The sequence below is a fragment of the Lysobacter sp. MMG2 genome (assembly GCF_016735495.2).
GTDB lineage: Bacteria > Pseudomonadota > Gammaproteobacteria > Xanthomonadales > Xanthomonadaceae > Lysobacter_J.
In genome coordinates, this window is record NZ_JAERQY020000005.1 from 226,252 (window position 1) to 282,228 (window position 55,977).

General features: G+C 68.3%; 55 protein-coding genes and 1 other RNA gene (2 of these 56 cut by a window edge). 26 read left to right on the plus strand and 30 right to left on the minus strand.

All coding sequences use genetic code 11. The features are described 5' to 3' along the window. Positions 1-973, plus strand: the 3' portion of a protein-coding gene (locus JI752_RS17515; protein ID WP_216966533.1) for an SDR family NAD(P)-dependent oxidoreductase. It extends 314 nt beyond the left edge of the window; 973 of the gene's 1,287 nt are visible here — the last part of the coding sequence; the start codon falls outside the window, past its left edge; it ends in the stop codon at positions 971-973. Between the two features lie 108 nt (positions 974-1,081). Here the strand turns inward: JI752_RS17515 and JI752_RS17525 are convergent, their stop codons facing one another. The 10 genes from JI752_RS17525 to JI752_RS17570 form a co-directional block, all read right to left on the minus strand. Further along, positions 1,082-2,260, minus strand: a complete 1,179-nt coding sequence (locus JI752_RS17525) for an acetyl-CoA C-acyltransferase (RefSeq protein ID WP_216966535.1) — start codon at positions 2,258-2,260, stop codon at positions 1,082-1,084. A 32-nt stretch (positions 2,261-2,292) separates the two neighbouring features. Beyond that, complete coding sequence (locus JI752_RS17530) at positions 2,293-4,371, minus strand: 3-hydroxyacyl-CoA dehydrogenase NAD-binding domain-containing protein (protein WP_216966537.1); 2,079 nt, start codon at positions 4,369-4,371, stop codon at positions 2,293-2,295. Positions 4,372-4,666: 295 nt separating this feature from the next. Further along, positions 4,667-6,394, minus strand: a complete 1,728-nt coding sequence (recJ, locus tag JI752_RS17535) for a single-stranded-DNA-specific exonuclease RecJ (protein ID WP_216966539.1) — start codon at positions 6,392-6,394, stop codon at positions 4,667-4,669. Next, entirely contained in the window at positions 6,391-7,329 is a 939-nt protein-coding gene (locus tag JI752_RS17540) for a phosphoglycerate mutase (protein ID WP_216966541.1), read from the minus strand. Before JI752_RS17540 ends, recJ begins: the two co-directional genes overlap by 4 nt. A gap of 10 nt (positions 7,330-7,339) precedes the next feature. After that, positions 7,340-7,819, minus strand: a complete 480-nt coding sequence (gene greA / locus JI752_RS17545; RefSeq protein WP_216966542.1) for a transcription elongation factor GreA — start codon at positions 7,817-7,819, stop codon at positions 7,340-7,342. A gap of 296 nt (positions 7,820-8,115) precedes the next feature. Next, positions 8,116-11,367 (minus strand): carbamoyl-phosphate synthase large subunit, encoded by a 3,252-nt coding sequence (gene carB / locus JI752_RS17550; RefSeq protein ID WP_216966543.1) that lies wholly within the window; start codon positions 11,365-11,367, stop codon positions 8,116-8,118. 8 nt (positions 11,368-11,375) lie between these two features. Next, the gene (locus JI752_RS17555; protein ID WP_216966716.1) at positions 11,376-11,798 is read right to left on the minus strand and encodes a hypothetical protein; all 423 of its coding nucleotides are present in this window, start codon (positions 11,796-11,798) and stop codon (positions 11,376-11,378) included. Positions 11,799-11,818: 20 nt separating this feature from the next. Next, on the minus strand, positions 11,819-12,958 hold the full coding sequence (gene carA / locus JI752_RS17560) for a glutamine-hydrolyzing carbamoyl-phosphate synthase small subunit (RefSeq protein WP_216966546.1): 1,140 nt from the start codon (positions 12,956-12,958) through the stop codon (positions 11,819-11,821). A 205-nt stretch (positions 12,959-13,163) separates the two neighbouring features. Further along, entirely contained in the window at positions 13,164-13,886 is a 723-nt protein-coding gene (dapB, locus tag JI752_RS17565; RefSeq protein WP_216966548.1) for a 4-hydroxy-tetrahydrodipicolinate reductase, read from the minus strand. Further along, positions 13,883-14,026: a hypothetical protein gene (locus JI752_RS17570; RefSeq protein ID WP_216966550.1), complete on the minus strand. Its 144-nt coding sequence runs from the start codon at positions 14,024-14,026 to the stop codon at positions 13,883-13,885. Before JI752_RS17570 ends, dapB begins: the two co-directional genes overlap by 4 nt. On the opposite strand from JI752_RS17570, the gene JI752_RS17575 reads away from it, so the two are divergent. Continuing rightward, positions 14,004-14,768 (plus strand): glutathione S-transferase N-terminal domain-containing protein, encoded by a 765-nt coding sequence (locus JI752_RS17575; protein WP_216966552.1) that lies wholly within the window; start codon positions 14,004-14,006, stop codon positions 14,766-14,768. The two genes, JI752_RS17570 and JI752_RS17575, sit on opposite strands and share 23 nt — an antisense overlap. Before the next feature lie 13 nt (positions 14,769-14,781). On the opposite strand, the gene dnaJ is transcribed toward JI752_RS17575, so the two are convergent. The 4 genes from dnaJ to hrcA all read right to left on the minus strand — a co-directional run bounded on the left by dnaJ (position 14,782) and on the right by hrcA (position 19,823). Then, positions 14,782-15,906, minus strand: a complete 1,125-nt coding sequence (gene dnaJ, locus JI752_RS17580) for a molecular chaperone DnaJ (protein WP_216966554.1) — start codon at positions 15,904-15,906, stop codon at positions 14,782-14,784. A 122-nt stretch (positions 15,907-16,028) separates the two neighbouring features. Continuing rightward, positions 16,029-17,954 carry a molecular chaperone DnaK gene (gene dnaK, locus JI752_RS17585; RefSeq protein ID WP_216966555.1) on the minus strand — a complete coding sequence of 642 codons (1,926 nt, stop codon included), beginning with the start codon at positions 17,952-17,954 and terminating at the stop codon, positions 16,029-16,031. A 121-nt stretch (positions 17,955-18,075) separates the two neighbouring features. Beyond that, positions 18,076-18,603, minus strand: coding sequence for a nucleotide exchange factor GrpE (gene grpE, locus JI752_RS17590; protein ID WP_216966558.1), 528 nt, complete (start codon positions 18,601-18,603; stop codon positions 18,076-18,078). 167 nt (positions 18,604-18,770) lie between these two features. Next, positions 18,771-19,823 (minus strand): heat-inducible transcriptional repressor HrcA, encoded by a 1,053-nt coding sequence (gene hrcA / locus JI752_RS17595; protein ID WP_216966560.1) that lies wholly within the window; start codon positions 19,821-19,823, stop codon positions 18,771-18,773. Between the two features lie 445 nt (positions 19,824-20,268). On the opposite strand from hrcA, the gene recN reads away from it, so the two are divergent. After that, a complete protein-coding gene (gene recN, locus JI752_RS17600; RefSeq protein WP_216966562.1) occupies positions 20,269-21,936 on the plus strand; it encodes a DNA repair protein RecN in 1,668 nt (555 codons plus the stop codon). Positions 21,937-22,183: 247 nt separating this feature from the next. Here recN and fur read toward each other — a convergent pair whose 3' ends face one another. Beyond that, the gene (fur, locus tag JI752_RS17605) at positions 22,184-22,585 is read right to left on the minus strand and encodes a ferric iron uptake transcriptional regulator (RefSeq protein ID WP_216966564.1); all 402 of its coding nucleotides are present in this window, start codon (positions 22,583-22,585) and stop codon (positions 22,184-22,186) included. A gap of 137 nt (positions 22,586-22,722) precedes the next feature. Here fur and bamE point away from each other — a divergent pair, with 137 nt between their 5' ends. Then, a complete protein-coding gene (gene bamE / locus JI752_RS17610; RefSeq protein WP_216966566.1) occupies positions 22,723-23,133 on the plus strand; it encodes an outer membrane protein assembly factor BamE in 411 nt (136 codons plus the stop codon). A gap of 33 nt (positions 23,134-23,166) precedes the next feature. Here bamE and JI752_RS17615 read toward each other — a convergent pair whose 3' ends face one another. Both JI752_RS17615 and JI752_RS17620 read right to left on the minus strand, forming a co-directional pair. After that, positions 23,167-23,436, minus strand: coding sequence for an RnfH family protein (locus JI752_RS17615; RefSeq protein ID WP_216966568.1), 270 nt, complete (start codon positions 23,434-23,436; stop codon positions 23,167-23,169). Then, entirely contained in the window at positions 23,433-23,867 is a 435-nt protein-coding gene (locus JI752_RS17620) for a type II toxin-antitoxin system RatA family toxin (RefSeq protein WP_216966570.1), read from the minus strand. Before JI752_RS17620 ends, JI752_RS17615 begins: the two co-directional genes overlap by 4 nt. A gap of 61 nt (positions 23,868-23,928) precedes the next feature. Here JI752_RS17620 and smpB point away from each other — a divergent pair, with 61 nt between their 5' ends. Beyond that, positions 23,929-24,441, plus strand: coding sequence for an SsrA-binding protein SmpB (gene smpB / locus JI752_RS17625; protein ID WP_216966572.1), 513 nt, complete (start codon positions 23,929-23,931; stop codon positions 24,439-24,441). A 151-nt stretch (positions 24,442-24,592) separates the two neighbouring features. On the opposite strand, the gene JI752_RS17630 is transcribed toward smpB, so the two are convergent. Continuing rightward, positions 24,593-26,797, minus strand: a complete 2,205-nt coding sequence (locus JI752_RS17630; RefSeq protein ID WP_216966574.1) for a CHASE domain-containing protein — start codon at positions 26,795-26,797, stop codon at positions 24,593-24,595. A gap of 64 nt (positions 26,798-26,861) precedes the next feature. Beyond that, positions 26,862-27,128 (minus strand): hypothetical protein, encoded by a 267-nt coding sequence (locus tag JI752_RS17635; protein WP_216966577.1) that lies wholly within the window; start codon positions 27,126-27,128, stop codon positions 26,862-26,864. Between the two features lie 137 nt (positions 27,129-27,265). On the opposite strand from JI752_RS17635, the gene JI752_RS17640 reads away from it, so the two are divergent. The 4 genes from JI752_RS17640 (at position 27,266) to JI752_RS17655 (ending at position 29,072) form a co-directional block, all read left to right on the plus strand. Then, positions 27,266-27,634 (plus strand): DNA-binding protein, encoded by a 369-nt coding sequence (locus JI752_RS17640; protein ID WP_216966578.1) that lies wholly within the window; start codon positions 27,266-27,268, stop codon positions 27,632-27,634. 154 nt (positions 27,635-27,788) lie between these two features. Beyond that, complete coding sequence (locus tag JI752_RS17645) at positions 27,789-28,163, plus strand: hypothetical protein (RefSeq protein WP_216966580.1); 375 nt, start codon at positions 27,789-27,791, stop codon at positions 28,161-28,163. A gap of 102 nt (positions 28,164-28,265) precedes the next feature. Continuing rightward, positions 28,266-28,619, plus strand: a transfer-messenger RNA (tmRNA) gene (gene ssrA, locus JI752_RS17650). 171 nt (positions 28,620-28,790) lie between these two features. Continuing rightward, positions 28,791-29,072 carry a hypothetical protein gene (locus JI752_RS17655; protein WP_216966582.1) on the plus strand — a complete coding sequence of 94 codons (282 nt, stop codon included), beginning with the start codon at positions 28,791-28,793 and terminating at the stop codon, positions 29,070-29,072. 14 nt (positions 29,073-29,086) lie between these two features. Here JI752_RS17655 and JI752_RS17660 read toward each other — a convergent pair whose 3' ends face one another. Then, positions 29,087-30,163 carry a DNA topoisomerase IB gene (locus JI752_RS17660; protein WP_216966583.1) on the minus strand — a complete coding sequence of 359 codons (1,077 nt, stop codon included), beginning with the start codon at positions 30,161-30,163 and terminating at the stop codon, positions 29,087-29,089. Between the two features lie 95 nt (positions 30,164-30,258). On the opposite strand from JI752_RS17660, the gene JI752_RS17665 reads away from it, so the two are divergent. Continuing rightward, on the plus strand, positions 30,259-30,882 hold the full coding sequence (locus JI752_RS17665) for a GIY-YIG nuclease family protein (RefSeq protein ID WP_216966585.1): 624 nt from the start codon (positions 30,259-30,261) through the stop codon (positions 30,880-30,882). A gap of 35 nt (positions 30,883-30,917) precedes the next feature. On the opposite strand, the gene JI752_RS17670 is transcribed toward JI752_RS17665, so the two are convergent. Then, complete coding sequence (locus tag JI752_RS17670) at positions 30,918-31,259, minus strand: cupin domain-containing protein (RefSeq protein ID WP_216966587.1); 342 nt, start codon at positions 31,257-31,259, stop codon at positions 30,918-30,920. An 8-nt stretch (positions 31,260-31,267) separates the two neighbouring features. Continuing rightward, entirely contained in the window at positions 31,268-31,540 is a 273-nt protein-coding gene (locus tag JI752_RS17675; protein WP_216966589.1) for a GlsB/YeaQ/YmgE family stress response membrane protein, read from the minus strand. A 132-nt stretch (positions 31,541-31,672) separates the two neighbouring features. Between JI752_RS17675 and JI752_RS17680 the strand changes: the two genes are divergently transcribed. The 3 genes from JI752_RS17680 to JI752_RS17690 all read left to right on the plus strand — a co-directional run bounded on the left by JI752_RS17680 (position 31,673) and on the right by JI752_RS17690 (position 34,147). Beyond that, entirely contained in the window at positions 31,673-32,149 is a 477-nt protein-coding gene (locus JI752_RS17680; protein ID WP_254201121.1) for an MgtC/SapB family protein, read from the plus strand. A gap of 102 nt (positions 32,150-32,251) precedes the next feature. Then, positions 32,252-32,407 carry a hypothetical protein gene (locus JI752_RS17685; protein WP_216966591.1) on the plus strand — a complete coding sequence of 52 codons (156 nt, stop codon included), beginning with the start codon at positions 32,252-32,254 and terminating at the stop codon, positions 32,405-32,407. After that, positions 32,408-34,147 carry an AarF/UbiB family protein gene (locus JI752_RS17690; RefSeq protein WP_254201124.1) on the plus strand — a complete coding sequence of 580 codons (1,740 nt, stop codon included), beginning with the start codon at positions 32,408-32,410 and terminating at the stop codon, positions 34,145-34,147. Positions 34,148-34,171: 24 nt separating this feature from the next. Here the strand turns inward: JI752_RS17690 and JI752_RS17695 are convergent, their stop codons facing one another. Beyond that, positions 34,172-34,582 carry a VOC family protein gene (locus JI752_RS17695; protein ID WP_216966593.1) on the minus strand — a complete coding sequence of 137 codons (411 nt, stop codon included), beginning with the start codon at positions 34,580-34,582 and terminating at the stop codon, positions 34,172-34,174. A gap of 34 nt (positions 34,583-34,616) precedes the next feature. Beyond that, on the minus strand, positions 34,617-35,066 hold the full coding sequence (locus JI752_RS17700) for a helix-turn-helix transcriptional regulator (protein WP_216966595.1): 450 nt from the start codon (positions 35,064-35,066) through the stop codon (positions 34,617-34,619). 147 nt (positions 35,067-35,213) lie between these two features. Here JI752_RS17700 and JI752_RS17705 point away from each other — a divergent pair, with 147 nt between their 5' ends. After that, positions 35,214-35,627, plus strand: coding sequence for a CBS domain-containing protein (locus JI752_RS17705; protein ID WP_216966597.1), 414 nt, complete (start codon positions 35,214-35,216; stop codon positions 35,625-35,627). A gap of 80 nt (positions 35,628-35,707) precedes the next feature. Further along, positions 35,708-37,015 (plus strand): SDR family oxidoreductase, encoded by a 1,308-nt coding sequence (locus JI752_RS17710; protein ID WP_216966599.1) that lies wholly within the window; start codon positions 35,708-35,710, stop codon positions 37,013-37,015. A 90-nt stretch (positions 37,016-37,105) separates the two neighbouring features. Here the strand turns inward: JI752_RS17710 and JI752_RS17715 are convergent, their stop codons facing one another. Continuing rightward, positions 37,106-37,462 (minus strand): hypothetical protein, encoded by a 357-nt coding sequence (locus tag JI752_RS17715; protein WP_216966601.1) that lies wholly within the window; start codon positions 37,460-37,462, stop codon positions 37,106-37,108. A gap of 301 nt (positions 37,463-37,763) precedes the next feature. Here JI752_RS17715 and JI752_RS17720 point away from each other — a divergent pair, with 301 nt between their 5' ends. Next, positions 37,764-39,083: a sigma-54 dependent transcriptional regulator gene (locus tag JI752_RS17720; RefSeq protein WP_216966603.1), complete on the plus strand. Its 1,320-nt coding sequence runs from the start codon at positions 37,764-37,766 to the stop codon at positions 39,081-39,083. After that, positions 39,080-39,298, plus strand: a complete 219-nt coding sequence (locus JI752_RS17725; protein ID WP_216966605.1) for a hypothetical protein — start codon at positions 39,080-39,082, stop codon at positions 39,296-39,298. Before JI752_RS17720 ends, JI752_RS17725 begins: the two co-directional genes overlap by 4 nt. A 50-nt stretch (positions 39,299-39,348) precedes the next feature. Here JI752_RS17725 and JI752_RS17730 read toward each other — a convergent pair whose 3' ends face one another. The 3 genes from JI752_RS17730 to JI752_RS17740 form a co-directional block, all read right to left on the minus strand. Continuing rightward, positions 39,349-40,488 carry a BON domain-containing protein gene (locus JI752_RS17730; protein ID WP_216966607.1) on the minus strand — a complete coding sequence of 380 codons (1,140 nt, stop codon included), beginning with the start codon at positions 40,486-40,488 and terminating at the stop codon, positions 39,349-39,351. A 401-nt stretch (positions 40,489-40,889) separates the two neighbouring features. Beyond that, positions 40,890-42,701 (minus strand): hypothetical protein, encoded by a 1,812-nt coding sequence (locus tag JI752_RS17735; protein ID WP_216966609.1) that lies wholly within the window; start codon positions 42,699-42,701, stop codon positions 40,890-40,892. Between the two features lie 19 nt (positions 42,702-42,720). After that, positions 42,721-43,317 (minus strand): NfuA family Fe-S biogenesis protein, encoded by a 597-nt coding sequence (locus JI752_RS17740; RefSeq protein ID WP_216966611.1) that lies wholly within the window; start codon positions 43,315-43,317, stop codon positions 42,721-42,723. A gap of 106 nt (positions 43,318-43,423) precedes the next feature. Between JI752_RS17740 and JI752_RS17745 the strand changes: the two genes are divergently transcribed. Then, positions 43,424-43,765, plus strand: coding sequence for a 4a-hydroxytetrahydrobiopterin dehydratase (locus JI752_RS17745; protein ID WP_216966613.1), 342 nt, complete (start codon positions 43,424-43,426; stop codon positions 43,763-43,765). Between the two features lie 30 nt (positions 43,766-43,795). After that, positions 43,796-44,218, plus strand: a complete 423-nt coding sequence (locus tag JI752_RS17750; RefSeq protein WP_216966615.1) for an energy transducer TonB — start codon at positions 43,796-43,798, stop codon at positions 44,216-44,218. 9 nt (positions 44,219-44,227) lie between these two features. On the opposite strand, the gene JI752_RS17755 is transcribed toward JI752_RS17750, so the two are convergent. Beyond that, positions 44,228-45,193, minus strand: coding sequence for an RluA family pseudouridine synthase (locus tag JI752_RS17755; RefSeq protein WP_216966722.1), 966 nt, complete (start codon positions 45,191-45,193; stop codon positions 44,228-44,230). Between the two features lie 484 nt (positions 45,194-45,677). Between JI752_RS17755 and JI752_RS17760 the strand changes: the two genes are divergently transcribed. Next, positions 45,678-48,803, plus strand: a complete 3,126-nt coding sequence (locus JI752_RS17760) for an Rne/Rng family ribonuclease (RefSeq protein WP_216966724.1) — start codon at positions 45,678-45,680, stop codon at positions 48,801-48,803. A gap of 144 nt (positions 48,804-48,947) precedes the next feature. Here the strand turns inward: JI752_RS17760 and JI752_RS17765 are convergent, their stop codons facing one another. After that, positions 48,948-49,595, minus strand: a complete 648-nt coding sequence (locus JI752_RS17765; protein ID WP_216966617.1) for a response regulator — start codon at positions 49,593-49,595, stop codon at positions 48,948-48,950. 118 nt (positions 49,596-49,713) lie between these two features. Between JI752_RS17765 and JI752_RS17770 the strand changes: the two genes are divergently transcribed. The 6 genes from JI752_RS17770 to JI752_RS17795 form a co-directional block, all read left to right on the plus strand. Then, a complete protein-coding gene (locus JI752_RS17770; protein WP_216966620.1) occupies positions 49,714-50,664 on the plus strand; it encodes a M28 family peptidase in 951 nt (316 codons plus the stop codon). A gap of 52 nt (positions 50,665-50,716) precedes the next feature. Then, on the plus strand, positions 50,717-51,529 hold the full coding sequence (locus tag JI752_RS17775; protein WP_216966622.1) for an isocitrate lyase/phosphoenolpyruvate mutase family protein: 813 nt from the start codon (positions 50,717-50,719) through the stop codon (positions 51,527-51,529). Between the two features lie 274 nt (positions 51,530-51,803). Beyond that, the gene (gene lexA, locus JI752_RS17780; protein ID WP_216966624.1) at positions 51,804-52,418 is read left to right on the plus strand and encodes a transcriptional repressor LexA; all 615 of its coding nucleotides are present in this window, start codon (positions 51,804-51,806) and stop codon (positions 52,416-52,418) included. Then, entirely contained in the window at positions 52,418-53,059 is a 642-nt protein-coding gene (gene imuA / locus JI752_RS17785; protein ID WP_216966626.1) for a translesion DNA synthesis-associated protein ImuA, read from the plus strand. Before lexA ends, imuA begins: the two co-directional genes overlap by 1 nt. A 9-nt stretch (positions 53,060-53,068) precedes the next feature. Continuing rightward, positions 53,069-54,493 carry a DNA polymerase Y family protein gene (locus JI752_RS17790; protein WP_216966628.1) on the plus strand — a complete coding sequence of 475 codons (1,425 nt, stop codon included), beginning with the start codon at positions 53,069-53,071 and terminating at the stop codon, positions 54,491-54,493. Positions 54,494-54,503: 10 nt separating this feature from the next. Then, positions 54,504-55,977, plus strand: partial view of an error-prone DNA polymerase gene (locus JI752_RS17795; RefSeq protein ID WP_216966630.1) — the 5' portion only. 1,820 nt of this gene lie beyond the right edge of the window; only the first 1,474 of its 3,294 coding nucleotides appear in the window; the start codon lies at positions 54,504-54,506; the stop codon falls past the right edge of the window.

The following is a 55,977-nucleotide window of genomic DNA, read 5'->3' on the forward strand; positions in this document are numbered from 1 at the left end:
CGACAAGTCCTTCTCGAAGATGGAAATGTCCGACTTCCGCGCCGTGCTCGATGTACACCTGATGGGTTCGGTCAATTGCACGAAGGCCGTCTGGGAACTGATGCGCGAGCAGAACTATGGGCGCATCCTGATGACTTCGTCTTCCTCGGGCCTGTTCGGCAATTTCGGCCAGTCCAATTACGGGGCAGCGAAGATGGGGCTTGTCGGCTTGATGCACATGCTCACGCTGGAAGGCCGCAAGAACGACATCCGCGTCAACACGATCGCGCCGATGGCCGCCACCCGCATGACCGAGGACGTCCTGCCGCCGGCGATGCTGGATGCGATCAAGCCGGAGAAGGTCACGCCGGCAGCGTTGTTCCTGGTCAGCGAGAACGCGCCTTCCAAGCTCATCCTGTCCGCTGGCGGCGGTGCGTTTTCGGCAGCTCGCGTCGTCGATACGGAACCGCTGTTCGTGCTCGCCGCCCGAGATCCACATCTTGCTGCCGCGCAGGCGGTACTGCGACCCCAGCGGCGACTCGCACTCGTAATCCGCGCGCGTGATGATGTCGGCCAGCGAGGAGCCCGCCTGGGGTTCGGACAGGCACATCGTGCCGAAGAAGCGACCCTCCATCTGCGGCCGCACGAACGCCTCGATCTGTGCCGAGGTGCCGTAGGTCCGGAGCAGGTTCGCGTTGCCGATGGTGAGGAGCGCGTAGGACGCGGTGGCCACGTTCGCGGCCAGGCAATAGGCGAAGCCGGCCTTCTCGACGACCAACGGCAGCTGCATGCCGCCCAGGCTGTCGTCCTGCCCCGCGGCCATCAACCCGGCTTCGCAGAACGCGCGCAGCGCCTCGCCGACTTCCGGAATGATGTTGACCGCGCCGCCGTCCAGGTGCGGTTCGTTCTGGTCGCTCTTCTTGTTGTGCGTGGCGAACAGTTCGGAGGCGACCTGCTCGTAGGTATCCAGAGCAGCGTCGAAGGTCTCGCGTGAGTGCTCGGCGTGACGCGGCGCCTGACACAGGCTTTCGACATCCAGCCATTGATACAGCAGGAAATCCAGGTCACGGCGCGACAGAATGAGCGACATGTGCGTGCCCCATCAAAACACTTCGAACAAACCGGCGGCGCCTTGCCCGCCACCGATGCACATGGTCACCACCACATGGCGGACACCGCGTCGCTTCCCTTCGATCAGGGCATGCCCGACCAAACGCGCACCCGATACGCCATAGGGGTGACCCACCGCGATGGCGCCGCCGCTCACGTTGAGCCGCTCCATCGGAATTCCAAGTCGATCCACGCAATACAGGACCTGCACGGCGAAGGCTTCGTTGAGCTCCCAAAGGCCGATATCCTCGATACCGAGACCGGCCTTCTTGAGCAGCTTCGGGATCGCGAACACCGGACCGATACCCATCTCGTCGGGTTCGCAACCGGCCACCGCGAAACCGCGGAATGCACCCAACGGCTTGAGCCCCTTGGCGGCAGCCACGTCGGCGTTCATGACGACCGCCGCCGACGCACCATCCGAAAACTGGGACGCGTTGCCCGCCGTGATGACGCCACCCGGGATCGCGGTGCGGATCTTCGCCACGCCTTCCAGCGTGGTATCGGGGCGAATACCTTCATCGGCTTCGACCGTGACGTCACGACTTTCCATCCTGCCGGTATCCCGACAGATGCCGCCCATCTTCACCTTGATCGGCACGATCTCGTCCGCGAAACGGCCCGCGGCCTGAGCGGCCGCTGCGAGTTGCTGGCTGCGCACGCCGTATTCGTCCTGACGCTCGCGCGAGATGCCATAGCGGCTGGCGACGGTTTCCGCCGTTTGCAACATGCCCCAATAGATCGCCGGCCTGTGCTGGCTGAGCCAGGCCTCTTCCATCATGTGGGTGTTGGTGTAGGCCTGGACGCACGAGATGCTCTCGACCCCGCCGGCGACGAAAACATCGCCCTCGCCGGTCATGATCCGCTGCGCGGCCATCGCGATGGTCTGCAGTCCCGACGAGCAGAAACGGTTGAGGGTGATGCCCGGCACCGTGACAGGGCACCCGGCGCGCAGCGCGATCTGTCGCCCGATGTTGCTGCCCAGCGCGCCTTCGGGATAGGAGCACCCCATCATCACGTCTTCGACTTCGCCTGCATCCAGGCCCGCCCGCTGGATCGCGTGCTTCACGACGTGCCCGCCCATCGTGGCGCCGTGCGTCATGTTGAATGCACCCTTCCAGCTCTTCGCCAGGCCGGTGCGCGCGGTGGAAACGATCACTGCTTCTTTCATTGCCTTGTCCTGGAAACCGTCCCGCACAACCGTCAGGAATTGAAGGCCTTGCCTTCGTCCGCCAGCTTCTGCAGCAGCGGCGCCACCTTCCACGCGCTGCCCTCGTAACCGGCCGCGTAGCGTGAAATGGATTGCACGACGTTGTAGAGCCCGACTTCATCGGCGTACAACATCGGTCCTCCACGATGCTTGGGGAATCCGTATCCGCTCAGGTACACCATGTCGATATCGGAGGCCCGCGTCGCGATGCCTTCCTCCAGGATCAGTGCGCCCTCGTTGACCATCGACAGAACCAGGCGCTCGACGATCTCCTCGTCGCTGATGTGCCGGCGCTCGATGCCCAGGGACTTCGAATGGGCCTGGATCATCTCGTTGACCTTCGCGCTCGGGTACGCCTTGCGGTCGCCCGCCTTGTAGTCGTACCAACCCGCGCCGGCCTTCTGGCCGAAACGTCCCATCTCGCAGAGCAGGTCGCCGGTCCTGGAATAGGTGAACTCGGGCTGCTCCACGTAACGACGCTTGCGAATGGCCCAGCTGATGTCGTTGCCGGCCATGTCGATCATGCGGAAGGGCCCCATTGCGAAGCCGAATGCCTCCGCGGCACGGTCGACCTGCTCGGGAAGCGCGCCTTCGTCCAGCAGGAAGCCGGCCTGCCGTGAGTACTGTTCGATCATGCGATTGCCGATGAAGCCATCGCAGACTCCGGCGACGACCGCGACCTTGCGGATCCGCTTCGCCAGCTTCATCACGGTGGCCAGCACGTCCTTGCCGGTCTTCGCGCCGCGGACGACTTCAAGCAGCCGCATCACGTTCGCCGGACTGAAGAAGTGCATGCCCACCACGTCCTGCGGCCGCCCGGTGAATGCGGCGATGCGATCGACGTCTAGCGTGGAGGTATTCGATGCGAGGATCGCGCCGGCCTTCGCGACGGCGTCGAGTTGCCTGAACACCGACTCCTTGACGTCGAGGTTCTCGAAGACCGCTTCGATTACCAGGTCCGCGTTGCCGATGTCGCCATACGACAACGTCCCGTTCAACAGCGCCATGCGCTGCTCGACCTGCTCCTGTGTGAGCTTGCCCTTCTTCGCAGAGGCTTCGTAGTTGCGGCGGATGTTCGCGATGCCCCGCTCCAGGCCCTCGGCGTTCGTCTCCAGCAGCGTGACCGGAATCCCCGCGTTGAGGAAGTTCATGCTGATGCCGCCGCCCATCATGCCGGCGCCGATCACCGCGACCTGGTCGATGCGGCGCGTCGGCGTGTCGGCGGGCACGTCGGGAATCTTGCTGGCCATGCGTTCGCCGAGGAACGCATGCCGCAGCGCACGCGACGCGGGTGTCGCCATCAGCGCCTGGAATGCGGCCCACTCCTCCGCCAATCCTTGTTCGAACGGCTTGAGCGAACCTGCTACCGCGTCCACGCACTTGAGCGGCGCGGGGAACGACTTCGCGTTGGCGGACAGCGTCGCGCGGACGAAGCCCAGGTAGCCTTCGGGATTCTCATGCTCGACGCGCAGATCACGCACCTTCGGGTGCGCCGACTTCTTCATAACGTCGCGTGCCAGCGCCAGCGCGGCAGGCATCACGTCCACGTCGACGATCGCGTCGAACAGGCGGGTTCCTTCCAGACTTGCGACGCGAACCGTCTCGCCGGAAACGATCATGTTCACGGCACGCTCGAGCCCGACGACGCGCGGCAGGCGCTGCGTGCCACCCGCACCCGGCAACAGGCCCAGGTTCACCTCCGGCAAGGCGATCTGCGCGTCGCGCTCCGCCACGCGGTAGTGGCATCCCAGCGCGAGCTCCAGCCCACCGCCCATCGCCACCGAGTGGATCGCGGCGACGACCGGTTTGGGCGAGGATTCGATCGTCCGGATCACCGTATGCAGGCTCGGTTCGCGCTGCGCGTCCGGCGAGTCGAACTCGCGGATGTCGGCGCCGCCGGAAAAGGCGTTGCCCTGCCCATGTATCACGATGGCCTTCACCGCCCCGTCGGCCAGGGCGCGCTGCATGCCGTCGACGATGCCGCGTCGCGTGCGGTATCCCAGTCCGTTGACGGGCGGGTTGTCGAGTGTGATGACCGCGACCTCGTCGCGAGTCTCGTAGTGCGCTGTCATTGCGGGTTCCATGATGCGTCGATAGCGGCGCCGGTGGCACCGCGCGAATGCGGGAACAGCAAGGTGGACTGCTCCGCATCTACCTGCATCGAGTTAAGCAGCTTTTCCGGCGCGAACTCCCCCCCTTAGGAGGGGGCCTGTGACATCGGTTGCCCGAACGACGCCCGGCAAAGACTGTGCCGTCAGGAATAGAGCGAGAGTCGTGTTTCGCTCGCGACGAGAATCGTGCAGTCAGGGCGATCGGCGGCCGACCGCTCGCCGTTCAAGGCGCACGTATCGTCCGCATTCGGATGCCCTACGCAATCCCGTCGACGCTTTCGCGATGGACGACGATCAGTTGCACGGCGTCGCCTCCGCGGTAATCGTCCGTTTCCAGCCGATACGCGATGCGCACGCGCGCGGGCGGCGCAAGTCCGGTCCAGCCGCCGAACTCGATCGCGTTGAGGCGACGCCCTGCGAGGCCGAGTTCGAGTTTCAGATGCCGCTCGCCAACGACCCGCCAACCGATCACATCGAACTCGCCGTCGAACTGAGGCTCGCCGAAACCCTGCCCCCACGGCCCGCCGTCGCGCAGCGCTTCGGCGCTGGCGCGGCAGAATTCGTCGGCCACCAGTTCACCGTCGCTGAGCAGTTCGGCCTGCAGAAGTTCGGGCGTGAGCAGGGCCGCGGCGCATTCCCTGAAGGCCTGTGCGAACGCCGCGAAGGCCTCCGCGCGCAGCGACAGGCCCGCGGCCATCGCATGCCCACCGAAGCGTTCGATCAGATGCGGATGACGCGCGTGCACGTCGGCCAGCGCGTCGCGGATGTGGAAGCCCGGGATCGAGCGCGCGGAGCCGCGCAGCGAATCGCTGCCCGGCTCGGCCGGCGCGAACGCAATGACGGGACGGTGCAGCCGCTCCTTCATCTTCGAAGCGACCAGGCCGACCACGCCCGGATGCCATTCGGCATCGAACAGGCACACCGCCGCCGGAGCGTCGCCCTCGCCCATCGCCACGCGGCCGAGTGCGCGTTCGGCGTCATCGGTCATCTGCTGCTGCACGGCGCGGCGCTCGCTGTTGATCTCGTTGAGCGTGGCGGCGATGTCGCGCGCCCGCGCGAGGTCGTCGGTGAGCAGGCATTCGATGCCCAGCGCCATGTCTTCCAGGCGCCCGGCCGCATTGAGTCGCGGGCCGACGGCGTAGCCGATGTCGGTGGCGGTCAGACGGCCGGCATCGCGCTGCGACACTTCGATCAGTGCCTTCAAGCCCGCGCAGCCGTGACCCGCGCGCAGGCGTCGCAGTCCCGCACCGACGAGCGCGCGGTTGTTCGCATCCAGCGGCACCACGTCGGCGACCGTACCGACAGCGACGAGGTCGAGCAGCACCTGCAGGTCCGGCTCGCGCCCGTCGAACGCACCGCGTTCGCGAAGGTGCCGTCGCAATGCGAGCAGCACGTAGAACATCACGCCGACGCCGGCCAGGCATTTGCTCGGGAATGCGTCGCCGCGCAGGTTCGGATCGACGATGGCATCGGCCGGTGGCAGGTGTTCGCCCGGAAGGTGATGATCGGTCACCAGCACCTGCCAGCCGCGCGCTTTCGCCGCCGTGATGCCGGCATGGCAGGCGATGCCGTGGTCGACGGTGACCAGCAGGTCGGGCTGCAGCGCCGCCAGTTCCTCCACCAGCGCCGGCGACAAGCCATAGCCGTGCACGATGCGATTGGGCACCGCGTGCGAAACGCGCCGCGCGCCGAGCATGCGCAACCCGCGCACGCCAACCGCGCAGGCAGTGGCGCCGTCGCAGTCGAAATCGCCGACGACTACGATGTGCCTGTCGTGCGCGATGGCCTCGGCGAGCAGCGCCGTCGCCGCGTCCAGGCCACCGAGCAGTTCCGGCGGATGCAGGTTCGTCAGGCGCGGCTGCGCGAGCTCGGGCGTGGTCGCGCCGCGCGCGGCGTACAAGCGGCGCAGCAGCCGCGGCATCGTGTCGGGCCACTGCCCCGGATCGGGGCACTCGCGGCGCCGCAGTCGTGCCACCGGCTTCATGCGGCAGACGCGACGAAGGACACCAGCGGGCGACGCCAGAAGCGCCAGCGCTGCGAGCGCGTGATGTCGTAGCGCGTGCCGTCGTCGAATTCGAAGCGAAGCTGCGCAAGCGCGCTGTCGGCGACGGCCTTCAGCAGGGGCGCGAACCATGCGCCCTCGAGCAGGGCGAGATCGCGCGAGTCGCGCAGGTCGATGAGCGTGTTCCCGCTGGCGGCATCGCCATTCCACGACGATGCCCTGGCGGTGACGTGCACGCCGCCGAGTACGGCCAGCGCCGTCAGGGTCTCGTCATCACTGGCGATGCGCGTGTACGTCGACTGCACGCGATCGGGCAGCGCGCCCGCGCCCCAGAACCACAACGAGTTCACCGGCGCCAGCCCGGCCGCTGCGCGCTGCGCGTTGAGCGGATGGTTGTGCAGCACGACCTGCGCTTCGCTGAGCAATGCACGCCAGCGGCGGCCTTCGGGGCCCTGCGGCAACTCATCGAAGAGATCGGCGCCGAGGGCCTGCTCGGGCGAAGTGAACGCAGGCAGCTTCGCGCCCATCGGCAAGCGCAGGTACCAGCGCGATGGAACGGGCGCGTCGATCGGAAAGCCCGCGTCGCCGAACAATGGCTTGAGCGGTTTCAGCAGTGCGGCTGCGTCGGTCGCGGTCAGACCCAGCGCCTGTCCGTAGGACAGCAGGCGTGCGCCGTTGATGTCGGGCTGCACGTAGGCCGGATCCGCACGCAGCCAGGCGGCGTGCGCGGCGTCGCCGGCATCGCGTTGACGCGAGGCGGCCGCGACGGGCCAGCCGCGCGGCAGCACATCGAGAATGTCGGAGAGCGCATCGCCGCCGCGCTCGCTGCGATCGCCGCGCGCCAGCGCCTTGCCGGTGGACTCCGACAGACGCTGGCCGCCAAAGCGCTCGCGCGGCGGCAGCAGCAGCGTGATCACTCTGCCGCTCTCAGCCGGCGGCGTAGCTGACGCCGACGATTTCGTACTCGCGGGTGCCGCCGGGCGCATCGATGGTGATCGTGTCGCCTTCGTGCTTGCCGATCAGTGCACGCGCCACCGGCGAGGAGATCGCGATCAGGCCCAGCTTGATGTCGGCTTCCAGGTCACCAACGATCTGGTAGCGGCGCTCTTCGTCGGTTTCCGTGTCGGCCAGTTCGACCGTCGCGCCGAACACCACGCGCGAGCCGGCGTTGAGCGAGGACACGTCGATCACCTGCGCGTGCGACAGCTCGGCTTCCAGCTGCTTGATGCGGCCTTCGATGAAGCCCTGCTGTTCGCGGGCGGCGTGGTACTCGGCGTTTTCCTTGAGGTCGCCGTGCGCGCGCGCTTCGGAGATCGCGTTGATCACCGCCGGGCGCTTGACCGACTTCAATTCTTCCAGCTCGGCGCGCAGTCGCTGTGCGCCCTGAAGGGTAAGGGGTGCTCGCATTGCTTGTTCTTCCTGTTGCCGGGCTCGGTTCCCGGCAGTCCGTTATGCGGATTCTCTATCAGATGACGGTCAGGGCGAAAGCCGCATTCGCCCCGAGCCGTCATTCCCGCGAAGGCGGGAACCCAATTGTCCGCGCCATTCCGGCTTCCGCCGGGGGTGACGCCCTCAGGCTTGAATCCCCGCCATCCCGGGGATGCCAGGATCGTAGCCGGGGTGAGCGAAGCGCACCCGGGATCGCCGTCACGCGCCCTGAACCCGGGTGCGCGTCGCTTACCCGGGCTACAAAAGCGCGACGCTTACGCCGCGCCCTGCACTTCCGCGTGCAGTTCCTGCAGCGACCACACCGGGCCGGTGCCGCGGAACTCCAGCGAACTCACCAGCGCACGCGCACCCGACACGGTGGTCGAGTACGTCACGCGGTGCTGCAATGCTTCGCGGCGGATCGAGAACGAGTCGTTGATGGCCTGGCGACCTTCGGTCGTGTTGACGATGTAGACGATCTCGCCGTTCTTGATCAGGTCGACCACGTGCGGACGGCCTTCGGTCACCTTGTTGATGCGCTCGCACTCCAGGCCCTGCGCGGTCAGGAAGGCGTGCGTGCCTTCGGTGGCGACCAGCGCGTAGCCGCGCTTGATCAGGTCCTGCGCCACGGTCAGCACGCGCTGCTTGTCCGGATCGCGCACCGAGACGAACACCTTGCCGCCCTGCGGCAGCGCCTTGATGCCGCCGGCTTCCTGCGCGCGCGCCATCGCGGCGCTGAAGCTGCGGCCCACGCCCATCACTTCGCCGGTGGAACGCATCTCCGGGCCGAGGATCGGGTCCACGCCCTGGAACTTGGCGAACGGGAAGATCGCTTCCTTGACCGAGTAGTAGTCCGGCACGATCTCCTTCGTCGCGCCCTGCGCGGCCAGCGTCTGGCCGACCATGCAGCGCGCGGCGATCTTCGCCAGCGCCATGCCCGTGGCCTTGGACACGAACGGCACCGTGCGCGAGGCGCGCGGGTTCACTTCGATCAGGTAGATGGTCTCGTCGCCGTTCTCGTCGAAGGTGATCGCGAACTGCGTGTTCATCAGGCCCACGACCTTGAGCGACTTGGCCAGCGCGACGACCTGCTCGCGCAGCTTGTCCTGCACCGCCGGGCTCAACGAGTACGGCGGCAGCGAGCACGAGGAGTCGCCCGAGTGCACGCCGGCTTCCTCGATGTGTTCCATCACGCCGCCGATCAGCACGTTGCCGTCCTTGTCGGCGATGACGTCGACGTCCACTTCCACCGCGTTGTCGAGGAAGCGGTCCAGCAGCACCGGCGAGTCGTTGGACACCTTCACCGCATCGCGCATGTAGCGCTTGAGGTCGGCGTCGCCGTGGACGATTTCCATGGCGCGACCGCCGAGCACGTAGCTCGGGCGCACGACCAGCGGGTAGCCGATCTGCGAGGCGAGCACGACGGCTTCTTCCGGATTGCGCGCGGTGCGGTTGAGCGGCTGCGCCAGGCCCAGGTCCTGCACCAGCTTCTGGAAACGCTCGCGGTCTTCGGCCAGGTCGATGCTGTCGGGCGTGGTGCCGATGATCGGCACGCCGTTGGCTTCCAGCGCGCGCGCCAGCTTCAGCGGCGTCTGGCCGCCGTACTGCACGATCACGCCCTTGGGCTTCTCCAGGTCGGCGATTTCCAGCACGTCTTCCAGCGTGAGCGGCTCGAAGTACAGGCGGTCGGAGGTGTCGTAGTCGGTGGATACGGTTTCCGGGTTGCAGTTGACCATGATGGTCTCGTACCCGTCCTCGCGCAGGGCGAGCGCCGCGTGCACGCAGCAGTAGTCGAACTCGATGCCCTGACCGATGCGGTTGGGGCCGCCGCCGAGCACGATGATCTTGTCGCGGTTGCTCGGATTGGCCTCGCACTCGTCTTCGTACGTCGAGTACATGTACGCGGTGGTGGTGGCGAACTCCGCCGCGCACGAGTCCACGCGCTTGTACACCGGACGCACGCCGAAGGCGCGGCGCAGCGTGCGCACGGCGGTCTCGTCGGTGCCGGTGAGCTGCGCCAGGCGCGCGTCGGAGAAGCCCATGCGCTTGAGCTCGCGCATGCGCGACTTGTCGAGCGCCGACAGGCCGGCTTCGGCGACGGACTTCTCGTTGGCGATGATCTCCTCGATCTGATCGAGGAACCACGGATCGACGAACGACATCGCGTGCACGTCTTCCACGCTCATGCCGGCGCGGAACGCATCGCCGATGTGGAACATGCGCTCCGGACCCGGCTCCTTCAGTTCGCGCTTGAGCTTGGCGATGTCCTCTTCGCTGGACAGGTCCAACCCGGTGGGGTCGAGGCCGACCTTGCCGGTTTCCAGCCCGCGCAGCGCCTTCTGCAGCGATTCCTGGAAGGTGCGGCCCATCGCCATCACCTCGCCCACGGACTTCATCTGCGTGGTCAGGCGCGCGTCGGCCTGCGGGAACTTCTCGAAGGCAAAGCGCGGGATCTTGGTGACGACGTAGTCGATGCTCGGTTCGAACGACGCCGGCGTCAGACCGCCGGTGATCTCGTTCTTCAGCTCATCCAGCGTGTAGCCCACGGCGAGCTTGGCGGCGACCTTGGCGATCGGGAAGCCGGTGGCCTTCGACGCCAGCGCCGAGGAGCGCGACACGCGCGGGTTCATCTCGATGACGACGACGCGGCCGTCGTGGGCGTTGATGCCGAACTGCACGTTCGAGCCGCCGGTATCCACGCCGATCTTGCGCAGCACGGCGATGGAGGCATCGCGCAGTCGCTGGTATTCCTTGTCGGTGAGCGTTTGCGCCGGGGCGACGGTGATCGAGTCGCCGGTGTGCACGCCCATCGCGTCGAAGTTCTCGATCGAGCACACGATGATGCAGTTGTCCTTGGTGTCGCGGACCACCTCCATCTCGAATTCCTTCCAGCCCAGCACCGATTCCTCGACGAGGATCTCGTGCACGGGCGAGAGCTCGAGGCCGCGCTTGGCGATCTCTTCGAACTCTTCCTTGTTGTAGGCGATGCCGCCGCCCGTACCGCCCAGCGTGAAGGAGGGACGGATGATCGTCGGGTAACCGACCTTGGTCTGAATCTCCACCGCCTGCTCGAACGTGCGCGCGACTTCGGCCTTCGGGCATTCCAGGCCGATCTCGGACATGGCGACGCGGAACAGCTCGCGGTCCTCGGCCATGCGGATCGCGTCGCGCGAAGCGCCGATCAGCTCGACGTTGTACTTCTCGAGCACGCCGTTGTCGGCCAGGTCCAGTGCACAGTTGAGCGCGGTCTGGCCGCCCATCGTCGGCAGCAGTGCGTCGGGCTTTTCCTTGGCGATGATCTTCTCGACCGTCTGCCAGTTGATCGGCTCGATGTACACGGCGTCGGCCATGTTCGGGTCGGTCATGATCGTGGCCGGGTTGCTGTTGACCAGCACCACGCGATAGCCCTCGTCGCGCAGGGCCTTGCAGGCCTGTGCGCCGGAGTAGTCGAACTCGCAGGCCTGGCCGATCACGATCGGGCCGGCGCCGATGATCAGGACGGTTTTGATGTCGGTGCGCTTGGGCATGGGGGTCCTCAGTAAAGTCGTTCCTGCCACGCGGCGGGCGCGAGCCAGGTGATCTGGTCGGGCGATCGGGCGTCGATCGCACCGTTCTTCACGGCAGCAAGCACGGCCTGCTGCATGGCGTTCCAGCTGTCGGCGGCCGCGCCTATGCGCGCGCCGAGCCGGTTGTTGTGCGCATCCATCGCACGGGCCGCGTTGCCCTGTCCGTCGTCCTCCATCACCGCCGTCACCCAGTCCACGCAACGCGGAGACAGTGTGTAGGCGACGATGGCGCTGGCGAGCGAGTGGCGGTACGCATCGGCCGGGCCGTTGCGACCGCCGGGCAAACCCACGGCGAAGAACTGCGAGTACGTGGCCACCAGCACGAACGCCGGATAGGCGCCCAGCACCACCGCGAGAACGAAAACCTTGCGCCAGTGGCGCTTCCCGCGGATCGGCTTGGTGGCCGTGTCGCTCACTTGGCCTGCTGCATCGAGGCGACGAACCGGTCGAACAGCGGCGCCACGTCGTGCGGGCCCGGGCTGGCTTCCGGATGGCCCTGGAAGCTGAAGGCCGGCGCGTCGGTGAGCTCGATGCCCTGGTTGGTGCCATCGAACAGCGAACGGTGGATCACGCGCACGTTCGCCGGCAGCGTCGCTTCGTCGACGGCGAAGCCGTGGTTCTGCGAGGTGATCATCACGCGCTTGGTGTCGAGGTCCTGCACCGGATGGTTCGCGCCGTGGTGGCCGTGGCCCATCTTCACCGTCTGCGCGCCGGCGGCCAGCGCCAGCAGCTGGTGGCCCAGGCAGATGCCGAAGGTCGGGATCTTGGCCGCGATGAATTCCTTGATGGCCGCGATGGCGTAATCGCACGGCGCCGGATCGCCCGGGCCGTTGGACAGGAACACGCCGTCGGGCTTGAGCGCGAAGACCTCCGACGCGGGCGTCTGCGCCGGCACGACCGTGAGTTTGCAGCCACGCTCGGCCAGCATGCGCAGGATGTTGTGCTTCACGCCGTAGTCGTAGGCGACGACGTGGAACTTCGGATCGGCCTTCACGAACTCGTTGCGGTCCAGGTCGAGCTGGCCGTCGCGCCACTCGTAGCGCTCGCGCGTGGTGACTTCCTTCGCCAGGTCCATGCCCTTCAGGCCGGGGAACTTGCGGGCGGCTTCAAGCGCCTTGTCGACGTCGAGGCGCTCTCCAGGAGCCGCGCCGGCCATCAGCGCACCGTTCTGCGCGCCCTTCTCGCGCAGGATGCGCGTGAGCTTGCGGGTGTCGATGTCGGCGATGGCGACGATGCCGCGGGCCTTGAGCCACTCCGGCAGCGACACCTGGCTGCGCCAGTTGCTCGGACGACGCGGGACGTTGCGAACGATCAGGCCGGCGGCCCAGGCGCGTGCTGCCTCGTCGTCCTGATCGGTGCAACCGGTATTGCCGATGTGCGGATACGTCAGGGTCACCAGCTGTCGTGCGTACGACGGGTCGGTGAGGATTTCCTGATAGCCGGTGATGGCCGTGTTGAATACGACTTCGCCGACCGAAAGGCCGGGCGCGCCTACGGAAACGCCCTCGAAGAGGGTTCCGTCTTCGAGCGCGAGGATTGCGGGTTGGGTCACGGGGATCGCCTTGGCTGCCGGGGGGTGCTGACCCTTCCCGTCGCGCAGACACCGGCAAAACCGGCTTGCAGCAAAGCGCGGACGCGGTGCGGGACCGGTCCGACGGAAGGGGTTCAGGCGAGCCGGAATTCTAGCGGCCCAAGGCCGGTAACGCCAGCGTCATCTGCGCCGGAAGCGTCAATCTGACGGATTCCGGCAAGCTCGTTCAGGCGAGCAGATCGCGCAGGCGGTAGCGCCCCGGGGCGCGCCCGGCCAGCTTCGCGGCCGCGTGAAGGGCGCCGCGGGCAAAGATGTCGCGGTTGGTGGCGCGGTGGATCAGCTCGATCCGCTCGCCCGGGGCCGTGAACTGCACCAGGTGCTCGCCGACGATGTCGCCGGCCCGCAACGACGCATAGCGCGGATTCGCCCCACCCTGCCCTGCGCTCGCGCCCAGCGCCAGCGCGGTGCCGGAGGGCGCGTCCTTCTTGTGCACGTGGTGCGATTCCACGATGTCGCAGTCCCAGCCCGGCAGCGCCTGCGCGGCCCGTTCGACCAGTTCGCTCAGGATCGCCACGCCCAGGCTAAAGTTCGCCGCCCACAGCAGCGCGATGCGCTGTGACGCGCCATCGAGCGCGGCGCGTTGAGGCTCTTCCAGTCCGGTCGTGCCCGACACGAGCGCCGCGCCACGTTCCTCGCACAGCGCCAGGATCGGATCGAAACCCTGCGGCAGGCTGAAGTCGATGGCGACATCGAACGCGGGCACGCCGTGCAGTTCGGACACGGCGAAATGCGGCACGCCTTCGACCACGCGCTGCGCCGGCTGCGAACGCGATACGGCAGCCACGACCGTCACGTCCTCGCGCTCCGCTGACAGGCGCAGCAACGCCTGGCCCATGCGCCCGGAGGAACCGTGGATGAGGATGCGGACCGGATTCGTCGTCGTGTTCATGCGCGCAGGCTAATCGTCGCGCGCGTGCGCGACAAGCGCGCGGGTGCATGCCGCGTCATCACGCCGTCGCTGGCGTAATGGGCACCTCTTCCTTCACCGTGCATCGACACCGCGCTGATGCCGCACGGCACGCTGCTCATCGGTGAATCCTTTTCGCCCTGGACCCAGAAGGCGCGTTGGGCGCTGGAACGGTGCGGCGTGCCCTTCGACTATCGCGAATACACCCCGACTCTGAGCGAGCCCGGGCTGCGCTGGCGCCTGCGGCAATGGAACGGCCCGGTGTCCGTGCCCGTGCTGATCGTGGGGCGAGACGCGATACGCGGGTCGTGGGACATCGCCCGGCATGCGGCCACGGTGGCGGGCGACGCGCGGCTGGGTGCGTTCGACGCCATCGCGCCCTGGAACGACCTCAGCGAAGCCGCCCTCGCCGAAGCCCGCAGCCGCGTCGTGCGCGGCGTACTGGCGGATCCGGCCGCGCTGGACGAAGCCAGTGCCGCGGTGGTGCCGGCACCGCTGCTTCGCCCGTTGCGGTTCGTGGCGCGCGACGCGACGCGTCGTCTGGATCGGAAGTACCGGCATCTGAGCCGGCAAGGTGCTTTGCGATTCGCGCTCGATCGAACGCGCGCAGGCTTGCACGCGCGTGGCGGCGATTTCCTGCTGGGAACGTTCGGCTACGCCGACATCGCGATGGCCGTGGTGCTCGAAGCCGTCGCGCCGATCGCGCGCACCGAACCGCCGCTCGGCCCGGCCACGCGTCGCTGCTGGAGCGACGCGGTACTGGCGGAAGAATTCAGCGATCTGCTGGCGTGGCGCGATCGCCTGGCGGCATCGCCGGCGACCACGTACTCGCAGTTGATCGGCCGCTCGCTACGAAGCGCATGAGCGGCCCGACGCCTCAGGACGTCATGCGGTCCCAGAAGCCCTTCACACCGTCGAGGAAGGTGGAGGCGCGCGGCGAATGGCGGCGTGCGCCGTCGCCGACGAAGGTGGCCTCGAACTTCTCCAGCAACTCGCGCTGCTCGGTGGTGAGGTTCACCGGTGTTTCCACCACGACGCGGCAGTACAGGTCGCCGGGCTTGCGGCTGCGAACGGACTTCACGCCGCGGTCGCGCAAGCGGAACAGCTTGCCGGTCTGAGTTTCGGCCGGGATGCGCAGTTCGACCTCGCCATCCAGCGTGGGCACGCGGATGTTGTCGCCCAGCGCCGCCTGGGCGATGCGCACGGGCACTTCGCAATGCAGGTCGTCGCCGTCGCGCTGGAAGATCTCGTGTTCGCGCACGCGCACGTCCACGTACAGGTCGCCCGGCGGCGAACCGGCCGGACCGGCCTCGCCTTCGCCGCCCAGGCGGATGCGGTCGCCGTTGTCGACGCCGGCGGGAATCTTCACCTGCAGCGTCTTGGTGCGCTCCACGCGGCCCTGGCCGTTGCAGTCCGCGCAAGGATTGGGAATCGTCTTGCCGCGCCCGCCGCAGTGCGGGCACGCCTGCTGCATCGAGAAGATGCCGCGCTGGAAACGCACCTGGCCACGACCGTGGCAGGTTTCGCAGGTCTCCAGCTTGCCGTCGGCCGAGCCGCTGCCGTCGCAGGTCGCGCACTCGTCGAGCGTGGGGATCTCGATCTGCTTCTCGGTGCCGCCGACGGCTTCTTCCAGCGACAGCTCCATCACGTAACCGATGTCCGCGCCGCGACGCGGGCCGCGCTGGGCGCCGCCACCGAAGATGTTGCCGAAGATGTCGCCGAAGATGTCGCCCATGTCGGCGTAACCGGCACCGCCGCCACCGCCGCCCATGCCGTGCTCGAACGCGGCATGGCCGTGCTGGTCGTAGGCGCGCCGACGGTTGGCGTCGGAGAGCACTTCGTAGGCTTCCTTGCACTCCTTGAACGCGGCTTCCGCGGCGGCGTCGCCGGGATTGCGGTCGGGATGGTGCTTCATCGCGCAGCGGCGATAGGCCTTCTTCAGGTCTTCGTCGCTGGCGTCGCGGGCCACGCCCAGTACTTCGTAATAGTCGCGTTTGCTCATGGAGCCGGGATTCGTGATTCGGGATTCGGGATTCGTAACGGCAAGAGGCTAGACACAGGAAAGGGATTCGGAACCGGACGCATGCTTTCCGAATCCCGAATCCCTATTCCCGAATCCCGGCCTTACTTCTTGTCGTCTTTGACTTCGGTGAACTCGGCGTCGACCACGTCGTCGGACTTGGCGCCGCCCTGCGGACCGGCACCGGCACCGGCGTCCGGACCGCCCGGCTGGCCGGCCGAAGCCGCGGCGAACAGCGACTGCGCGGCCTCTTCCAGGACCTTCGACTTGGCCTCGATCTGGGCCTTGTCGTCGCCCTTCATCGCCGTCTCCAGTTCGGCGATCGCGCCTTCGGTGCGGCCGATCACGTCGCCCGGCACCTTATCGCCGTTGTCCTTGATCGCGCTGCGCGCGGTGTGGATCAGCGCGTCGGCGTGGTTGCGGGCCTGGACCAGCTCGTGGAACTTCTGGTCTTCCTCGCGGTGGGTTTCCGCATCGGCGACCATCTTGGCGATTTCGTCCTCGGACAGACCCGAGCCGGCCTTGATTTCGACCTTCTGCTCCTTGTTGGTCTTCTTGTCCTTGGCCGACACGTGCAGGATGCCGTTGGCGTCGATGTCGAAGGACACTTCCACCTGCGGCATGCCGCGCGGCGAGGGCTCGATGCCGGTCAGATCGAAGCGGGCCAGCGACTTGTTGTAGCGGGCCTGCTCGCGCTCACCCTGCAGCACGTGCACGGTCACGGCCGACTGGTTGTCCTCGGCGGTGGAGAACACCTGCGAGGCCTTGGTCGGGATGGTGGTGTTCTTCTCGATGATCTTGGTGAACACGCCGCCCAGCGTTTCGATGCCCAACGACAGCGGGGTCACGTCGAGCAGCAGCACATCCTTGACGTCGCCGGCGAGCACGCCGCCCTGGATCGCGGCGCCCAGCGCCACGGCCTCGTCGGGGTTGACGTCCTTGCGCGGTTCCTTGCCGAAGAACTCGGCCACCGCCGTCTGCACCTTCGGCATGCGGGTCTGGCCGCCGACCAGGATCACCTCGCTGATCTCGCTGGCGCGCAGGCCGGCGTCGTTCAGCGCGATGCGGCACGGTTCGATCGTGCGCTTGACCAGGTCATCCACCAGCGCTTCGAGCTTGGCGCGGGTGAGCTTGATGTTCAGGTGCTTCGGGCCCGAGGCGTCGGCCGTCACGTACGGCAGGTTCACTTCGGTCTGCTGCGCGCTGGACAGTTCGATCTTGGCGCGCTCGGCGGCGTCCTTCAGGCGCTGCAGGGCCAGCGGGTCCTTGCGCAGGTCGATGCCCTGGTCCTTCTGGAACTCCTCGACCAAATAGTCGATGACGCGCTTGTCGAAGTCTTCGCCGCCCAGGAACGTGTCGCCGTTGGTCGACAGCACTTCGACCTGCATTTCGCCGTCGACGGAGGCGATCTCGATGATCGACACGTCGAACGTGCCGCCGCCCAGATCGTAGACGGCGATCTTGCGGTCGCCGCCCTTCTTGTCCATGCCGTAGGCCAGCGCGGCCGCGGTGGGCTCGTTGATGATGCGCTTGACGTCCAGGCCGGCAATCTTGCCCGCGTCCTTGGTCGCCTGGCGCTGGCTGTCGTTGAAGTACGCCGGCACGGTGATGACCGCCTCGGTGACGGTCTCGCCCAGGTAGGCTTCGGCGGTCTTCTTCATCTTGGCCAGCACTTCGGCCGAGATCTGCTGCGAGGCCATCATCTTGCCTTCGGCCGTCTCGACCCACGCATCGCCGTTGTCGTGCGAGGTGATCTTGTACGGCACCAGGCCGATGTCCTTCTGCACTTCGGCGTCGGTGAACTTGCGGCCGATGAGGCGCTTGACGGCGAAGAAGGTGTTCTTCGGATTGGTGACGGCCTGGCGCTTGGCGCTGGCGCCGACGAGGACTTCGCCGTCCTTGGTGAAGGCGACGATGGACGGGGTGGTGCGATCGCCCTCGGCGTTCTCGATGACGCGCGCCTTGCCGCCTTCCATGATGGCCACGCACGAATTGGTCGTGCCCAGGTCGATACCGATGATCTTGCCCATGGTGTTGCTCCCTCTCTGATCTTTTGACTGTGCGGCGGCCGGGGCCGCCTGCTTGAAGGTGTGTGCGGCGTCGTTCGCCGATGTGCGTTATCTGGGGGGCTCGCGGCCCTGCTTCAAGGCGTCAGTCGTGCTTGGCCACGACCACCAGCGCCGGGCGCAGGAGGCGTTCGTTCAGCAGCCAGCCCTTCTGGTAGACCTGAACCACGTTGCCCGGCGCGTGGCCGGCGGCCTCCACCATGCTCATCGCCTGGTGCTTGTCCGGGTCGAACGGCTGGCCGACCGGATCGACCATCACCAGGCCGTTGTCGCCGGCCACCTTCAGCAGTTGGCGCAGCGTGAGCTCCATGCCTTCGCGCAGATGCGCGGCGGTATCGGCCTGCACGGCCAGTCCGGCCTCGAGGCTGTCGATCACCGGCAGCAGTTCGCCCAGCAGGCGTTCGTTGGCGAACTTGCGCGCCATGTCGACCTCGCGCGCCATGCGCTTGCGCTGGTTCTCCAGCTCGGCGCGCTCGCGCAGCGTGTCCTCGCGCAGTTGCGCGAGTTCGGCCTGGGCGGCCTCGAGCTGGGCGGCGAGCGAGGCGTCGGCTTCATCGCCGGGGGCCGTGTCGGGGGTCTGATTGGGTTCGCCGGAAGTGGTACTGGCAGTCATGCGGTGCTCCATCCCTGCGCCAAGGGCGCTCAAACAATGCGGAAAACCGCGCTCAAAGGCGCGTCAGGGCAGCAATGGGGCCTGCCTTCGCGCTTTCAAGCCGGCTCAGGGGTAGACGATCAGGACAAGGCGGGCCGGCCAGCGCCGGGGGCGCTCGGGACGGTGGCTCAGGAATCCGGGTGCAGCGCCGCGCCCAGCGCGTCCGCGGCGGCCTGCACCACCGGGATCACGCGCTCGTAGGCCATGCGGGTCGGGCCGATCACGCCCAGCACGCCCAGCACCGTGCCGCTGCCGGCCGCAACATAGGGCGCCGTCACCAGCGACATGCCCTCCAGCGGCGCCATCCCCGTTTCCTCGCCGATGAAAATGCGAACGCCGGGCGCCTGCACGGTGCGCTCCAGCAGTTGGAGGATCTCGCGCTTGCGGGAGAAGGCTTCGAACAGGTCGCGCAGGCGGTCCAGGTCGGCCAGCTCCTGTACGCCCATCAGCCGGGTCTGGCCGGCCAGCACCATGTCGTCGCCGCCGGGTGCGAGCGCCTGTTCGGCCAGTTCGACCGACTGGGCCAGCAGCACCTGCATCTCGCTCTGCGCGCTGCGCAGCTCGTGGACCAGCGTGGCGCGGATGTCCGCCACCGTGCGTCCGGCGAAATGCGCATTGAGGTAGTTGGCCACGCGCTCCAGCTCGCTTGCATCGAAGGGCCGCCGCGTCAGCACGATGCGGTTCTGCACTTCGTTGTCGGCGAAGACGAGGATGGCCAGCACGCGGGCGCCGTCCAAAGGCACGAAGTCGATGCGGCGGAAGGCGAACTGCTCGCGCCGCGGAACGCTGACCACGCCGACGAAATGGGTCATTGCCGACAGCAGCTCCGACGCACTGCCCAGCAGGGCCTGCGTACCGGAGCCGGTGGGCAGCTCTCCGCGCAGGCGCGCCATTTCGGACTCCGGCAACGGTCGGACCTGCAGCAGCGAATCGACGAAGAGCCGGTAGCCCTGTGGTGTCGGCACCCGCCCTGCCGAGGCGTGCGGCGCACTGAGCAGCCCCGCGTCCTCCAGGTCGGCGAGGATGTTGCGGATCGTCGCCGGGCTCACGTCCAGCCCCGCATGCCGCGCCAGCGTCTGCGAGCCCACCGGCTCACCGCTGCGGATGTAGCGACCGATCAGGGTCCGCAGCAATTGGCGTGCGCGCGGGTCGAGGCTGGGATCGGCGGGTTTGCGGCTCATGTAGGCGATATAGGCCGGCGCCGGCAGCGACGCAAGTCGGGGGCGGGAATCGGGAATTCGGGATTCGGGATTCGGGATTCGGGATTCGGGATTCGGGATTCGGGATTCGGGATTCGGGATTCGGGATTCGGGATTCGGGATTCGGGATTCGGGATTCGGGATTCGGGATTCGGGATTCGGGAAAGCGTCTCCGAAGCCGTCATCCCGGCGAAGGCCGGGACCCAGGCCCGCACCCTCGCAGCCACGAGGTCGTCATCCCCGCGAAGGCGGGGATCCAACTGTCCGATCCATCACACCCTCCGTCGAGCGCGACACGCCGTCGCCGTGATGACGCCTTCGTCGGGCCAGCACAAAGCGGCACCCATCCCGAATCCCACCAATCTCCGCCCCTGAGACGCCCCACCGCTATCAAGCCGCAACCCACACAGGGCACAATCGCGGTCCGATGCTCGTCCACCTTTCCCTCAAGCAATTCGCCGTCGTCAGCGAGGCCGAACTCGGCTTCGGGCCCGGCCTGACCGTCATCTCCGGCGAGACCGGCGCCGGCAAGTCGCTGCTCGTCGATGCGCTGGGCCTGATCTCCGGCCTGCGCGCCGACAGCGGCGTGGTCCGCCACGGCGCCGACCGCGCCGAACTGGTCGCCGAATTCGCCCTCCACGACGTCCCGCTCGCCGCCGCCTGGCTGCGCGAAAACGAACTCGACGAGGACGAGGCCTGCCAGATCCGCCGCGTGATCCGCGCCGATGGCGGTTCGCGCGCCTGGGTCAACGGGCGTCCGGTGACCTTGGGCCAGCTCGGCGAACTGGCCGCGCTGCTGGTGGAGATCCACGGCCAGCACGAACACCAGGCCCTGCTCTCACGCCCCAGCCAGCTCGCCCTGCTCGACGCCTTCGGCCGTACCGACGCCGAGCGCCGCGCGGTCGAAACCGCTGCCGCCCGCTGGAATGCCCTGCTCGCGGAGCGCGATGCGCTGTCCGCCCAGGGCGACGTCTCCGATCGCATCGACTGGCTGGAGCACCAGCACGCCGAACTCGATCGCGAGGAACTCGAACCCGAGTCCATCGCACGTTTGCAGGCCGACCACCGCCGCCATGCGCACGCCGCCGGCCTGATCGCCGCCTGCGACGGCGCGTTCGCCCAACTCGGCGGCGAGGAAGGCCCGTCGCTGTCGCGCAATCTCCAGCATGTGCGCTCGGACCTGCAGCGCGTGGCCGAACACGAACCCCGCCTGTCCGAAGTCGACGCAATGCTCGACGCGGCCGCGATCCAGGTGGACGAGGCGCTGGCGCTGCTGGACCGCGTTCGCAGCGACCTGGACCTGGACCCCTCCGCATTCGAAGCGATCGAACATCGCATCGGCCGCCTGCACGAGCTGGCGCGCAAGCACCGCGTCACGCCCGAACAACTGGCCGCCCAACGCGACGCCATCGCCACCGAGCTCGACGCCCTGCGCGGCGCCGGCGTGCGCCTGGTCAAGCTGGACGGCGAGATCGACGCCGCCCGCCGCGCCTGGCGCGAAGTCGCCGACGTGCTGAGCGCGCGCCGTCGCGACGCCGCCGCGCACCTGGCCGGCAGCACCACCGCCCTGATCGCCGAACTGGGCATGGGCGGCGGACGTTTCGACGTCGTCCTGGAACCGCAGGACGGCGACCGTCCCGATCCGCAGGGCGCCGAGCGCGTGGAATTCATGGTCGCCGCCAACCCCGGCCAGCCAGCCCGCCCGCTGCGCAAGGTGGCCTCGGGCGGCGAACTGTCGCGCATCTCGCTGGCCATCGAAGTGGCCGCGCTGGGCCTGGATACCGTGGCGACGATGGTGTTCGACGAGGTCGACACCGGCATCGGCGGCGCGGTGGCCGAAATCGTCGGCCAGAAGCTGCGTGCGCTGGGCGCGACCCGCCAGGTGCTGTGCGTGACCCATCTGCCGCAGGTGGCCGCACAGGGCCACGCGCACTATCGCGTGAGCAAGGCCGCCAGCGAAGGCGTCACCCAGAGCGCCGTGCAGTCGCTCAACGCCAAGCAGCGCGAGGAAGAACTGGCGCGCATGCTCGGCGGCGTCGAACTCACGCGCGAGGCGCGTGCGGCGGCGAAGCGGTTGCTGGCGGATGTGGTTTGAAGCGGGATTCGGGATTCGGAGCAAGGCTGCGCCATGTTGACTCCGTCATTCCCGCGGAGGCGGGAATCCATGCGTCCGCCACAATTCCGGCCTACTGCGACGTTGACGCACGCGAGCCTGGATCCCCGCCTTCGCGGGGATGACATCCTCAAACGTAGGATTCACTTGCGCACATGAAAAAGCCCGCCGATGGCGGGCTTTTTCATGCGCTTGCCAATCCCGAATCCCGAATATCCAATCCCGGCCTTCAGCGCTTCTTCCGCACGTACAACACGAGCGAATGCTCCTCGATGTCGTACCCGTGCTTGGCGGCGATCTTTCGCTGCAGCTCCTCGATCTCCGGGCTTTCGAACTCGATGATCTTGCCGCTGTCCACGTCGACCATGTGGTCGTGATGGTGGCCGCGGTCCAGTTCGTACACGGACTGGCCGGCTTCGAAGTTGTGCTTGAGCACCAGGCCCGCCGCCTCGAACTGCGTCAGCACGCGGTACACCGTGGCCAGGCCGATGTCCTCGCCATGCTCCAGGAGATGGCGGTAGATGTCTTCGGCGGTCATGTGCCGCGGCTTGGACTGCTCCAGCAGCTCCAGGATCCGCATGCGCGGATGGGTGACCTTGAGACCGGCCTTGCGGAGTTCTTGCGATTCCATGATGGTCCCTCAACGGTGCGGCGCGACCGGTGGCGCCGGAACGGCGGATGAACACGGCCGACTGGGCCGGGCTCCTCGCTTGGTGGATTCGTCCTTCAGTGTATCATCGCGACGTTATCCGCCCGTCGCAGACCCCGATGCCGAAGCACACGACGTACAAGCTCCTGCTGGTCCTTTCCATCGCCATGGTCACCGGCGGCTGCGGCATCCTCTATAAGCAGCCGATCTACCAGGGCAACCTGCTGGAGAAGGCGAACGTCGACCAGCTGCAGACCGGCATGAGCAAGCAGCAGGTCACGCTCCTGCTGGGCTCGCCGTCGATCGAGGATCCGTTCCACCACGATCGCTGGGACTACGCCAGCACCCAGCGCACCGACCGCCGCGGCCGCACCGAGAAGAAGAACCTCACGCTGTGGTTCGAGAACGACAGCCTGACGAAGTGGGAAGGCGACTACTTCCCCGAGCAGGACGAGCAGCTGGCCAAGCAGACCGTCAAGCAGTTCGGCCGCAACCTGCCGAAGGAAAAGGACAAGCGCCGCGGCCGCTGACCGGTCGCGCCGCTGCCCTACACGAAACCCCGGCTACGGCCGGGGTTTTGTTTTGGACTCCGCGCGACGCCGCCGCGCATCCTTGGGATCGGCCTGTAACGCACGCAGCAGTTCCAGCCGGTCGCCGTCGTGGAGCACCGTGTCGGGCGCCACGCGCACGCCGAACACCGCATGGCCCACCGTGCCGTCGTCGTCGCCCCATCCCGTCGCCGCGAGCGCCTGCGCGACGGTCGCGCCATCGGGCAGCTCCAGACTCACGGCCTCGAATCGCCGCGGCCAGGCGCGGACGACTTCGATCCTCACGCGTCTTCCCCCCGGTCGGCCACGCGTACGAAGTCGTCGACCATGCGATCGGCCAGTCCCTGGAAGCCCACCGCCATGGCCGGCCCCAGCAGTTTCACCTTCGGCTCGAAGGTCAGCGTCAGCGTGACCTTGCACGCCGATTCGTCCAGGGCGTGGAACTCCCAGCGTCCGCCCAGGCTCTGGAACGGCCCGTCGATCAGCTTCAGGTCGATGTGGTGCGGCGGGCTGGACGTGTTCTCGGTGACGAACCACGTGCGCAACGCACCAAAGCCGATATCGAGCCGAGCGACCATCCGGTTCTCGCCCTCCTCCAGCACCTGCGAGCCTTCACACCAGGCGAAACGGCGTGGATAGGCGGCCACGTCGTTGACCAGCGCGAACATGCGCGCGGCGGAGTGCTCGACGAGGGCGGAACGGCGGATGGTCTGCATGCGGCGGGGTCCGAAGGCCTGGTGTCGCGCGCGAGCCCCGCTTTTCGGGGACAATGGCGCGATGTCCAAGAATTCCAACAACAAGACTGGCAAGGATAAGGGAAAGGGCGCCGCTGGCGGCACCATCGCGCTCAACAAGCGCGCCCGTCACGAGTACCAGCTCGAAGAGAAGTTCGAGGCCGGCCTGGCCCTGCAGGGCTGGGAGCTGAAAGCCATCCGCGCCGGCCGCGCCAACATCGTCGACGCCTACGCCGTCGTGCTCCACGGCGAGCTGTTCCTGATCGGCGCGCAGATCACGCCGCTGATCTCCGCCTCCACCCACGTCGTCGCCAACGACCGCCGCACCCGCAAGCTGCTGCTGCACCGGCACGAGATCGACAACCTCGTCGGCCGCATCCAGCGCGACGGCTACACCGTGGTGCCCACCGCGTTGTACTGGAAGGGCAACAAGGTCAAGGCCGAAGTCGCGCTCGCCAAGGGCAAGCAGGCGCACGACAAGCGCGAGGCGAGCAAGGAACGCGACTGGCAGCGCGAGAAGCAGCGCGTGATGCGCAAGCACAACAAAGATGCTTGATCCGAGCCCCTCTCCCACCGGGAGAGGGGGTGGCGGCGAAGTGTTGCGGGCCCGGGTCGCCGGAACGGTGATTGGAGGCTCCGTCCACCGACGGGAACGTCCGCGATTCCCGCTTTCACGGGAATGACGAGCCAAAGGACGTGAGCGTTACCTACTCCCCCAGCTTCTCCCGCGGCAGCGTGAACCAGAACGTCGCGCCCTTCCCCACTTCGCCTACCGCACGGATGCTGCCGCCGTGGCGTTCGACGATGCGCTTGACCGACGCCAGGCCAATGCCGTGCCCGGCGAAGTCGTCGTTGTGGTGCAGCCGCTGGAACGGCCGGAACAGCTTGTCGACGTAGGCCTGCGAGAAGCCCGCGCCGTTGTCGCGCACGAAGTACTCCAGCCCCTGCTCCGTCGGCACGGCGCCGAACTCGATGCGCGCATCGAGCCGATCACGCGTGAACTTCCACGCGTTGCCGAGCAGATTGCCCAGCAGGTTGCGCAGCAACGGCGCATCGCCGATCACGAACAACTCCGGCTGGATCTCCACCTCGACCTGCCGCCGGCTGTCGCCCACGCGCAGCTCCTCGATCACCTCGCCCGCCAGTCGGCTCAGGTCCACGCGCTCCAGGCGCAGTTCGCCGCGGCTCACGCGCGACATCTTCAGCAGCGCGTCGATCAGCTCGCCCATGCGCCCGGCGGCGCGGCGCACGCGCACGAGGTACGAGCGCCCCGTCTCGTCCATGCCGGTCGTATGGCGCTCGATCAGGATGCGGCTGAAGCCGTCGATCGCCCGCAGCGGCGCGCGCAGATCGTGCGAGACGCTGTAGGCGAACGCCTCCAGTTCCTGGTTGGCCTGGCTCAGCTCGCGCGTACGCAACGCCACGCGCGCCTCCAGGGTGCGGTTGAGTGCATGCACGCGCGCTTCGGCGCGCAGGCGCTCGGTGACGTCTTCCACCTGCACCAGCCCGGCGATGTCCTGCCCCACGTTGCCCGGCACCGGCGAATAGGTCAGCTGCGCCTGGCGCGGCTCGCCGCCTTCGCGATGCAGCCGTCGCGTGGCGCGGTGCACGCCCTGCGCGTCGGTGGTGCCCTGCCCGTGCGCGATCATCTCCGGCTCGTCGCTCTCGAACAGCCCGTCGAAGCGCCGCCCTTCCAGCGCTTCGGGCGTGAGGCCGACGATGCTCGCCAGTGCGGGATTGGCCTCGACGATGTGGCCCTCGCTGTCGAGCAGCGCCTTGCCGATCGCCGAATAGCGCATCGCGCTGCGAAAGCGCTGCTCGCTGCGACGAAAGTCTTCCGTCATGCGCACGGCGATCCGGTACGCCTGCGCCTCGGTGCGGGCGAGCATCCACGCGATGGCATACAACAGCAGCGAGGAGAACAGCCCCAGCGCCAGCAAATTCTGCAGGCCCTGAAGGCGCGGCGCCGCCACCGCCAGTGGCGGCGATTCGAACTCCACGCGCCAGTGCCGGCCGTACAGTTCGAAGGTGCTGTCGTGGCGGAATGCCGGCGGCGGACGATCACGCGGCGCGGAGGTGGCGAACAGCAGACGGTTCTCGCCATCGGTGGCGTCGAACACGCGGAAGTGGTTTTCGTTGCGCATCGCGCCCAGCGCATTGCGCACGAAGCCGTCCATGCGCACCGGCACGTACACCCAGCCCTGGATTTCCGCGCGTCGATTGGTGACCGTCGCCGGCCGGGCGCCGCCGCGGTACACCGGCAGGTACAGCAGCAGTCCGGTGCTGCGCAGCGGACCGTCCTGGATGAGGTGCACCGGCCCCGACAACGTGGCGTTGCCGCTTTCCATCGCCCGCGTCATGGCCTGGTTGCGGATGGGCTCGGAGTACATGTCGAAGCCGATCGCCCCGACGTTGGCCGGCGTCTTCGGCTCCAGGTAGAGGATCGGCCCGTAATCGCGGCGTTGCCCGCGCGGCCAGACTTCCAGCATGCCGTGGCCGGCCTCGCGCCACTCCAGTTGCAGATCCGCCAGGCGCGTGGCGGGCACGAACTCGGCGAACCCCAAGCCGACCATGCCCGGGAAGCGCCGCTGCAGATCCATGCCATCCACGTACGCCTGCCATTGCACCGGCGACGGCCGCGGTCGCGTCACCGAGGCGAACATCGACACGCCGCCGCGCGCCACCAACTCGTACTTGGTCATGCCCTGGCGCAGCAGCTCGGTGACCTCGGCGGTCTTGCTGATGAACTCCGCCTCGGCCGCACGCAGCTCGCGTTCGCGCGCCGCACGCCATGCCGTGAACACCAGCACCAGCGAGCCCACGAGCACGATCAGCGCGAGCAGATATCCGCGACGCGGCGAGAGTTCGGACAGGTCGGGCGTGCGGACTTCGCGAACGGCCTCGGGGCTCATGCCGCCAGCATACAGGGCCGAGACTTCCTCGCATTCAGCCCGGTCCGGCACCCGCCGCGCCCGGTCATTCCGCTGGCGGATTCCGAGGCCGGGGCGCCCGCGCCGAACGCCGCACGCCCGACAAGCCCAGCAACTCGATCGCGTCCACGCGAAATCCGCAGGCCCGCGCCATCAGCAGGGCACGTTTGCGCGTCGTCACAAAGCCGCACCTTCGCATGCGACGCAGCATTTCGGTGCTGACGCCGGCGGCGGCGGCAGCAATCTGGCAGGAGGGGAAACAAGCCACATAACGATCGACCGGGTTGGCCGAGATATCCGTATCTGTCTTCATGCCGCATTGGATACCACCGCAAGTTGGCTCAATCAACAACCAAAAGATGGCTGCGTTTCGCGTTCTGTGCGCAACAATAAGTTGGAGCTCACGCACCTCGCGTGTGCGTCCGCCAAGACCGCATCCGAGCGTTGAACATGCCGAAATCGCAATACACACAGTTCTCCGATCGACTCCACCACGCCTGGGACCTGGCGGGCCTCCCGCAAGGTGACAGCCGTACCGGCGCGGTCGCCGAACGCTATGAAGTCAGCCGGGAATCGGCCCGCAAATGGGGCCTGGGCAAGTCGATCCCGAGGACGCAACGGCTGCGCACCATAGCGGTGGAATCAGGCGTCAACTACGACTGGCTCTCCACCGGGCGAGGCGAGATCATGAGTTCGGAGCAGTCAGTGCGCGAGCCGCCGAGCGAGTACGAGAGCTCCGTCATGGTGCGCTTGAATGCAGCGATTAGGAAACTTTCTCTGGAGAGGCAACTGGCCCTGCTGCAACTGCTCGAAGGCTAGCGCTGACGCCGCTCAACGGCCGCCACGACGCCCGACAGTTGCGTCGTGCGGCAACCCGCACATGCTTGTGTGTCGTATGGCCTGCGCAACAATGGGTTGTGGACGCGCGCCGGCTCGCTCGCGTCTGGCACTCATCGCAACCGAGCGTAGGGACATGCCGCAAGGACGACACAAAGATTTCGCACGCCGGCTCAACACCGCCTGGGATTTCGCAGGATTTCCGCGGGCCCGCCGACGCATCGGCGCCATCGCCGAGCACTACAACGTCAGCCGCGAGACGGCGCGCAAGTGGTGCCAGGGCCTGGCGATTCCCAAGTACGAACGCCTGAGCGTGATGGCCGTGCAGATGGGCATCAGCTCCGAATGGCTCTCCACCGGTCGCGGGGCCATGGAAAGCAACGACCTGGGCATACGCGAAGGCGCCACCAAGTACGACAACGCCGAGGAAGTCCGTCTGGTCGGCCTGGTCCGCAAGCTCACACGCAGAAGGCAGCGCGCCCTGCTGCAGTTGCTGGAAGAAGAGCACTGAACCCGGCCGTACCGGATTGAACCCCCGCAAACGGCGCGGACCGTGGCCCTTGTGGCGGCGGGCTTCGCCCCTATACTGGTCGAGTCAGCGAGAGCTGTCCCCGGGGGTGCACTGGCTTCGACGGGGGTCGCGAAATCGCCTGGCGCATGCCGAGGGGGTAGCTTTCCTCGTAAATCCAGCTGCAAACTTCTAGTTGCCAACGACGACAACTACGCTCTGGCCGCTTAAGGCCTAAGCCCCGAAACTGCTTGTGTCCGTGCTCGCAGCGTAGGGTCATCATCACGGAATCGCCGGGGGCGGTTGCCTGTCAGCCCCTGGTTAACCCAAAACAGGCTGGTTCCTGGATGCGCTTTGCGCGCCGTGCTGTCCAGGGGCGAGATCCAACGGAGCGCTAAGCATGTAGTGCCGGGGATGGAGTGCCTTCGGACGGGGGTTCAATTCCCCCCACCTCCACCATCTTCAAAGCGTCAAACCTGCGCCCTGCAAGGCCCTGCCTTGCGGGGCGCTGTGTTTCCGGGGGGGCGCATGCCATCGGCGCATCAAACCGCGCACCGCTTTAGGACTTATCTGATGGGACCGCAAACGCCGGTTCCGGATGCTCGCAGTGACTCCGTTACGGACACGCCCATGCACCAGGCCCGCCGACTCGCCGGTACCGAGCTGACCCAGACCGAACGCTTTGCCCTGCTGGCGTTGCGTCATCGCAACCAGTTGTTCCGCTGGGAACGCGAGCTGATGGCACCACAGACGATGCAGCGCCTCGGGGCGCTGGGGCTGGTGGCGTTCGAAGGCAACGAATGGGAGCCGACGTTGATGGGATCGGAGTTGATCGCCCGCCTCTCCGGGCACGATCTGACGTCCATCGCCTTGCCGGATCTGATGGCCCGCCTCCGGGGTGCGTCGACCTAAGCCACCTCGCCAGGTCAGCCCGTCACGCGCCGGCTGCGTCGCAGCAGCTTCAACGCAGCCTGCTCCCATTGGCGCTCACCGCGCGCGACGGCGACGGCGCGCTGCAAACGTCCGTCCTCCCAACACTCGAACACCGCCGGGTCGATGTACGACTTTCGACAGACCGCCGGCGTGTTGCCTAGCAGGTGCGCCACCTGCGCGATGACTTCATTGCGCACGGCGGGAATCGCGGTGACCTTGGGCTCGCCGTCCTCGCGCAGCGGTATCTCGCACGCGGCGAGCAGGCGGATCGCCAGCAACGTGCCGCCCCAGGTGCGAAAGTCCTTCGCAGTGAAATCCTCGCCCATCGTCTCGCGCAGGTAGTCGTTGACCATGCCCGAGTCCACGGGCTGGCGCTGCCCGTCGTCGTCGATGTACTGGAACAGCATCTGGCCGGGCAGCTGCTGGCACCGCCGCATCAGGCGCGTGAGCCGCGCATCGTCGAGCACGACGTCGTGCTGCAATCCACCCTTGCCACGAAAATGCAGATGGGCGCGACCGCCGCGAAGGAATTCGACGTGGCGGTTGCGCAGCGTGGTCAGCCCGTAGGAGCGATTGCCGCGCGCGTACTCGGCGTTGCCGATGCGCAGCAGCGTGTCGGCCAGCACCGATACGACGATGGCGAGCACTTTCTCGCGACCGAATCCCTCGCGCGCCAGATCGCGACGCAGTGCGCGGCGCAGCTTCGGCAAGGCCGCGGCGAAGGCGACGATGCGGTCGAACTTGCGTGCATCGCGCACTTGTTTCCAGCGCGGGTGGTAACGGTACTGTTTGCGGCCGCGCGCGTCGCGACCTGAGGCCTGGAGGTGGCCGTTGGCGCGACGGCAGATCCACACGTCGCGGTAGGCGGGCGGAATCGCAAGCGCGCGGATGCGCGACAGCGTGGTCGCGTCGCGAACGCTGCGACCCTCGGCGTCCAGATAGCGGAAGCCTTTGCCGGCACGCTGCCGACGCAGGCCGGGCTCCTCGTCGCTGACGTAAACCAGCCCACCATCGCTGGCGGAGGCGGCGGCGGCGTCCTGGGGCGGGCCGTTGCGGCTCGAATGTGGCATGGCCGCAGCATCCCGAGGCGCGCATCAAGATCGCGTCGCGACATGAACCGTTGTCGACACCGCGCATCGTCACCGGGGATCGGCGACCATGCCGCATGGCCTTCGTGCGCAGTTCCGGACCCGAGCAGACCCGCGGTGCCAGCGAAGGCGCCTGCCATCTCTATGTGCTGCCCTGCGCCTTCGAGGATCTGCTGAAGCTGGGCTTCTCGCGACAACCGCTGGAGCGCATGCAGGCGCTGCACTCGCGCTTCTTCGAATTCTTCGACCTCGACCGCGCCTTGCTGGTGGAAACCGAAACCGTGCGCGACGCGCGACGGCTGGAACTCGAACTCCACCATCGTCTCATCGATCACAGCGCCCCTGCCCCGCTCACCGTGCGCGTGCAGGCGGCCGGACACACGGAGTGGTATCGCGGCGCGTATGCCCGGCTCGCGCAGGAAGTCGCGGCGCTCGGCGAACGAGGTCACATCGTGCATGCGCCGTTGCGCGGCTGGCTCCAGGCGCAGCTGCGTGGGCGCGTGCAGGCGCTCTACGGCTGGGGCATGCGCGTGCTGGAGAGTGTGGAAGGCGAACCCGCCTACCTGGATCAGCTGCCGGCATTGCGCGCCTTGCGGCAGCAGGTGCTGGACGTGCTCGATGCGCATACCGCCGCAGGGATCGAAGTTGCCGAGCATCTGCCCGAGGCGCTGGCGCGGTGGTATGCGGGGCGCCTGGAGTGACGGGCGGCAAGGGAGCGTGTTGAACGCGAGCGCGGTTATTTTCGTCCGGCGGGGAGCGGTTCTTCGTCGTGCCGATAGGCCGGCGGGTAATAGAAGTTGACCGTCTTCAGCAGCGTGCGGCCCGTGTTGCGCACTTCATGCCGCTCGCCGCGTTCGATCACCAGCAAACTGCCCGCCTTCAGCGCTTTCCGTCGGCCTTCCACGATTGCCAGCCCGCTGCCGGACACCACGTAAAGCCACTGGTCCGCACCACGATGCCGGTTGTCCGGGCCGCCTTCGCGGTCGCCCGGCGCAATGACCATCTCGGCCGCCTGCACCTTGCGCACCTCGAACGCGACCCGGAATCCCTTTCCGAAACGAAACCGCTTGTGCTTCATGCGCCGCGTCAGCGGGCGCGGCCACGCGTGAACAGATTGACGATCGCCAACAGCACCACGGCGCCGAGCAGCGACAGCAGCAGGCCGCCGATGCTGAAATTGCCGTCGTTGATGTCGCCTCCGCCCAGGCCCAGCACGCCGCCGAGCCAGCCGCCGATGAAGGCACCGATGATGCCGACGACGATGTTGAGGATGATGCCCTGCTGCGCGTCACGACGCATGATGAGGCTGGCGAGCCAGCCGACGATGCCGCCCACGATCAACCAGATGATGATGCCCATGCCCGTTCTCCACTCCTGACCTCAGGTGCCGCGGATCGTAGGAGCGGGCTTGTGATCGGCGCGTGTGGGGTGCCGGGTTGCGTCGTGACGGCTTCTACACAGCGTCGCCACCACCGTGGCCGGATGGACTGGATGCTGCAATTGCTCGTTCTGCGCGACGCCGCCATCGCCATGGCGCTTGGCGGCGTGATCGGCTTTGAGCGCGAACTGAAGAACCGCCCCGCCGGCTTCCGCACGCACATGCTGGTGGGAGGCGCAGCGGCGCTGCTGGTCGGGCTGGGGCAACTGGTGATCGCCGACCATCGCCTGGGCAGCGAACTGCGCCTGACCATCGACCCGCTTCGTCTGGTGGAGGCCGTCGTGGCCGGCGTGTCCTTCATCGGCGCGGGCACGATCTTCGCGCAGCGCGGATCGCAGGTGGTCGTGGGCATCACCACCGCCGCGTCGATCCTGATGGTGGCGGTGATCGGTGTGATGTGCGGCTTCCGTTACCACCTGCTGGCGGGCTTTGCGACCGCGCTGACGCTGCTGGTGCTGACCGTGATCGCCCGGGTCGAACGACGCATGATGCCCGGCGAAAACCACGACGAGCCGCCCAAGCGCGATTGATGGCGAATGACGCCAGCCAGGCCTCACGGATTCTTAGCATCGCGCACCTATGCTGACGCTCATTCGCGTCCGGCGTGACGCAGCGATGGCGTGGAGGCGACCATGGCGCAAGGCAACCGCAACCTCGGCGCACCGCCGCCCGATGCGCAGGAGCGGCGGCTGGAGCATACGAACGAGAACCTCGACGAAGCGCTGGAGGAAACCTTTCCCGCCAGCGATCCGGTCTCGCCGTTCGTGCCTGCATTGGAGCCGGAGTGAATGCGCGAGTCGCTGCCCGCGCCGCCGTCGCTGTCGGCGATGCCACGCGCACGCGCGGACGGCATGAATCCGCACGGGCTGGCGCGCACCGGCCGCATCCTGCGGTTCCTCATGCGCTATCGCGGCACCGGCGTGTTCACGGGCCTGGACTTGCGCTCGTCGGTGCCGGTGATCGGCGAAGTCGACGTCGCCGACCAACGTCCCGAACAGTTCGTCAAGGATCTTGAAGCACTCGGACCGACCTTCATCAAACTCGGCCAGGCCCTGTCCACGCGTCCCGATCTGGTGCCCGCGCCCTACCTCGCGGCGCTGGCGCGCACGCAGAGCCAGGTGACACCGGTCGAGTTCGATGCGATCCGCACGCAGGTCGAAACCTCGCTGGAAAGACCCATCGCCGAGGTCTTCGCCTGGTTCGATCCCGCGCCGTTGGGCTCGGCCTCGCTGGCGCAGGTGCATCGTGCGCGACTGCTCGACGGCCGCCCCGTCGCCGTCAAGGTGCAGCGCCCCGGCATCGCCGAAGAAGTCCGGCAGGACCTGTCCGTGCTCGACTCCATCGCCACCGGCGTGGATCACACCACCGGGCTGGGCCAGCGCGTGCGCTTCTCCGACTGGGTGCACGAGTTCCGCAAGGCGCTGGTGGGCGAGCTGGACTACACGCTGGAAGCGGCCAATCTGGAGCGCTTTTCCGAACACCTCGCCGCATATCCCGACCTGCTCATCCCGCGCCCCGTGTGGCCGCTCACGCGCACGCGCGTGCTGGTGATGGACCTGGTCAACGGCGATCCGCTCGACTCGCACGTGCATTTGCGCATGCGGCCCGACGCGCTGGAACGCCTGTGCGAATCGCTGCTGCGCGGCTACCTCGACCAGATGTTCGTGCATGGCGAGATCCATGCCGATCCGCATCCGGGCAACCTGCTGCTCACCGACGACGGACGGCTTGCCGTGATCGACCTGGGGATGGTCGTGCACCTGCCGCCGCGCCAGCGCACGCGGTTGCTCAAGTTGATGTTCTCCTCGGTGGAAGGTCGCGGCGACGATGCGGCCGATGAAGTGATCGCACTCGGCACGCGCCTGGAAACCTTCGACGAGGAGCGCTACCTGCGCGAATCCGGTCAGCTCATCGCCCGCTACGCCGCGCACGCCGGGCTCAAAGATCATTCCGAAGGCCGTCTGATGCTCGACCTCACCCGCATCGGCGCGATGTGCGGGCTGCGCACGCCGCCGGAGCTGAGTCTGCTCGGTCGCACGCTGTTGCATCTGGAAGGCGTGTGCCGTCTGCTGGCGCCGCAGCTCAACGTGCAGAAGGTGATCGAAAGCCACATGCCGCAGATGATTTCCGCGCAGATCCGGCGGTCGCTGTCGATGCCGGCGCTCGCCGTGGAAGCGGTGGAATTGCAGGGCCTGGTGCAGGATGCGCCGCGCAAGCTCTCTTCGGTGCTGTCGTTGCTCGCGGAGAACCGACTGCAGGTGCGCATCACCGGGCTGCAGGAATCGCGGCTGATGGAAAACCTGCAGAAGATCGCCAACCGCATCGCTGCGGGCGTGGTCGTGGCGGCGCTGATCCTGGCCTCGGCGATGCTGCTGCGCGGCAGCGGTACCGGCGCACCGAACCGCTACGAGTGGCTGGCGCTGGTGCTGTTCCTGGTCGCCACCGCGCTGGGACTGGCGCTGGTGGTCAGCGCGCTGCTGCGCGATCGCAAGGCCAAGCCGCGCGAGGAACGCGGGCCGCGCACATGAGCACGGCCCGCGCGCGAGGGGGCGTCAGGCCGCCTGGTTGATGCGGATGTGGTTGCCGGCCGGATCGCGGAACGCGCAGTCGCGAACGCCGTAGGGTTGGTCGGTCGGCTCCTGGATGACCTCCGCGCCGCGTGCCTGCAGCTTCTCGAACACGCCGTCCAAGTCCTGCGTCGCCAGGATGATCATCGCGTAGGTGCCCTTGGCCATCATCTCGGCGATGGTGTGGCGCTCGTCGTCGGTCAGGCCGGGCGTCGCGCCGGGCGGGTGCAGCACGATCGAGGTCTCCGGCTGGCCCTTCGGACCGACGGTGATCCAGTGCCGGCCGCCGTACTCGACCTCCTTGCGGACCTCGAAACCGAGTGCGTCGCGGTAGAACGCCAGCGATTCGGCAGGGTCGTTGTGCGGCAGGAAAGTCGAGTGCAGGGTGATGTCCATGGCGGTTGCTCCGCGGGTGGGGAAGTCCACGGGCTCAGTCTAGTTGCGGCTCCGCGGCGGGCGCTTCTCGATTCCTGATCGGTCGCGTCACCTGTCGTTCCACGCAGGCCGGCATGCCCTCGGCGATGCGCGCCTGCTCGCGCTTGTACGCGCCCGGCGGCATCCCCACCAGCTCGGCGAACCGCGTGCTGAAGGTGCCCAGCGACGCGCAGCCGACTTCGAAGCACACGTCCGTCACGCTCAGGTCGCCGCGCCGCAGCAGCGCCATCGCGCGCTCGATGCGCCGCGTCATCAGGTAGCTGTAAGGCGATTCGCCGAACGCCAGCTTGAACTGCCGGCTCAGGTGCCCGGCCGACATGTGCACGCCGCGCGCCAGCGCCTCCACGTCGAGCGGTTGCGCGTACTCGCGATCGATCCGGTCGCGCACGCGGCGAAGACGGACGAGGTCGCGCAGGTATTGGGGATCAGGGTGAGTTCCGTTCACCCGCGCGATCGTGTCATGGCGCCTTGCGGTGCTCAAGCGGCGCAGGCCGTGCGGCGCATTCACGCGGAATGTGCGCGCGCTTCACGCCCGGCGAATCGGGCCGGTGCCATGGTTGGTGTTTCGGAACCCGCCCCTGGAGCATGCCCCATGAAAGTCGCCGACATCATGACCACCGACGTCTTCCTCACCGCGCCCAACCGCAGCATCCGCGAGGCCGCCGAGACCATGCACCGCATGGACGTGGGCAGCCTGCCGGTGGGCGACGGCGACCGGCTGGTCGGCATGGTCACCGACCGCGACATCACCATCCGCGCCGTGGCGCGGGGCATGGCCGCCGACACGCCCGTGCGCGACGTGATGACGCAAGACATCCGCTACTGCTTCGAGGATGAGGACGTGGACGATGTAGCGCGCAACATGGCCGACCTGAAAGTGCGTCGCCTGCCGGTGATCAACCGCGACAAGCGACTGGTCGGTTTCGTCTCGCTGGCGGACTTCGCCCACGGTGCCGATGACAGCGCCTCGGAGGAGTTGCTCAAGGGCGTTGCGACGCCGCATTGACGCAACGGCACGCCGTGCGCGGCCGCGCGTCGCGGCGCGCACCGCCGTAATCGGAACGCAGATCGGCCGCACCCATCGCCATGCAGGAAAAACGCCTGCGCGTGCTGGTCACCGGCGCGACCGGACTGGTCGGCGCCGCCGTGGTCGAGGCCCTGCTTCGCCGCGGGCATGACGTGCTGCCCGCCACGCGGGACACGGCGCACGCGCTGCGCCGTTGGCCGGGCCGGCGAGCGATTGCGGCGGACTTCACCTTCGACGTGGAGCCCGCGGCGTGGTTGCCGCGCCTGGTAGGCGTGGACGCGGTCGTCAACGCGGTCGGCATCTTCCGCGAGCACGGCGGCGAAACCTTCCGCTCGATGCACGAAACCGCGCCAAAGGCCCTGTTCGAAGCCTGCGCGATGGCGCGCGTGCGGCGCGTGGTGCAGATCTCCGCGCTGGGCGCCGACCTGCGCGCCGAAACCGGCTTCCATCGCAGCAAGCGCGTGGCGGACCAGGCGTTGCTCGCGTTGCCCCTGGAGGGCTGCGTGGTGCGGCCTTCGGTGGTGTTCGCGCCCGATGGTGCGAGCACGCAGTTGTTCCTGGGCTGGGCCAGCCTGCCGTGGTTGCCGCTGCCGGACGAAGGCGAGCAGCGCATCCAGCCGCTGCATCTGGACGATCTGGCCGAGGCCGTGGCCGCGCTGGTCGAAGGCGACACCGTGCCGCACGTGCTCGACGCCGTCGGTCCGGCGGCGTTGAGTCTGCGCGCCTACCTGGGCGCCTTGCGCGCGCAGCTCGGGCTTCCGGTCACACGGACCGTGCAGGTGCCCGGCCATTGGCTGAACAGCGGCGCGCGCCTGCTGCAACGCGGCGCGCGGCATGGATTCGCCACCGACACGCTGCGCATGCTCGCGCGATGGAACGCGGGCGACGCGGAGGCGATCACCGCATTGCTCGGCCGGCCGCCGCGCGATGTGACGCATTTCATCGCACCCGAACACGCACGCACGCTACTCACCTTCGCGCGGCTCCACTGGCTGTTGCCGATGCTGCGTCTGTCGATCGCGATCGTCTGGCTGGGCGCGGGGCTGGTGACACTGGGGCCGTACCCGATCGCCGATTCACTCGCACTGCTTCCACGCGAGGGGCTGCCGTCGGTGCTGGCGCGCGGCGCGCTGCACACGGTTGCGGCGGTGGACATCCTGCTCGGCCTGTCGATGCTGTGGCCACCGCCGCGCTGGCTGCTGAAGTTGCAGGCCGCGGTCATCGTGGCTTACACCGTAGTCCTCGGCATCGCCGTGCCGGCGCTATGGCTGCACCCGCTGGCGCCTTTGCTGAAGAACCTTCCCATCCTCGCCGGCCTGGCACTCCTGCACGAACTGCACGACCGCGATCTGCGCGCCACGCGTTGATTCCACAGCGTCATCACGCGGGATCGGCCGAGGGCGTCCCTGCCCTCGCCTTCCCTCCCCTTCAACCGTCGTGCTTCAACGAACCGCGCATCAGCGGATCATGGCAAAGCCGAAACGCGGTTCCGGGTCCATCCCGCGCGGCGCGTTGCGCTCGGACAGGCGCGTCCACGCCGCCATCGCCACGGGCAAGGCCTCGTCCCAGTCCAGGCGCGAGGATCCGCGCACCCGTGCATAACTCAGCTGCAGGCTGTCGGCCATCTCGTCGAAATCCTGGCCGTGCCCGCGCAGGTACGCGTCCAGCCCGAGCTTCAGCGCCGGAAGATAGTCCTCGCCGCGAAAGCGCGGCACGTAGTTGCGGTAGTGACGCATCCAGTGCGCGATCTCCTCGTCCATGTCCACCGCTTCCACCACCGTGGAATGTTCCCCGTAATGCAGCCTCGCGTTCATCATTTCTCTCCCTGCCGTCATGTCTGTGCGTCGAAGGCGTGTCCGCTGCGACAAATCGGGCGCGGACATCAAAGCGATAGCAACTCCTGTGCCAAGGTGCCGGCGGTGTCGCAGCAGCGCGAAGGCGTCGTGAAAGATCTGCGCACGATCGCGCAAGGCGAACATCGCGCACGTGCGCATGCGCCACGATTGCGTGAAGGCTTCGATGCCGAACCGGAAGATGTTTCCTTCATCGCGGAAGGTTCTTCAAAGCGCTTTCACTGCGTGCGGCATAGGCTGCGTTCCTCGGAGGGAGAGAGCCGTGCCTGCATCCTTGTTGATCGTCGACGACGATCTCGACTTCACTGCATCCGCCGCGGATTTCGCGCGCACGCGGGGCTTCCAGCCCTACGTGGCGCATTCGCTGGAGCAGTCCCGCCAATTCGGCCACCTGCCACCGCTCGACCTGCTCCTGCTGGATCTGGAACTGCCCGACGGCAACGGCATGGACCTGCTGGACGATCCCGCCGTTCCTGAACACGATCACGCCGTGATCGTCACCGGGCAACCTTCGGTGGAGTCGGCGATACAGGCGGTTTCGCGCCCGGTCTATGACTATCTGCTCAAGCCGTTGTGTGCGCAGCAGTTCGACGCCCTGCTCATGCAGGCGGCTGCGCATGCGCGCACGCGCGGGACGACGTCGCGCTACGGCATGGTGGGCGAGTGCGAGGCGATGCGGCGCGTGATGGCCGACATCGAACACGTGGCGCCTTCGGACGCGTCGGTGCTGATCGGCGGTGAGAGCGGCACGGGCAAGGAGCTGGTCGCGCGGGCGATCCACGAACGCAGCGGCCGTCGCGGGCCGTTCGTCGCGGTGAATGCGGGCGCGATTGCGCCGGACCTGCTGGCCAGTCATCTGTTCGGCCACGAACGCGGCAGTTTCACCGGCGCGAACAACCGGCATGCCGGCTATTTCGAGCAGGCGCATGGCGGCACGCTGTTCCTGGACGAGATCACCGAGATGCCGCCGGCCCTGCAGGTCTACCTGCTGCGCGTGCTCGAAAGCGGCTCGCTCACGCGCGTGGGCGGCAGCGAGAGCCTGCCGATCGACGTGCGCGTCGTCGCGGCCACCAACCGCGATCCGCACGCCGCGCTCAATGTAGGCGCGTTGCGCGAGGATCTGTACTACCGCCTGGCCGACTTCACCCTCATGCTGCCGCCACTGCGCGAACGCGGCGACGACGCGCTGCTGCTGGCGCGGCATTTCCTCGCCGGGTTCAACGCCCGTCACGCTGCGCAGAAGCGTTTCGCCGAGGGCACCGAGCGCACGCTGCTGCGACACGGCTGGCCGGGCAATGTGCGCGAGTTGCGCAGCGCGGTGCAGCGCGCGTTCCTGTGCAGCGACGACGGTGTGGTCCGGGTTCGTCCGCTGTCGCGACGCGCACAGGCATCGCAGGCCGACCCGGATGCGGTCGTGTTCAACGTCGGCATGAGCTACGCGCAGATCGAACGCGACATGCTCAACCGCACCCTCGCCCACTTCGACAACGACCGCACGCGCACGGCGCAGGCGCTCGGCGTGAGCGTGCGCACCATCCACAACCAACTGGCGCGCCTGCGCGGCCGGGACAGCGGATCGTGAGCCTTGCGACGTTCGACGAGGATGCGGCGCGGCGTTGGCGTCACGGCCTTCGCAACGAACTGAACGTCATCACGATGGCGACCTCGACCGCGATCGCACTCATCGATCACGGCGCCAGCCTGGAACGTGTGCGCGAACACCTCGCGCGCGCGGAAGCGGCGTGCCGCCGCTGTCGCGACCTGGTCACCGAGCAGGACGCTCCCAGTGCCGAGTAATCACACGCACGATGCCCCTCTCCCCTAAGGAGAGGGGCGATCTTCAAACGTCAGTGCGACGACGTGCCCGGCGTGTCGCCGGGGCGCGTGGACGAGGCGGTCGACGATCCCGCCTGTCGTGAACGACCGGACGACGCGGTGGACTCGCTCGAGCGCGACTCGCCCGTCGAGCGCGCGGCCTGCACCTGGATGCGGTTGTCGACCTGCTTCACGCCGCTGCTGGCATCGGCGAGGTCTTCGGCACGGTGTTTCATCCAGCGCTCGGCCACGGTTCCTTCGAGCGTGATCACGCCGCCGACGCAACGCACGGTGATGTCGCTGGCGTCCAGATAATCGTCTTCGGTGAGGCGCTCGTGGATGTCCTCGAGCAGGCGTTCGTCCGAACGCGTGTAGGACTTCGGTCCCAGGCCGCGATAGCTGCGCCGGCCCTCGCGCTGCGACGAACCCGGGTAGTCACTGCGCGTCTGCGCACGCGAGGCGTATCCGGTGGCGTAGCCACTGGCGCCGTAGCGGTTGTCGTAGGCCTGCTCGTCCGCGTAGCCGGAGGAGAGCCCATAGCCTTCACCGTAGCCGCGTTCCCAATGGCGGGTGCCGGTACTGCGGCCCGCTTCGCCGCCTTCGTAGCCGCGGAACTCGCGACCGCTGCCGTAGCCATGCGTGCCCTGGCTGTGTTCGCCCTGGCCGTGGGCCTGCGTGCCGTAGCCCTGCAGGTTGCTGTAGTCCTGGCCGCTCTGGCGCGTGCGCCCCAGGCTGCCGTATCCGTCGTAATCCTGCGAGGCGCTGCCAGCGTAATCGCGCCCGTAGGCGTATTCGCCGCGGCTGCGATCGCCGAATCCGCCGTATTCACGCCCGCGCGAACGGGACGAACCGTAGCGTTCGTCCTCGCGTCCCTGCGCGCCATAACTGCTCTGCTCACCCCAGCGCTGCGCCTCGCGGCGGCCTTGCGCCCACTCCTGCTCGTCGCGCCCCAGGTTCTCGTCCTGACGGCCCATGCGACCGGCCTGGGCGGTGTCGTAATCGCCGGCATAGTGGCCTTGCGTACGACCGTGACGGGCCTCGTCCCACTCCTCGCCTGCGCCCCAGCGGCGCACGCCGGGTTGCCCGTAGTCGGAGCGCGTGCCGTACTCGGCTTCCTTCTGACGTTGTCGCTGCCGCTCTTCGTTGCGCCTGGACACATCGCGTTCGTTCATCGTTTCTCTCCTTCCACTGAACCAGGCGCGCCCCGTTTCCAGGGCGCGCGCGCCAAGCCGCAACGCGTCCTGCGCGACGGCCTTCAACTCACCGGTTCCCGATCGCTCATCAGGCACTGGACTGTCCTCCTGTGTGAAGGTGCATGTCGCACCGCGCGCATCGCACGCAGCAAGACTGTGCCGCGTGGCATGTAAAAACGATGCGGACAACCATTCAGGCGCGACGCGCGTGACGACGAGAACTTCGAAGATCGCCCAGATACTCCGCAAGAGGCGTGCCACGCCGCGAGCGCGCCGTCGCGGCTTCGCGCGTGAAATGGCGCGGAAAATTTTCCGTTCGTGAAATTGTTTCCGTTGCCGATGGCGCATTGAATGCGCGCACCGATCTGCGCTGACGCGCGTTACGGCTTCACGCTGCCGTTGTCTTCCTGCAACTTCGGCTTGAACGGAATGTCCGGCGGCGGGCGCGCACCGGCGGGCTGGTCGTTGAGGTTGGGATCGCTGAGGCCGCAACCGCCGCCCAGGCCGAGCATCGACACCACGCACTCGATGCGCTTGTTGGTGCCCGGGATGGGGATGGTGACCTTCTGGATGCCCTTGCGCACCCATTCGGCCAGCAGGGTTTCGTTCGGCACCCAGTACTTCTCGAACGAGGTCGGTTCGAAATCGGTCGGCTTGCGCTTGAGCCAGGTACCGGCGCGGTCGAGATCGCGGATCTCCTGGGTGATCGCGCCGGGCGGTGCCGGAGGCGCTGCGGAACCGGTCGCTTCCGGTACGCGCAGGCTGCCGTCGGCGTTGTAGAGGCCGGGCGTGACACCTCGCTGGCCGCCGGGGACGTTGCGCGTGCTCGCGCCCCAGTCGTCACCGCGCTGCGGCGTGGACCAGGTGCCGGGCGAAGGCGTCGGGCGCGGCCCGGCGCCGGCGCTCGCCGGTTGCGCTCCCTGACCGGCCGCGGCGGGCGCGGTGCCGGACGGCGCCGCACTGCCGGGCGCAGCCGGCGCAGGCGTGGAGGTGGCCGCAGCCGTCGACGTGGAAGGCGACGTCGAAGGCGCCGTCGAAGGGGCTGCGGACGGCGCGGCCGAGGACGGTGCCGTCGTCGCGGCGGGCGCCGATGCGACCGGCGTCGGAGCCGCGGGTGCGGGCGTCGGCGGTGCGGGAATCTCGCGCGTGCGCACGGCCTGTTCGGTCGTGCGCACCTGCGGCGCGGGAACCGTCGGCTCAGGCAGCGCGCGCACCGGAACGCGCGGCAGCGGCGCGGGGATCTCGCGTACGGTCACTTCGCGCGTGCGCTGTTCGATCGTCGGCGCGGCGATTTCACGCGCTGCGATGTCGGGGCGCAGCGGCTGCACCGGCTCGGCGACTTCGGTGGTGCGCACGGTCGGCGTCGGCGCGCGCAGTTCCGGGGCGGTGAATGTCGGCTCCGGCGGGCGGCGTCGCGTCGGCGGCAGGACGAACACCTGCGGCGCGTCCGGCACGGGTTCGCTCACGGTGACGGCTTGTTCAACCGGCGGCGTCGGTGGCGGCAGTCGCGGTTCGGGCACTTCGCGCTGCGCGACTTCCGGCAGCGGCGCGTCGATCGCGGGCGCCGGCGGCGTAGGCACCGACGGTGCCGGCGGCGGCTGCGGCGCGGGCGGCTGTTCGGACGCTGCGGGCTGCGCGGGTGTCGGTGTCGGTGTCGGTGTCGGGGCTGGAGCCGGTGCCGGTGTGGCCTCGGCCTGCGGCGTGGGCTCGCTTGCGCCGCCGCCGGGTTCCTTCGGCGTGCCGGTGCCGATGTACTCGATCATCGTCACCTCCTCGCCCTGTGGCGGCGGTGCGCTGACAGCCATGAAGCGCAGGTACATCAGGTACAGCAGCAGCGCGCTGACGATCACGTGCCACAGCACGGTGAAGATCGAGGCGAACCAGTGCGTGCGGCGGTCGTACTTGTCCCAGCGATCCGATGCGTGCTGCCAGTCCTGCCGCATCAGCGCACTGAACGCCTGCCAGCGCGTCAGCTCACCCAGTCGCCTGGGGCGCGACGTGAGCGGTCGTTGCAGGAATACGGCGATGATCGCGTCGGACGTCGCGCCGCGCACCGCGCCGACGCGTTCGCGCATGCTGTCGAACCACGCCTGCCAGCCGGGCGGGAACTCACCGGCCTTGCGGCGCAGATGCGGCGAAACGAGCTGCAGCCTTCGCTGCAGTGCGTGGATGAGGTCGGCGGCGGAGAACATCTACGTCGCCGGGTCCGGCTCAGGCCGCGCTGTCGCGGCGGATGTAAGGTGCGTCGCCGGTTTCGTGGTCGGTGGCGTCGCGCACCGCGGTCACACCGGGCACCTTGCTCAACAGCGTCTTCTCGATGCCCTGCTTGAGCGTCACGTCCGCCATGCCGCAACCGTGGCAGCCGCCACCGAAGCGCAGCACCACGACACCCTCGGCGGTGACTTCCTGCACCGAGACGTTGCCACGGTGAGAGGCCAGCTGCGGGTTGATCTCCTGCTCGACGATCCAGTGCACGCGCTCGACCAGCGAGGCCGAATCGGCCGGCGCCTCGCCCTTGATCTTGGGCGCGCGGATCTGCAACTGGCCGCCCGTGGCCTGGGTTTCGTAATCGATGTCCGCACCGTCGAGGTACTTCACGCTCGCGGCGTCGAGCCACATCGTGAAGCCTTCGCAGTCCACCGCCCACTCGTCGCCCTGCAGGTCGCCGGGTTCGGCGAACTCCAGGCGCACGTCGGCGCGCGGCGTGCCGGCGTGCACCGCCGACAGACGAACGCCGAGGCCCGGCAGGGACTCGCGCTCGATCAGCTTGCGGAAGTGACGCTGGGCGGATTCGGAAATATTGATCATGGGGCTATTCTAACGGGGTCCGCGCAGTCAGATGGCGCGCCCGTCACCCGCGATGCCCGACGATGCGTTCCATTCAGTCGGCATGCGCCGCAAGGAGCCCCACCCCGTGAACGACCTCATCCCCCTCGCCCAGGCCCACTGCGTCGCCCGGCGCGGCAGCGAGCACCGGCTCAGCGAAGCGCGCGTGCGCGAACTGCTGCCCGAAGTGCCCGGCTGGGAGGTCGTGGAGGACGGCCACGCGATCACCAAGACGTTCCGCTTCGCCAACTACCACGAGACGATGGCCTTCGTGAACGCACTGGCCTTCATGGCCCATCGCGAAGACCACCACCCGGACCTGGGCGTGCACTACGACCGCTGCGTGGTGCGGTATTCGACGCACGACGTCGGCGGGTTGAGCGAGAACGACTTCATCTGCGCCGCCAAGGCCGAAGCCCTGGCCGCCTGACCGTCCACCGCCCCCGAGGCCGCCCCCGCCATGGACCTGTCCCGCATCCGCATCGTGTTCGCCGCCGGTTTCGCCGTGTCCCTGCTGGCTGCGTGCCAGCAGCAGCCGCCACCGCCGCCGCGCGTACCGAGCACGGAGCTGCTCGCCGTCGACACGCCGCCGCCGGGCTATCCGGAAGAGGTGGCCTGCGACAACATCGGCGGCCAGGTGGTCCTGGCGATGACCGTCGGCGTGGACGGCAAGCCCAGCTCGGTCGAGGTCTTCCGCAGCAGCGGCAACGCCGCGCTGGACAAGGCCGCCGAGGAAGGCGTGCGCAACTGGACCTTCAAGCCCGCCACGCGCGGCGGGCAGGCCCAGCCTTCACGGCTGCAGGTGCCGGTGAACTTCAATCCGCCGCAGGAGCGCCCGCAGCGGTGCTACATGCTGGACGAACAGCGCCGCCGCGGCGGTTGAGCGCGGCGATCAGGCCAGGCGGTCGAGCACGTCGATCAGCTCCGGCGCCAGCGGTGCGTTGAGCAGGTACGGCGTCTTGCCGCCGTCCAGCGCGAACTCCAGCGTCGAGGCATGCAGGAACAGCCGCTTCAGCCCGACCTGTTCGCGCAACCGCTTGTTGACCTCGGCATCGCCGTACTTGTCGTCGCCGGCGATCGGATGGCCGATGTGCTGCGAATGCACGCGGATCTGGTGGGTGCGGCCGGTCTCGATGCGGACTTCGCAGTAGGACTGCCCGCCGCGGCGTTCGAGCACCTTGAAGTGGCTCAGCGACGCCTTGCCGATCGGATTGACCTGCACGTGCCGCTCGCCGCCCTGGCGCAGGCCGATGTGCAGCGGCGCATCGACGGTCATCACGCCGTCGGGCATGCGCCCGGTCAACAGGGCCAGGTAGCGCTTCGATATACCGCCGTCCTCCCGCATCAGCGCCTGCAGCTCGGTCAGGGCCGAGCGCTTCTTGGCGACGATGAGCAGGCCGGAGGTGTCGCGATCCAGGCGATGCACCAGCTCCAGCGTCTGCCCCGGCCGCAGCGCGCGCAGCGACTCGATTGCCCCGTGGCTGATGCCGCTGCCGCCGTGGCTGGCCAGACCGGAGGGCTTGTTCAGGGCCAGCAGCCGGGCGTCCTCGAACACGATCGCCGCCTCCAGCGCCTCCAGCAAACCCTTCGGCGGCGGCGCCTTGTCGCCCACCTCGCTGAGACGAACCGGCGGAATCCGCACTTCGTCCCCGCCTTCGAGTTTGCGCTCGGCCTTGGCGCGGCCGCCGTTCACCCGGACCTGGCCGGAGCGGACCAGCTTGTAGACCAGCGAACGCGGGGCGCCCTTGAGCTGGCCCAGCAGGAAGTTGTCCAAGCGCTGCCCGGCGCGGTCGTCGGGCACGCGGACCGTACGGACCTGGGCAGGCTCATTTGCCGGACGCGGCGCGGGGCCGGTCATGCCCGGGCGTTGGGGGCGGTCTGAATGGGTCATCCTGCGGGGGTTATCTGTTACACTCGCGACGCGAGATAAGGTTTTGATTTCGCAGGAAGTTACTTCAAAAAGGCCGAAAGCCCTTTCCTGCGATTCCGGTCCACGCCTAACCACTGCCCCCGGGGTAGCCATGTTAGCAGCGATGGCCCGGCGGAACCGACCTCGCCGAAGCGGGTAAAACCGCTCGTGATGAACACGTCCCGCGCGGCGTTCGCGCCGCCGGTCCCTAGATTCTTGTAAATAAAACGATTAAGCGCTCCCGCGGCGTGCCGTGGTGTCGTAGCGCTGGAAAACTTGAGGCCGCAGCGCCAGGCCCCGCCCAACGGCGACCGGCGCGCGGCTTGCGGTATCCAGAGGCGAAACGCCCCACGGCGTTCCGCGGCTGCAGGACGCGTATGCGTCCCGCGCCGACCACGCGCAGGAGCGCGCGAGGAACGCAACAATGAAGCGAATGCTGATCAACGCAACGCAGGCGGAAGAACTGCGCGTTGCCATCGTCGACGGCCAGACCCTGTACGACATCGATATCGAACAGCCGGCCAAGGAACAAAAGAAGTCCAACATCTACAAGGGCCGTATCACCCGGCTCGAACCTTCTCTCGAAGCGGCCTTCGTCGAGTACGGCGCCGAGCGCCACGGTTTCCTGCCGCTGAAGGAAATCTCCCGCGATTACTTCCAGGCCGGCGTCGACCACAACAAGGCCGGCCTGCGTGAACTGCTGCGCGAAGGCCAGGAAATCGTTGTCCAGGTGGACAAGGAAGAACGCGGCAACAAGGGCGCGGCGCTGACGACGTTCATCTCGCTCGCCGGCCGCTACATGGTGCTGATGCCCAACTCGCCAACGGCCGGTGGCGTCTCGCGCCGCATCGAGGGCGAGGACCGCGCCGAGCTCAAGCGCGCCATGGACGCGCTGAACATCCCCGACGACATGGGCGTCATCATCCGCACGGCCGGCGTCGGCCGCGACGCGGAAGAGCTGCAGTGGGACCTGGATTACCTCCTGCAGGTCTGGAAGTCCGTCGCCGAGGCCGCGCTGGGCAAGCCGGGCACGTTCCTGATCTACCAGGAATCGCGCCTGATCATCCGCGCCCTGCGCGACTACATGCGTCCGGACATCGGCGAGATCCTCGTCGACACGCCCGAGATGTACGCCGAAGCGCGCGACTTCGTCGAGCAGGTGATGCCGCACAACCTGCGCAAGCTCAAGCACTACACCGACGACACGCCGCTGTTCAACCGCTTCCAGATCGAATCGCAGATCGAGAACGCCTACGAGCGTGAAGTCCGCCTGCCCTCCGGCGGCGCGCTGGTCATCGACCAGACCGAAGCGCTGACCGCGATCGACGTGAACTCCGCGCGCGCCACCAAGGGCGGCGACATCGAGGAAACGGCGTTCAACACCAACCTGGAAGCGGCCGACGAAGTCGCGCGCCAGATGCGCCTGCGCGACCTCGGCGGCCTGGTGGTGATCGACTTCATCGACATGTCGTCGAACAAGCACCAGCGCGAAGTCGAGAACCGCCTGGCGCACGCGCTCAAGCAGGACCGCGCCCGCGTCCAGATCGGCCGCATCTCGCGCTTTGGTCTGCTCGAACTGAGCCGCCAGCGCCTGCGTCCGAGCCTGGGCGAATCCAGCCAGCTGGTCTGCCCGCGTTGCGAAGGCCACGGCCGCATGCGCAGCGTCGAGTCGCTGTCACTGTCGATCCTGCGCCTGGCCGAAGAACACGCCATGAAGGAAAACACCGGCCAGGTGCTGGTGCAGGCGCCGACCGAGATCGCCAACTACCTTCTGAACGAGAAGCGCCGCGCGCTGAGCGAGATCGAGAAGCGCCACGACGCGCCCATCGTCATCGTCGCCGACGAGCAGCTGCACACCCCGCACTACGAGGTCACGCGCATCCGCGAGAACGAACTGGGCGAGGAAACGAGCAAGCCCAGCTACCACCGCGGCACTCCGCGCAAGCTGCCGACGCATTCGCTGACCAAGGCCCACCTGAACATCCCGGCCGCGCCGGCGGTGACCAACGTCAAGCCGGCCCAGCCGGCTCCGCTGCGCGAGCCGCGCGAGCAGCCCGCCGCGCCGGCGCCCGCGCCCGCTCCGGCTCCGGTGACCGCGCCGACGCATTCGATCGGCATGGTCGAACGCATCCTGCGCTTCTTCCGCGGCAGCGCACCGGCCGCGGCCGAACCCGCGCCGGCCTCGCGCCCGCAGGACAACCGCGGCGGTCGCAACGAGCGCAATGACCGCAACGCGCAGCGCCGCGAGGGTCGCAATGGCAAGCAGGGTCGCGACGGCCGTCGTGACGATCAGCAGCCGCGCCGCGACGAGCAGCGCCGCGAAAAGCAGCCGCAACAGGCCCAGCAGCAGAAGCAGCCGTCGCAGCAGCAGCAACCGCAGCAGAAGCAGCCCAAGCAGCAACCGCAACAGCAGCAGCCCAAGCAGCCCAAGCCGCAGCAACAGGCCGAAGAGCGTGCACAGGCCCAGGCGGCCGAGCCGCGCCCGCCGCGCAACGAGCCCAAGCCCGCACCGGCGCGTGAGGCGAAGCCCGAAGTGGTGAAGCCGGAAACGCCGGCCGCCGCCACGGCCGATGCCGCACTGGTCGCACCGGCGGTCGCCGCTGCCGTGGTCGTGACCGACGCGGTCGAAACGACGCAGGCCGTCGCGCAGATCGGCGAATCCGTCGTCACCACCGAAGGCCAGGCCGCACAGGGCGAAGGCACGGGCGAAGGCGGCAGCCGCCGCCGTCGCGGCCGTCGTGGTGGCCGCCGTCGCCGCCGTGGCGGTGCTGGCGAAGCCGCCGCCGCGGGCGACGAGTCGCAGCTGCATGACGATCACGAGGACGGTTTCGACGACGAGGACGAGGCGCACGAGGCGTCGGCCGTCGCGACCGCTCCGGCCGCGTCGCGTTCGCAGCCCGAGTTCGAGTTCGACGACGAGCCGTCCGCTCCGGCGACGGTGAGCCGCCAGACGCCGGCTCCTGCCGCCCCGGTCGCCGCGACTCCGGCACATGCCGCCGTCGCGACCGTGGCCGCCGCTGGGTCGATCGTGGCTCCGACGCCGGATGCCGAACCGAAGCGCGAGGACATCGCGCCCGTCGCCGCCAGCCCGGCGCCCGAAGCTCCGATGGACGCGCCGGCCGCTCCGGCGGTGGTCGTCGAGCCGCCGGTCGTCGTGGCGGAACCCGTGCCGGCGCCGGAAGTGGTCGAGACGCCGGAGGTAATCGACCCGACGCCCGTCGCCACGTCGGCCGAAGAGCCGCGCGCCGTGACGAAGGATGAGGTCGCGGTGACCGATTCGCGCCCGTCGGCCGTGACGCCCGCTGCATCGAACGGCGACTTCCCGCGCACCGCGGGCCTGTTCGATTCGCTGCCGCACGAAGACCGCACGCCGGCGACCGAACCTGCTCCGTTGTCCGCACCGGCCGAAGCTTCGGTCAGCGGCGAAGCACTGGCCGACGAAGCCACGGCCGCAGAGACGGAAGTCAACGCCGAATCGCCCGCCGAAGCCGCTGCCGAGCATGTGCATGCCTCCACGCAGGGCGAAGGCGAGCGCAAGCAGGAATCCGGTCACGCCTGATCGCGTGTTTCGCTCGTAACGAAAAAGGCCGCCTTCGGGCGGCCTTTTTTCATGGCGGATGCATCGGTGTGGCGCGTGGCCTGCAGAAGGCGGAGTGCCATCGGGCCGTTGGATTCCCGCCTTCGCGGGAATGACGCCCCGGCTTCAGATGGCCCGCGTCGGATCCACGATCCCGTACCGGCTCGCCAGCCGTGCCAGTGCGATGCTGTCGGTGATGTCCAGCTTCTCGAACAACCGCGCCTTGTGCGTGTTGACGGTCTTGGCGCTCAGGCTCAGGCGCTTGGCGATCGCATCCTGGCGCAGGCCCTGCACCAGCATCAGGGCGATCTCCATCTCGCGCGGCGAGAGGCTGTCGAACGGCGAAGCGCCTCCGTCGATGCCGGCCAGCGCCAGGTTCTGCGCGATGCCGTTGGCGAGGAAGCGCTTGCCGCGCGCCACCTCGCGGATCGCACGCAGCAGCTCGGCCGCGTCGCCGCCCTTGCCCACGTAACCCGCCGCGCCCGCTTCGAGCAGGCGCTTGGGCATCGGCCCGTCCTGCAGCACCGACACGATGATCACGCGCGAGCCGTAGTCTCCCTTGAGGATGCGCTCGGTCACTTCCAGCCCGCTCAACCCCGGCAGGTGCAGGTCGCACAGCACGACATCGGGCGTGAGCTTGCGGATCAGCGGCAGCCCTTCCTCGCCGCTCTCGGCGTCGCCGACGACCTCGATGTCAGGCTCGGCCGACAAGATCATGCGCATGCCCGTACGCACCAGCGCATGGTCGTCGATGATGAACACCCGGATCTCCATCCCTACTCTCCGATCGGCATCGCCATGTTCCCCCATGGCCTCGCGGTGGCCCTTTCGGCCCATTCCAACGTCCCTGGCCTGGGGCACACTCGGCCGATTCTAATGGGGGACCCCACCGATGCACCGACCGTTTGTTGCGACGCTCCTGATCTTTTTTCTCAGCGCCTGCGCCACGCAGGAGGTCGCCACGCGCGCGGCCGCCGAGGCCGCGGCAGCTCAGCCCGCCCAGCAGCCTGCCAAGCCGGCCGCGGCACATTGGCTGTCCGACGTGGAGGCCATCACCAATGCGGGCGACAACGCCGCCCGGCGCGGGGCCATCGCCGCGCGGCTGGACACGTTGGGCCTGGCCTGGCGCAAGGCGCCCTTCGAGGCGAACGGCAAGACCGGCGAGAACCTGATCGCCCAGGTCGGCGGTCCCGCCGATGCGCCGCTGCTGCTGATCGGCGCGCATTCCGACCGCGTCGCGGTCGGCCACGGCGCCACCGACAACGCCTCCGGCAGCGCCTCCGTGCTCGCATTGGCCGAGCGCTTCCAGCGCAAGCCGCTGCGCAACCATCGCGTGGCGATCGCGTTCTGGGACCTGGAGGAAGAAGGCCTGCTCGGCTCCAAGGCCTTCGTCGCCGACGGCACCACGAAGCCCGCGCTGTACGTCAATTTCGACGTGTTCGGCTGGGGCGACACGCTGTGGATGATGGCGCCGGCGCAGGGCCAGCAAGCCCTGGTGGACAGCAGCCGCGCGGCCACGCAGACGCTTCAGCTGGGTTTCTCCCCGGGTGAGAAATACCCGCCGACCGATCACCTGCCCTTCCTGCGCGCCGGCTGGCCGGCGGTGTCGTATTCGCTGGTGGGCAGCGAGGAGATCACGCAGGTCCTGGACGCCTATGCCGGCAAGAAGTCGCACACGCCGGCCAAGGTGATGCGTGTGATCCACACCGATCAGGACGTGCTCGGCCAGGTCGATGCCGAAGCGGCGTCGCGCGGCGTGGACGCGGTGGAACAGGCGCTGCGCCTGTGGGACGCGCAAGGTGTCACAGCCGCGCCCGCGGCCACGTCCGGAAATGGCGGGTAACGCTCGCGCATTGCTGCGAGCATCCCATCGTCTTCCAAACCGAGGTTCCTTCATGCACGCGCAACACAACGCCGAACACGCCACCCGATTCCGAAGCCTGCATGCACAGGGCGTGCTGCGCCTGGCCAACGCCTGGGACGCCGGCAGTGCGCGCCTGATCGAAAGCCTCGGTGCACCGGCCATCGCCACGACCAGCGCCGGCGTGGCCTGGAGCCGCGGCCATGCCGATGGCGACGAGTTGCCTATCGAACTGCTGCTCGCGACGGTCGCGGACATCGCGCGCGTGATCCGCGTGCCGCTGAGCGTGGACATGGAGAGCGGCTATTCCGACGACCCGGCCACGGTGGCGGCCAACGTGTTGCGTGTGGCCGAGGCAGGCGCGGTCGGCATCAACCTGGAGGACGGCGCCGCCGCGCCGGACCTGCTGTGCGCCAAGATCGCACGCATTCGCCAGACACTCGCCGAGCGCGGCCTGGATGTCTACATCAACGCGCGCACCGACGTATACCTGCGCGGCCTTGCCCCGCCGGAGCAGCGCGTGCAGGCCGTGCTCGAACGTGCCGGGCGTTACCGCGAAGCCGGCGCCGACGGCCTGTTCGTGCCCGGCCTGACCGAAGCCGGCGACATCGCCGACATCGCCCGCGGCGCGGGGTTGCCGCTCAACGTGATGCTGCGTCCGCAACTGCCCGCGCTGCCGGAGCTGGAAACCCTCGGCGTGCGCCGGCTCAGCGCGGGCTCGCACCTGGCCGAGGCGGTGTTTGCACAGGTCGGCAAGCTGGCCGGCGCGTTTCTCCAGGACGGCCGTGCGGCGCCGGCCGAGTGCATGGACTACGGCGACATCAACGCGTTGTTCGCTGCGCGTTGAGCCGCGCCCTTCTCCTCCCCCTGCTCACAGGGGGAGGCTGGGTTAAGCAGGCGCGCCAGCGCGGAACCCGCCGCGACGGGGACTTGCAGCCGTAACAGCGCCACCGCCGGTCGGGGGACCCCGCCTCGAATCCGGCACACGTTTGCTTCCTAAGATTCTGATTTTTAACAGTCGCAGCCTGTGATACGGCGGCGCGGTTTGATCGGACGACGTCCCGGCCCTTGCTTGTGGACGCGCAGGTAAATAGATTTTTACCTCGATCAGGCCCGTCTCGATGTCCGACCTCACCGCTCGCCAGGCGCAGATCCTCGCCTTTATCCAGGACCACACCGACGCCGAAGGCCTGCCACCGACGTTGCAGCAGATTGCCGATGCGTTCGGCTTTCGCCAGGCCTGCGCGGCGCACAAGCACGTCAAACGGCTGGAAAAGGCCGGCCACCTGCAAGTGCGGCCGAACCAAGCGCGTGGCATTCGACTCGCGGCGCATCGCCCTGCCCCTTCCGATGACCGACTGACGCTGGCCGTGCTCGGTCGCGTCGCCGCGGGCGCGCCCATCGGCGCCGATGCCGGCGTCGAACGCGAACTGCGCATCGACCGTGCGCTGTTCTCCACCACGCCGGACTACCTGCTGCGCGTGCAGGGCGATTCGATGCGCGAGGAAGGCATCTTCGACGGCGATCTGGTCGCGGTGAAGCGCGCCGTCGATGCACGCGACGGCCAGGTGGTGATCGCGCGCGTCGACGAGGAAATCACCATCAAACGATTGCAGCGCACCGCGCGCGGCATCCGTCTGCTGCCGCGCAATCCGGATTACGCGCCCATCGACGTCGCGCCCGGCAGCGACTTCGCCATCGAAGGCATCTACTGCGGCCTGGTGCGCCCGGACTGATGGCCGCCACCGTAATCCCGCTCGAATCCTTGCTCTCGGCCCGCACCGTCTGGAGCGCCGGACGCCACGTCGCGCCCGCGCCGCTGGGCGAGTCCACCGGCTTCGCCGCGCTCGACGCGCTGCTTCCGCACGGCGGCTGGCCACAGGGCGCGCTGACCGAACTGTTGATCCCGGCCGACGGCGTCGGCGAACTGGCGCTGATGATGCCCACGCTGTCGCGCATGACGCAGGCCGGCCGGCTGGTCGCGCTCATCGCCCCGCCGTTCTGCCCGTACGCACCTGCGTGGCAACGCGCCGGCGTGGATCTGCGTTATCTGGAGATCGTGCAGGCCAGCTGGTCCGCCGGTGGACGCGGCGCGCTGTGGGCCTTCGAACAATGCCTGCGCAGCGCGGCATTCTCGGCGGTGCTGGGCTGGCCGTCGCATGCCGATGGCCCCTCGCTGCGACGCCTGCAGGTGGCCGCCGACACCGGTCAGTGCCTGGGCTTCGCCGTGCGCGACAGTCGACACGCCGACAACCCTTCGCCTGCCGCATTGCGCATCGAACGCGTGGAAGACCACTGGCGCGTGCGCAAATGCCGAGGCGGACACGTACCTTCGCAAGGATTCGCGCCCCCCTCGCACGCCGGCTCGCAAGGCTGAGTCCGCGCCATGCTCTGGGCCTGCATCCGCCTGCCGCACCTGGCACTCGACGCCGTCCTGCGCCGCGTCGAAGACACCACGGCGCCGCTCGCGCTGGTCACCGGCCCCGCGCAGTTGCGCAGCCTGCATGCGGTCAACGCCGCCGCCGCCGAAGCCGGCCTTCGCCCGGGGATGCGCCTCACCGCTGCACACGCCCTGTGCGGGCAGGCCGCGCTGCACGAACATGATCCGGACAACGACGCACGCGCGCACCGCTTCCTCGCCGCATGGGCGTATCGCCACAGCTCGCTGGTGAGCGCGCAATGGCCGGGCGCGATCGTGCTGGAGGCCAGTGCGAGTTTTCGCCTGTTCGGTCCCTGGCCGCAGCTGGAAGCGAAGCTGCGCCGCGAGCTCGATGCGCTCGGCTTCCAGCACCGCATCGCCCTGGCGCCGACGCCGCGCGCGGCGCAGGTGTTCGCCGGCCTGCGCGATGGCTACGTGTTGTTCGAGCCGCAGACCTTGCCCGCCACGCTCGACCGCATACCGATCCGCCGCGCCGCCCTGCCGGACGACGCCGGCACGCGCCTGCATCGCATGGGCGTGCGCAGCCTGAAGGAACTGCGCGCCTTGCCGCGCGACGGCGTGCGTCGCCGTTTCGGCCTCGCGCTGCTCGATCACCTGGACCGACTTTACGGCAGCGTCGACGACCCGCTCGACTACTACCAGCCGCCCGACCATTTCGATGCGCGCGTGGAAATGAGTTACGAAGTCGAAAGCCACCAGGCGCTGCTGTTCCCGCTGCGCCGGCTGGTGCGCGACCTGGCCGTCTACCTGTCCGCGCGCGACGGCGGCGTGCAGCGCTTCACGATGCGGCTGGAGCACGAAACCGGCCACACCGACGTCGCCGTCGGCATGCTCGCTGCCGAACGCGATGCGACGCTGCTGATGGACATCGCGCGCAACCGGCTGGAACAGGCGTCGATCGACCGCCCCGTCACCGGCCTGCGCCTGCTGGCGCGCGAACTTCCGCCGTTCGTGCCCGCCGCGCGCGACCTGTTCGATACGCGCCCCTCGCAGGCGATGCCGTGGCCGCAGCTGCGCGAACGCCTGCGCGCGCGGCTCGGTGACGACGCGGTGTATCGCATCGCGGCCTCGGGCGATCCGCGCCCGGAACGCGCCTGGCAACGCGCCGGCGTGGAGGAGGACGCCGCCTGCATCGCGCCCGCGCCGTCGCGTCCGCCACGTCCGGCGTGGTTGCTGCCGCAGCCGGTGCCGCTGCGGTCCTCCGGACTGCGCATCGTCTCCGGCCCGGAACGTCTGGAAAGCGGCTGGTGGGACGACGGCGACGTGCGCCGCGACTACTACGTCCTGGAAACCGCGCAGGGCCAGCGCGCCTGGGCCTACGCCGAGCCGGGCAAACGCGACGGCTGGATGCTGCACGGCTGGTTCGCATGAGCACGACGGCATGAGCTGGGACGACGCCATCGACGGCGTGGATCGCGAGACGCCCGGCGACCGCATGCCACGCGCGTTGCAGATCAGCACGCGCCTGCGCCATGCCGCCAATGACGATCTGGACGACGACGCGCCGCCTTACGCCGAGCTGCACTGCCTGTCGGATTTCAGCTTCCTGCGCGGCGCGGCGAGCGCGGAGGAATTGTTCGAACGCGCCCGCCACTGCGGCTACCAGGCGCTGGCGATCACCGACGAATGCTCGCTGGCGGGCATCGTGCGCGGGCTGGAGGCTTCGCTCGCCACGGGCGTACGGTTGATCGTCGGCAGCGAGTTTCGCCTCACCGACGGCATGCGCTTCGTCCTGCTGGTGGAGAACGCTGTCGGCTACACGCGCTTGTGCGAGCTGATCACGCGCGGTCGCCGTGCAGCCGAAAAAGGCACCTATCGTCTGGCGCGCAACGATGTCGAAACCGTCTTCGCAAACGTCGAGCCCGGCGTGTTCGCGCTGTGGCTGCCCGATGCCGAACCGGGCGCCGCGCCGGACGAACGCCACGGCCGCTGGCTGCGCGCGTTGTTCGGCGAACGCACGCACCTGGCGGTGGAAATGCACCGCCAGGACGACGACGACGCGCGCCTGCGCACGCTGCTCGCGCTCGCACAGGCGCTGGACATCACCGCCGTGGCGAGCGGCGACGTGCACATGGCCACGCGCCGCCAGCGCGTGCTGCAGGACACGATGACCGCGATCCGCCACGGCCTGCCGCTGGCCGAATGCGGCGCGCACCTGTTCCGCAACGGCGAGCGCCACCTGCGCGCGCGCTCGACGCTGGCCAACATCCACCCGCATGGGCTGCTCAACGCCGCCGTGCAGCTCGCGCGGCGCTGCACCTTCGATCTTCAACGCGACCTGAAATACGACTACCCCTTCGAACTGGTGCCCGAAGGCGAAACGCCCGCCTCGCATCTGCGCGCGCTCACCTTCGCCGGCATGCGCACGCGCTGGCCGGACGGCGCGTCGGCGAAGATCGTGGCGCAGATCGAGACGGAACTGGCGCTCATCGCCGAGCTCAAGTACGAGGCCTTTTTCCTCACCGTGGAGGACATCGTCCGTTTCGCGCGCAGCCGCAACATCCTGTGCCAGGGCCGCGGTTCCTCGGCGAACTCGGCCGTGTGTTACGCGCTGGGCATTACCGCGGTGAACCCGGAGGAAAGCCGCCTGCTGATGGCGCGCTTCCTGTCGCGCGAACGCAACGAACCGCCCGACATCGACGTGGACTTCGAACACGAGCGCCGCGAGGAAGTGCTGCAATACGTCTACACCAAGTACGGCCGCGAACGCGCCGCACTGGCGGCGACGGTGATCCGCTACCGCGGCAAGAGCGCGGTGCGCGATGTCGCCAAGGCGTTCGGGCTGCCGCCGGACCAGGTCGCGCTGCTCGCCGGTTGCTACGGTTGGGGCAACGCCGGCACCGAGATGGAACAGC

Coding starts and splice junctions, on each gene's coding strand:
- grpE (WP_216966558.1), bottom strand. CDS start 18,603: ATGACTGCCAGTACCACTTCCGGCGAACCCAATCAGACCCCCGACACG.
- JI752_RS17660 (WP_216966583.1), bottom strand. CDS start 30,163: ATGCCACATTCGAGCCGCAACGGCCCGCCCCAGGACGCCGCCGCCGCC.
- JI752_RS17730 (WP_216966607.1), bottom strand. CDS start 40,488: ATGAACGAACGCGATGTGTCCAGGCGCAACGAAGAGCGGCAGCGACAA.
- recN (WP_216966562.1), top strand. CDS start 20,269: ATGCTCGTCCACCTTTCCCTCAAGCAATTCGCCGTCGTCAGCGAGGCC.
- smpB (WP_216966572.1), top strand. CDS start 23,929: ATGTCCAAGAATTCCAACAACAAGACTGGCAAGGATAAGGGAAAGGGC.
- JI752_RS17695 (WP_216966593.1), bottom strand. CDS start 34,582: ATGGACATCACCCTGCACTCGACTTTCCTGCCGCACAACGACCCTGCC.
- carB (WP_216966543.1), bottom strand. CDS start 11,367: ATGCCCAAGCGCACCGACATCAAAACCGTCCTGATCATCGGCGCCGGC.
- JI752_RS17665 (WP_216966585.1), top strand. CDS start 30,259: ATGGCCTTCGTGCGCAGTTCCGGACCCGAGCAGACCCGCGGTGCCAGC.
- JI752_RS17740 (WP_216966611.1), bottom strand. CDS start 43,317: ATGATCAATATTTCCGAATCCGCCCAGCGTCACTTCCGCAAGCTGATC.
- JI752_RS17710 (WP_216966599.1), top strand. CDS start 35,708: ATGCAGGAAAAACGCCTGCGCGTGCTGGTCACCGGCGCGACCGGACTG.
- recJ (WP_216966539.1), bottom strand. CDS start 6,394: ATGAAGCCGGTGGCACGACTGCGGCGCCGCGAGTGCCCCGATCCGGGG.
- JI752_RS17760 (WP_216966724.1), top strand. CDS start 45,678: ATGCTGATCAACGCAACGCAGGCGGAAGAACTGCGCGTTGCCATCGTC.
- bamE (WP_216966566.1), top strand. CDS start 22,723: ATGCCGAAGCACACGACGTACAAGCTCCTGCTGGTCCTTTCCATCGCC.
- JI752_RS17765 (WP_216966617.1), bottom strand. CDS start 49,595: ATGGAGATCCGGGTGTTCATCATCGACGACCATGCGCTGGTGCGTACG.
- JI752_RS17575 (WP_216966552.1), top strand. CDS start 14,004: ATGCCGCACGGCACGCTGCTCATCGGTGAATCCTTTTCGCCCTGGACC.
- greA (WP_216966542.1), bottom strand. CDS start 7,819: ATGCGAGCACCCCTTACCCTTCAGGGCGCACAGCGACTGCGCGCCGAG.
- JI752_RS17620 (WP_216966570.1), bottom strand. CDS start 23,867: ATGCAGACCATCCGCCGTTCCGCCCTCGTCGAGCACTCCGCCGCGCGC.
- lexA (WP_216966624.1), top strand. CDS start 51,804: ATGTCCGACCTCACCGCTCGCCAGGCGCAGATCCTCGCCTTTATCCAG.
- dnaK (WP_216966555.1), bottom strand. CDS start 17,954: ATGGGCAAGATCATCGGTATCGACCTGGGCACGACCAATTCGTGCGTG.
- dnaJ (WP_216966554.1), bottom strand. CDS start 15,906: ATGAGCAAACGCGACTATTACGAAGTACTGGGCGTGGCCCGCGACGCC.
- JI752_RS17655 (WP_216966582.1), top strand. CDS start 28,791: ATGCACCAGGCCCGCCGACTCGCCGGTACCGAGCTGACCCAGACCGAA.
- JI752_RS17675 (WP_216966589.1), bottom strand. CDS start 31,540: ATGGGCATCATCATCTGGTTGATCGTGGGCGGCATCGTCGGCTGGCTC.
- JI752_RS17775 (WP_216966622.1), top strand. CDS start 50,717: ATGCACGCGCAACACAACGCCGAACACGCCACCCGATTCCGAAGCCTG.
- imuA (WP_216966626.1), top strand. CDS start 52,418: ATGGCCGCCACCGTAATCCCGCTCGAATCCTTGCTCTCGGCCCGCACC.
- JI752_RS17770 (WP_216966620.1), top strand. CDS start 49,714: ATGCACCGACCGTTTGTTGCGACGCTCCTGATCTTTTTTCTCAGCGCC.
- JI752_RS17755 (WP_216966722.1), bottom strand. CDS start 45,193: ATGACCGGCCCCGCGCCGCGTCCGGCAAATGAGCCTGCCCAGGTCCGT.
- JI752_RS17635 (WP_216966577.1), bottom strand. CDS start 27,128: ATGAAGACAGATACGGATATCTCGGCCAACCCGGTCGATCGTTATGTG.
- hrcA (WP_216966560.1), bottom strand. CDS start 19,823: ATGAGCCGCAAACCCGCCGATCCCAGCCTCGACCCGCGCGCACGCCAA.
- JI752_RS17525 (WP_216966535.1), bottom strand. CDS start 2,260: ATGAAAGAAGCAGTGATCGTTTCCACCGCGCGCACCGGCCTGGCGAAG.
- JI752_RS17685 (WP_216966591.1), top strand. CDS start 32,252: ATGGCGCAAGGCAACCGCAACCTCGGCGCACCGCCGCCCGATGCGCAG.
- fur (WP_216966564.1), bottom strand. CDS start 22,585: ATGGAATCGCAAGAACTCCGCAAGGCCGGTCTCAAGGTCACCCATCCG.
- JI752_RS17705 (WP_216966597.1), top strand. CDS start 35,214: ATGAAAGTCGCCGACATCATGACCACCGACGTCTTCCTCACCGCGCCC.
- JI752_RS17645 (WP_216966580.1), top strand. CDS start 27,789: ATGCCGCAAGGACGACACAAAGATTTCGCACGCCGGCTCAACACCGCC.
- JI752_RS17715 (WP_216966601.1), bottom strand. CDS start 37,462: ATGAACGCGAGGCTGCATTACGGGGAACATTCCACGGTGGTGGAAGCG.
- JI752_RS17640 (WP_216966578.1), top strand. CDS start 27,266: ATGCCGAAATCGCAATACACACAGTTCTCCGATCGACTCCACCACGCC.
- JI752_RS17790 (WP_216966628.1), top strand. CDS start 53,069: ATGCTCTGGGCCTGCATCCGCCTGCCGCACCTGGCACTCGACGCCGTC.
- JI752_RS17735 (WP_216966609.1), bottom strand. CDS start 42,701: ATGTTCTCCGCCGCCGACCTCATCCACGCACTGCAGCGAAGGCTGCAG.
- JI752_RS17570 (WP_216966550.1), bottom strand. CDS start 14,026: ATGAGCAGCGTGCCGTGCGGCATCAGCGCGGTGTCGATGCACGGTGAA.
- JI752_RS17750 (WP_216966615.1), top strand. CDS start 43,796: ATGGACCTGTCCCGCATCCGCATCGTGTTCGCCGCCGGTTTCGCCGTG.
- JI752_RS17680 (WP_254201121.1), top strand. CDS start 31,673: ATGCTGCAATTGCTCGTTCTGCGCGACGCCGCCATCGCCATGGCGCTT.
- JI752_RS17670 (WP_216966587.1), bottom strand. CDS start 31,259: ATGAAGCACAAGCGGTTTCGTTTCGGAAAGGGATTCCGGGTCGCGTTC.
- dapB (WP_216966548.1), bottom strand. CDS start 13,886: ATGAACACGACGACGAATCCGGTCCGCATCCTCATCCACGGTTCCTCC.
- JI752_RS17690 (WP_254201124.1), top strand. CDS start 32,408: ATGCGCGAGTCGCTGCCCGCGCCGCCGTCGCTGTCGGCGATGCCACGC.
- JI752_RS17530 (WP_216966537.1), bottom strand. CDS start 4,371: ATGACAGCGCACTACGAGACTCGCGACGAGGTCGCGGTCATCACACTC.
- JI752_RS17630 (WP_216966574.1), bottom strand. CDS start 26,797: ATGAGCCCCGAGGCCGTTCGCGAAGTCCGCACGCCCGACCTGTCCGAA.